The 57,671-nt window shown below is 47.7% G+C and carries 41 protein-coding genes, 2 tRNA genes and 1 other RNA gene (1 of these 44 running past the window's edge); 19 read left to right on the forward strand and 25 right to left on the reverse strand.

What is annotated here, in order from left to right:
• Positions 1-301: 301 nt before the first annotated feature.
• The 3 genes from NC796_RS05855 to NC796_RS05865 are packed head-to-tail and all read right to left on the reverse strand — an operon-like array spanning position 302 to position 1,396.
• The gene (locus tag NC796_RS05855) at positions 302-592 is read right to left on the reverse strand and encodes a hypothetical protein (RefSeq protein ID WP_310682950.1); all 291 of its coding nucleotides are present in this window, start codon (positions 590-592) and stop codon (positions 302-304) included.
• Positions 593-595: 3 nt separating this feature from the next.
• A complete protein-coding gene (locus NC796_RS05860; RefSeq protein WP_310682952.1) occupies positions 596-1,057 on the reverse strand; it encodes a hypothetical protein in 462 nt (153 codons plus the stop codon).
• Positions 1,058-1,069: 12 nt separating this feature from the next.
• Positions 1,070-1,396 carry a hypothetical protein gene (locus tag NC796_RS05865; protein WP_310682953.1) on the reverse strand — a complete coding sequence of 109 codons (327 nt, stop codon included), beginning with the start codon at positions 1,394-1,396 and terminating at the stop codon, positions 1,070-1,072.
• A 250-nt stretch (positions 1,397-1,646) separates the two neighbouring features.
• On the opposite strand from NC796_RS05865, the gene NC796_RS05870 reads away from it, so the two are divergent.
• Positions 1,647-2,573: a serine hydrolase gene (locus NC796_RS05870; protein WP_310682955.1), complete on the forward strand. Its 927-nt coding sequence runs from the start codon at positions 1,647-1,649 to the stop codon at positions 2,571-2,573.
• A 41-nt stretch (positions 2,574-2,614) separates the two neighbouring features.
• A complete protein-coding gene (locus NC796_RS05875) occupies positions 2,615-5,434 on the forward strand; it encodes an Npt1/Npt2 family nucleotide transporter (protein WP_310682957.1) in 2,820 nt (939 codons plus the stop codon).
• 458 nt (positions 5,435-5,892) lie between these two features.
• Here NC796_RS05875 and NC796_RS05880 read toward each other — a convergent pair whose 3' ends face one another.
• The 3 genes from NC796_RS05880 to NC796_RS05890 form a co-directional block, all read right to left on the reverse strand.
• Positions 5,893-7,146, reverse strand: a complete 1,254-nt coding sequence (locus tag NC796_RS05880) for a serine hydrolase (RefSeq protein ID WP_310682959.1) — start codon at positions 7,144-7,146, stop codon at positions 5,893-5,895.
• A 6-nt stretch (positions 7,147-7,152) separates the two neighbouring features.
• A complete protein-coding gene (locus tag NC796_RS05885; protein WP_310682961.1) occupies positions 7,153-10,086 on the reverse strand; it encodes a PEP/pyruvate-binding domain-containing protein in 2,934 nt (977 codons plus the stop codon).
• A gap of 221 nt (positions 10,087-10,307) precedes the next feature.
• On the reverse strand, positions 10,308-11,210 hold the full coding sequence (locus tag NC796_RS05890; protein ID WP_310682963.1) for an OmpA family protein: 903 nt from the start codon (positions 11,208-11,210) through the stop codon (positions 10,308-10,310).
• Between the two features lie 184 nt (positions 11,211-11,394).
• Between NC796_RS05890 and NC796_RS05895 the strand changes: the two genes are divergently transcribed.
• The 8 genes from NC796_RS05895 to NC796_RS05930 all read left to right on the forward strand — a co-directional run bounded on the left by NC796_RS05895 (position 11,395) and on the right by NC796_RS05930 (position 22,106).
• Positions 11,395-11,468 (forward strand) — tRNA-Ala (locus NC796_RS05895).
• Between the two features lie 194 nt (positions 11,469-11,662).
• Positions 11,663-12,868: a hypothetical protein gene (locus NC796_RS05900; RefSeq protein WP_310682965.1), complete on the forward strand. Its 1,206-nt coding sequence runs from the start codon at positions 11,663-11,665 to the stop codon at positions 12,866-12,868.
• An 18-nt stretch (positions 12,869-12,886) separates the two neighbouring features.
• Positions 12,887-13,636, forward strand: coding sequence for a FecR family protein (locus tag NC796_RS05905; RefSeq protein ID WP_310682967.1), 750 nt, complete (start codon positions 12,887-12,889; stop codon positions 13,634-13,636).
• 51 nt (positions 13,637-13,687) lie between these two features.
• Positions 13,688-16,486 (forward strand): hypothetical protein, encoded by a 2,799-nt coding sequence (locus tag NC796_RS05910; RefSeq protein ID WP_310682969.1) that lies wholly within the window; start codon positions 13,688-13,690, stop codon positions 16,484-16,486.
• Positions 16,487-16,495: 9 nt separating this feature from the next.
• Positions 16,496-18,682: an adenylate/guanylate cyclase domain-containing protein gene (locus NC796_RS05915; RefSeq protein ID WP_310682971.1), complete on the forward strand. Its 2,187-nt coding sequence runs from the start codon at positions 16,496-16,498 to the stop codon at positions 18,680-18,682.
• A gap of 109 nt (positions 18,683-18,791) precedes the next feature.
• An RNA gene (ffs, locus tag NC796_RS05920) (signal recognition particle sRNA small type) lies at positions 18,792-18,891 on the forward strand.
• A gap of 159 nt (positions 18,892-19,050) precedes the next feature.
• A complete protein-coding gene (gene ggt / locus NC796_RS05925) occupies positions 19,051-20,784 on the forward strand; it encodes a gamma-glutamyltransferase (protein WP_310682973.1) in 1,734 nt (577 codons plus the stop codon).
• 119 nt (positions 20,785-20,903) lie between these two features.
• A complete protein-coding gene (locus tag NC796_RS05930) occupies positions 20,904-22,106 on the forward strand; it encodes a PQQ-dependent sugar dehydrogenase (protein ID WP_310682975.1) in 1,203 nt (400 codons plus the stop codon).
• A 794-nt stretch (positions 22,107-22,900) separates the two neighbouring features.
• Here the strand turns inward: NC796_RS05930 and NC796_RS05935 are convergent.
• Positions 22,901-24,535, reverse strand: a complete 1,635-nt coding sequence (locus NC796_RS05935) for a Ppx/GppA phosphatase family protein (protein WP_310682977.1) — start codon at positions 24,533-24,535, stop codon at positions 22,901-22,903.
• Between the two features lie 124 nt (positions 24,536-24,659).
• On the opposite strand from NC796_RS05935, the gene NC796_RS05940 reads away from it, so the two are divergent.
• A complete protein-coding gene (locus NC796_RS05940; RefSeq protein WP_310682979.1) occupies positions 24,660-27,548 on the forward strand; it encodes a S8 family serine peptidase in 2,889 nt (962 codons plus the stop codon).
• Between the two features lie 200 nt (positions 27,549-27,748).
• On the opposite strand, the gene NC796_RS05945 is transcribed toward NC796_RS05940, so the two are convergent.
• Positions 27,749-28,297 (reverse strand): acyl-CoA thioesterase, encoded by a 549-nt coding sequence (locus NC796_RS05945; RefSeq protein WP_310682981.1) that lies wholly within the window; start codon positions 28,295-28,297, stop codon positions 27,749-27,751.
• A gap of 1,060 nt (positions 28,298-29,357) precedes the next feature.
• Here NC796_RS05945 and NC796_RS05950 point away from each other — a divergent pair.
• Both NC796_RS05950 and NC796_RS05955 read left to right on the forward strand, forming a co-directional pair.
• Entirely contained in the window at positions 29,358-30,320 is a 963-nt protein-coding gene (locus tag NC796_RS05950; protein WP_310682983.1) for an alpha/beta fold hydrolase, read from the forward strand.
• A 42-nt stretch (positions 30,321-30,362) separates the two neighbouring features.
• Positions 30,363-31,319: a YpdA family putative bacillithiol disulfide reductase gene (locus tag NC796_RS05955; RefSeq protein WP_310682985.1), complete on the forward strand. Its 957-nt coding sequence runs from the start codon at positions 30,363-30,365 to the stop codon at positions 31,317-31,319.
• A 978-nt stretch (positions 31,320-32,297) separates the two neighbouring features.
• Here NC796_RS05955 and NC796_RS05960 read toward each other — a convergent pair.
• The 7 genes from NC796_RS05960 to NC796_RS05990 all read right to left on the reverse strand — a co-directional run bounded on the left by NC796_RS05960 (position 32,298) and on the right by NC796_RS05990 (position 39,675).
• A complete protein-coding gene (locus NC796_RS05960) occupies positions 32,298-32,759 on the reverse strand; it encodes a hypothetical protein (RefSeq protein ID WP_310682987.1) in 462 nt (153 codons plus the stop codon).
• Positions 32,760-33,073: 314 nt separating this feature from the next.
• Positions 33,074-34,390: a peptidoglycan DD-metalloendopeptidase family protein gene (locus tag NC796_RS05965; protein ID WP_310682989.1), complete on the reverse strand. Its 1,317-nt coding sequence runs from the start codon at positions 34,388-34,390 to the stop codon at positions 33,074-33,076.
• Entirely contained in the window at positions 34,387-35,148 is a 762-nt protein-coding gene (locus NC796_RS05970; RefSeq protein ID WP_310682991.1) for a DUF4292 domain-containing protein, read from the reverse strand. Before NC796_RS05970 ends, NC796_RS05965 begins: the two co-directional genes overlap by 4 nt.
• Positions 35,149-35,160: 12 nt before the next feature.
• Positions 35,161-36,867: a tetratricopeptide repeat protein gene (locus NC796_RS05975; RefSeq protein ID WP_310682993.1), complete on the reverse strand. Its 1,707-nt coding sequence runs from the start codon at positions 36,865-36,867 to the stop codon at positions 35,161-35,163.
• A 306-nt stretch (positions 36,868-37,173) separates the two neighbouring features.
• On the reverse strand, positions 37,174-37,914 hold the full coding sequence (locus NC796_RS05980) for a helical backbone metal receptor (RefSeq protein WP_310682995.1): 741 nt from the start codon (positions 37,912-37,914) through the stop codon (positions 37,174-37,176).
• 101 nt (positions 37,915-38,015) lie between these two features.
• The gene (locus NC796_RS05985; protein WP_310682997.1) at positions 38,016-38,882 is read right to left on the reverse strand and encodes a fructosamine kinase family protein; all 867 of its coding nucleotides are present in this window, start codon (positions 38,880-38,882) and stop codon (positions 38,016-38,018) included.
• 277 nt (positions 38,883-39,159) lie between these two features.
• Positions 39,160-39,675 carry a low molecular weight protein-tyrosine-phosphatase gene (locus NC796_RS05990; protein ID WP_310682999.1) on the reverse strand — a complete coding sequence of 172 codons (516 nt, stop codon included), beginning with the start codon at positions 39,673-39,675 and terminating at the stop codon, positions 39,160-39,162.
• A gap of 373 nt (positions 39,676-40,048) precedes the next feature.
• Here NC796_RS05990 and ileS point away from each other — a divergent pair, with 373 nt between their 5' ends.
• The 3 genes from ileS to NC796_RS06005 are packed head-to-tail and all read left to right on the forward strand — an operon-like array spanning position 40,049 to position 44,419.
• Positions 40,049-43,219 (forward strand): isoleucine--tRNA ligase, encoded by a 3,171-nt coding sequence (gene ileS / locus NC796_RS05995; protein ID WP_310683001.1) that lies wholly within the window; start codon positions 40,049-40,051, stop codon positions 43,217-43,219.
• 12 nt (positions 43,220-43,231) lie between these two features.
• On the forward strand, positions 43,232-43,636 hold the full coding sequence (locus NC796_RS06000; RefSeq protein WP_310683003.1) for a TraR/DksA C4-type zinc finger protein: 405 nt from the start codon (positions 43,232-43,234) through the stop codon (positions 43,634-43,636).
• A gap of 18 nt (positions 43,637-43,654) precedes the next feature.
• Positions 43,655-44,419: a signal peptidase II gene (locus tag NC796_RS06005; RefSeq protein ID WP_310683005.1), complete on the forward strand. Its 765-nt coding sequence runs from the start codon at positions 43,655-43,657 to the stop codon at positions 44,417-44,419.
• Here the strand turns inward: NC796_RS06005 and NC796_RS06010 are convergent.
• From NC796_RS06010 to NC796_RS06040, 7 genes are all read right to left on the reverse strand, one after another.
• Positions 44,378-45,100 carry a RagB/SusD family nutrient uptake outer membrane protein gene (locus NC796_RS06010; protein ID WP_310683007.1) on the reverse strand — a complete coding sequence of 241 codons (723 nt, stop codon included), beginning with the start codon at positions 45,098-45,100 and terminating at the stop codon, positions 44,378-44,380. The genes NC796_RS06005 and NC796_RS06010 overlap by 42 nt on opposite strands.
• A gap of 40 nt (positions 45,101-45,140) precedes the next feature.
• A complete protein-coding gene (locus NC796_RS06015; RefSeq protein ID WP_310683009.1) occupies positions 45,141-46,958 on the reverse strand; it encodes a SusC/RagA family TonB-linked outer membrane protein in 1,818 nt (605 codons plus the stop codon).
• Complete coding sequence (locus NC796_RS06020) at positions 46,883-48,295, reverse strand: SusC/RagA family TonB-linked outer membrane protein (RefSeq protein WP_310683011.1); 1,413 nt, start codon at positions 48,293-48,295, stop codon at positions 46,883-46,885. The genes NC796_RS06015 and NC796_RS06020 overlap by 76 nt, the downstream gene beginning before the upstream one ends.
• 394 nt (positions 48,296-48,689) lie before the next feature.
• On the reverse strand, positions 48,690-49,958 hold the full coding sequence (locus tag NC796_RS06025; RefSeq protein WP_310683013.1) for a bifunctional 3,4-dihydroxy-2-butanone-4-phosphate synthase/GTP cyclohydrolase II: 1,269 nt from the start codon (positions 49,956-49,958) through the stop codon (positions 48,690-48,692).
• A gap of 3 nt (positions 49,959-49,961) precedes the next feature.
• Positions 49,962-50,273, reverse strand: a complete 312-nt coding sequence (gene yajC / locus NC796_RS06030) for a preprotein translocase subunit YajC (RefSeq protein WP_310683014.1) — start codon at positions 50,271-50,273, stop codon at positions 49,962-49,964.
• Positions 50,274-50,541: 268 nt separating this feature from the next.
• Complete coding sequence (gene fadJ / locus NC796_RS06035) at positions 50,542-52,662, reverse strand: fatty acid oxidation complex subunit alpha FadJ (RefSeq protein WP_310683016.1); 2,121 nt, start codon at positions 52,660-52,662, stop codon at positions 50,542-50,544.
• A 350-nt stretch (positions 52,663-53,012) separates the two neighbouring features.
• Entirely contained in the window at positions 53,013-54,317 is a 1,305-nt protein-coding gene (locus NC796_RS06040) for an acetyl-CoA C-acyltransferase (RefSeq protein ID WP_310683018.1), read from the reverse strand.
• A 421-nt stretch (positions 54,318-54,738) separates the two neighbouring features.
• Between NC796_RS06040 and NC796_RS06045 the strand changes: the two genes are divergently transcribed.
• Positions 54,739-54,813, forward strand: a tRNA-Val gene (locus NC796_RS06045).
• Positions 54,814-55,005: 192 nt separating this feature from the next.
• Here NC796_RS06045 and NC796_RS06050 read toward each other — a convergent pair.
• Positions 55,006-55,572: a PIN domain-containing protein gene (locus NC796_RS06050; RefSeq protein WP_310683020.1), complete on the reverse strand. Its 567-nt coding sequence runs from the start codon at positions 55,570-55,572 to the stop codon at positions 55,006-55,008.
• 1 nt (position 55,573) lies between these two features.
• On the reverse strand, positions 55,574-56,026 hold the full coding sequence (locus NC796_RS06055) for a helix-turn-helix domain-containing protein (RefSeq protein WP_310683021.1): 453 nt from the start codon (positions 56,024-56,026) through the stop codon (positions 55,574-55,576).
• A 214-nt stretch (positions 56,027-56,240) separates the two neighbouring features.
• Here NC796_RS06055 and NC796_RS06060 point away from each other — a divergent pair, with 214 nt between their 5' ends.
• Both NC796_RS06060 and NC796_RS06065 read left to right on the forward strand, forming a co-directional pair.
• Entirely contained in the window at positions 56,241-56,522 is a 282-nt protein-coding gene (locus NC796_RS06060) for a helix-turn-helix domain-containing protein (protein WP_310683022.1), read from the forward strand.
• 2 nt (positions 56,523-56,524) lie between these two features.
• Entirely contained in the window at positions 56,525-57,208 is a 684-nt protein-coding gene (locus NC796_RS06065; RefSeq protein ID WP_310683023.1) for a hypothetical protein, read from the forward strand.
• Positions 57,209-57,609: 401 nt separating this feature from the next.
• Here NC796_RS06065 and NC796_RS06070 read toward each other — a convergent pair whose 3' ends face one another.
• A protein-coding gene (locus NC796_RS06070) for a hypothetical protein (protein ID WP_310683025.1) crosses the window boundary here: on the reverse strand, positions 57,610-57,671 show its end. The gene runs 118 nt beyond the window's last position; the window shows 62 of its 180 coding nt (coding positions 119-180); the start codon falls outside the window, past its right edge; it ends in the stop codon at positions 57,610-57,612.

Raw genomic sequence — 57,671 nt, forward strand, 5'->3', positions numbered from 1 at the left:
TGAGGCCGATATTTCGGCCTAAAACGAAAAATGCAAGGTGCATTTATGGATTATTTTGCCGGTTTTTACCTATTTGTACCCGCAAAATTAAACACGACCCAAATCGGCAGGTAATTCAAAGGCCTCTATTTTATAAAACGTCCGTGGGGTGGGTTAGGTGCCGGTTAGGAGATCCCGATTACATCCCATCGTATATATTCACTGATTTCTCCTTCGCGGAACTGGTTGAAGATGTGGTAAAACGGCATCACGAGGTTTAAACTTTAGCCCGTCCTTGCTCATACAGGTCGGGCTGTTTTAATCAGCGGGAAATTACTCCCCTATCCTGCATTAATTCATAGTAATCTCTTTTACTAATATCACAGTCAATAAATTCTAGAAGTTGACCATTAGTCAAATTCAATTGATAGGCCATTTTATCCAATAAATTAATCCCATATTCATCTTTACCATGAGAAATGATTGTATAAAGTGGTTCGGTAAGCTTTTTACTTCTATATTTATATTTTAAATGATTTCCACCCTTTTTTTCAGCAAAACCTTTTTTAGTCAATGCGCTCTTAATCTCACTTACCTTTCGCGTTCTCCCCATCCGTTAAATAATCTTTAATAGATATTGCTTTAGTTTTTGAGCTTCTTTACTAAGTTCACTATCCGATTGAGAAATATATTCATCCGCTATCAGTCTAGCATCTTTTAGCATATCTATTTCAGCCTTAAGTAGAGTTTCCCCCATTCCAACAAGTGACCATTTGGGATGACTAATATAAATTAGTCCATTTTTTCGGTCCAAATTAAATCGCTCGCCTTTATATGTATATTCAAGTTGTACAGTTCTCTTTAATTCTACATTTTTATTTGAATCATTCTTCTCTTCGCTACTTCCTAAAGAATCGGGAAGTACCTTATTGAGATCATTTAAATCTATGTATTCAGGTTCCAAATCCTTAAGAATTACCTGATCATCGGAATCTTTTTCACGTAAAACACCTCTTCCACTCTTATAAGCGACATCACTTTGTGGCTCTTCAAGGTCTGGGTATTTTAAAGCTTCCATAATTTATCTACTCTATTTTTGTTTGTTTAGAGCTTCTTTGCCCTTATTAATCAGCCAATTTCCAATACTTATGGCTTGTTGGGGCGATAAAACCATTGTACCTTGGATTTCTCTGGTAATATCACCTCGTGAAATTCGGTCACCTTTATTAACGTCAACAGATCCATCTTCTTGCACATCTGCAGTTATACTATTTGGGGTAGAATGATATTCTTCATAAAGGTGAACAACTAAACTACCTGTCGGCCCAAGACCTCCCCAGGCCCCACTAACAGGAAACGTAATAGCATCTTTATTTTTTTCAAAAACAATTGAAATCTCCTTTGGTATATCCGCCACAACCTTATTGGTTTATTTTAAATTGATTATAAATGTTAAACATTTAGATATGATTATGCAAAACGATACCGATTAGTTACTAGTTCATTCTTGGCCGTCACTTGATGATGCAAGCAGGACAAAATTTTACCAGTACAGGACAAATAGCGATAAGAGATCCAAAATAAATTTATATTAAATCTTATCTAAGCGAGTCTCTCGCTATTTCACGTACCACTTATTTGTGGCTTGGCTAAACACTACCTGAATAATGAAACGAACACTATTCCTGATTTTCTTTGCCGTCCATTTTGTGGGCATTACCCTCAATGCGGGGGGACAAAATATTGCACAGCCGGGAAGCAATAACACATCTCTGCCTTTCGTCCTGCCCGACAGTGCCGTAAAACCGTTGCGAACGCTGGTAGATGAACAGCTCGAAAATCGGCTTATGGCAACCATTACTGCAAATAAAAAGTGGGGACAACTGGTAAAACAAAAAAAGATGGCTCTCGGCCTGGTCGACCTCGGAAATATCAATGACATCAGGTTTGCCCGGATCAACGGCAATCATATGATGTATGCGGCAAGTTTGCCCAAGATCTCCATCCTGCTGGCCACCATGGCTGCGTTTGAAAAGGGGGAGCTGGAAGAGACCGAAGAGATATATGCCGATCTCAACGCCATGATTGCGAAATCAGACAACCAAGCCTCCACCCGGATGATAGACCGGCTGAGCTTTGAAAAGATCGAAGCGGTGATGACTGACCCCAAATATGAGTTTTACGATGAAGAGTATGGCGGGGGCCTTTGGGTGGGTAAACGGTATGCCAGCGCAGGCAGGCGGTATCCCGACCCGATCATGGGATTGAGTCATGCGGCCACGGCCTCCCAAGTAAGTCGCTTTTATTACCTATTGGCGGCGGGACGGCTGGTCAGCCCAGAGCGATCCCGGCAAATGCTCGAAATTATGGATGACCCGGCCCTTCACCACAAATTTGTGAGCACGCTCGAAAAAATTGCCCCGAAGGCACGGCTGTTCCGGAAATCGGGGACCTGGCGCAATTACCACTCCGACTCTATTTTGGTTTGGGGCCCCACAAGGCGGTATATTCTTGTGGCTCTAGTTAATGATCCGAATGGTGAACGGATAATACGCCAACTCGTTATGCCGGTAGAACGGGTCTTGAATAGCTAATAGATTATCCGCAGAAAGGTTAAAAATAGACGGGGGCCAGGTTGCTGAAAAAAGTCATTAGAAATGTATTTGATATACGCGAGGGTGAGTACCGGACCGCCTTCCTGATGCAGCTCAATATCTTTTTGCTGATCTCCACGCTGCTCATCGTCAAGCCAACGGTAAACGCGCTGTTCCTGTCAAGATTTGGTGTTGAACGGCTGCCGGAAGCCTTCATCCTGGTTGCCGTGGCAGCAATACTGCTCTCTTCGCTCTACGCCCGTTTTTTGGACCGGTCCTCACTGAACAAAATAATCGAGCGTACCCTGTTCATCTCATTTGGCGTGCTGGTGAGTTTTGTGCTTTTGTTGCAGCTGAATGTACTGGTGGATTGGGTGCTGTACCTTTTTTACGTGTGGACCGCTATATTTGCCGTACTTTCGGCGTCGCAATTCTGGGTGCTGGCTAATCTCGTTTACAACGTCAGGGAAGCAAAGCGGCTGTTTGGATTTATCGGGTCCGGGGCGATTGCCGGTGGCATCTTTGGGGGCTACCTGACCTCCGTCCTGGCCCCGGTACTCGGCAGCGAAAATGTCCTGTATATTTCGGCATTTTTGCTGCTGGCCTGCATACCGGTTACCCGCATGATATGGGCTGAAAATATAAGCCACCTCTCCGTCTACAGACGCAAAAAACGATTTCAGGGTTTTGGAGAGCATCCAATAAGAACTATCCTGAACTCCAAACATCTCACGTACCTGGCCAGTGTTATAGGACTAGGCGTGATAGTGGCCAAGATGGTCGACTTCCAATTCAATGATATAGCTCATGAAATAATCACTGACCCGGATGAGCTGGCGGCCTTCTTCGGCTTTTGGTTTTCCAGCTTAAACCTGCTCTCCCTGTTTATTCAACTTTTTTTCACCTCCCGCGTGGTGATGAAGCTGGGGGTCGGTCCCTCCTTGCTGTTTCTCCCCGTCGGTATTTTACTTGGGGCCACCACACTGCTGATATTCCCCGAGTTGTGGGCGGCCATACTGCTAAAAACGGCGGATGGCAGTCTCAAACAGTCGGTAAATAAATCGGCCACTGAGTTGCTGAGCCTCCCGATTCCCCAGGAGATTAAAAACAGAACGAAAACCTTTATCGATGTCGTCATTGACAGCACAGCAACGGGGTTGGCGGGCTTTATCCTCATCTTCATCGTAAATTCGATCAACGTTTATTCCCAGGTGATCAGCGTTGTCATCATACTTTTCATTGGGGGATGGATCTACCTAATATCGAAAGTAAAAACTGAGTACCTTCGCCTGTTCAAACTGAATGTTGCACAAGCCTCCGATGAGAAAATCCCACAAGCTGTTCAACCAGATTCATTCCTGCGAGGCATAGAAGAAATTCTCAAAAAAGGTTCCCAAAAACAGATATTGTACGTACTGGATAAAGTACGGGGAATGGAAAACGAGTCACTCTTTGATCATATACGAGCCCTTTTGAAGCACACATCAAAAGAAGTACGAGCCGAAGCGATCCGGACACTCTATTACTTCAAGAAAGATCCGGTTGAAGATGAGATAAAGTCTATGATTTATGACCCCGCCCATGAAGTTAAAATGGCGGCTTTTGAGTACTTATTTGAGCACTCTTCAGGAGAAACCACCGCCACATTGGATAAATACCTGTTCCACGACGATGCCAGTATCTCAGATGCCGCACTGGCCAGCCTGGCACTGGAAACCAGGAATAATGAGACTCTGAGAACCCAATACAAACTGGAAGAACGTATTGAGTCCAAAATAAACTCAATAGAAAAATCTCCCGAAGCCTCGCTACAAAAGGATGATAAAATCCGGTTGCTGGATATCCTGAGCAACGCCAATATTCCAAGCTATTATTCCTACATAGAAAAAATGCTGGATGATCCCGATCCTGAAGTGAGACCTAAAGCGATCGCCAGCGCGGGCAAAACCCTGAACCCGGATTTTATCACGCCCTTGATCACCTCCCTAGCTGACAAAAAATTTCGGGATAGTGCGCGAGAGGCACTCATCGGCTACAATACACCTGCAATCGATCTTTTCCTCACTGCCGTGGAGCAACGATCAATTGCCATGAAGGCCCTTCGATTTTTACCCTCGGTCATTGAGCACTTCAACTCGCAGCGCTCCGTCGAAGCCCTGTTCAAACTACTCGAAGACGATGATCTTCGGCTTCGCCTGCAAGCGGTACGGTCACTTAACAACCTAAAAAGCTCCTTCCCTGAACTCACTTTTAGCAGTAAACAAATTGCCCAGCGCATCCTGGAAGAGGGCAGAATATATCTTGATACTCTGTCGGCCATGTATGCCCAAATTATTATCAACTACCGCAGGAAACAAAAGGGCAGTCCCGAAGAGCAGTATTCCCGTGAGGAAAAGGCACGCAGAGAACTAATCGACGTGCTGGAAAAGAGGCTGGATACCGACCTGGAACTCATCTTCGGACTTTTGGGCCTGAAGTATCCACCTGAGGATGTCTCCTTGGTCTATAACGGTGTACGCAGCAGCAAGCCGGAACAACAGACCAACGCCATCGAATTCCTCGACAACCTGCTGGAACCGGATTTGAAGAGGATACTGATACCCGTTGTCGAAACCACGGTGTTGGATTCTATCTCGGAGGATACCCTGCGGTCGCTCCGGCTCTCCATACCTGATGAGCGGGAATGCTTTGAGATGCTCCTTGAAGGCAATGACCAGCGGATCAAGGTAGCCGTTCTCCGCTTGATAGCCGAGCTTGACAATGAAAAGTATCTCCCTGTCATACAACCGTACTCCAAAAGTGATGACATGAAAATCCGCAAGCTCGCCGCTGAAGCACTGGACAAAACTTCGCAGAATTGAACTACAGATATCCTTAAAGAATGCACAAATTATGCACTGCTCTCCTGCTCTTATAGACCGACACATGGCGCAGTATAGTCGAATTTAATTTGTTTATTATATTACCGACAACCCTCTAAATCTCCCTTTACTAAGGGAGACCTTCAACCTTTGCTTTTCAAAAAGCTGTCAAAAAGTAAAAAATCCAATGCCCGTTGAATAAATCCTTATGTAGCACAAACCGTTGAGGAGCCCGTCAAAATCCCCCTTAGCAAAGGGGGACTGAGGGGGTTGTAGGCTATCTCATCAGGATATAGCCACCTTTGTTATTCCCGAGCTAATTCCAAGCGTCGGCCTTCCAGCGTTTGGACTTCTTATAGCAAAATGCTGGTCTAATTACAGGCGTGATCAAGCCAAAATAAACATCCCTTGCTTGGGAAAACACGCAATATCGTCGTATAAGGAAAACCGAGCCGAATCTATTTAACAAGCTTGTCAATCCTCGAGGCCAAGGTATAGTGATCCGCACTGGAGTTTTTCCTCAACACATTAGACAGGAGCACAACGAGGTAGGTCCGGCCATCGGGTTGCTCCACGATCGCCACGGAGTTCATGTAATTGTAGACGTTGCCCATATACTTCCCGCACTTGAACCCCTCTTCCGGCACGCATTTGTAGAGGCTTCCAGATTTGAAATATACAGCTGCATTCGTCAAAGCAGGGGAGGCCGCATACCGAATTCTGCGATCCGTCAGGTACATCACCCGCTTCATCTCAAGACTGGATTCCTGGTCAACAATCTTCCCTCGCTCCATGGCGATTAGATATTTCATCAAACCGAGCGTCGTGCCGATACTTCCCCCGCTTGGCGGTACGATGGCGGCCGCCCCGTGCGTAAAAAGTCGGCCCAGTCTCCATTCATCTTCTTTAATTCCAATATCTCTTAACGGAGCATTGACCACAGAACTGGCCATCTCTGCCAGCTCTTTCTTAGGCGTTTTTTTAAAAAAATCTTCAGCTTCCACTTCCGTCACCGCGGGATATTGCTTCCCAAATGCGCGCATCAGGATACATTCCCTCCACATGACACTGGCGGCCGCATTACTACTGACCGAAATCATATGGTCGGTCCATTCGTACAGCGAAAAACGGTCGTCTTCCCTGACCGCTCGTCTCGCGTAAAAGCCGGTTTCCGGGTTATAAATCGGCACCTCGTGCTCGTTGGGCACAACCCACCGGCCGCCCTGCACTTCCCGGCTTCGCAAGAGCTCCTGTCGCTTATCAAAAGAATTTGGATAGATGCGCTCCAGCTCACTAAATATAGCGGCCAGTACCGCTAGCTTACCAACACTTCCCGGCTGGTATCCACTCGTTTGTTTCCGATGGGCGTAGCGGATTGGGCGTCCTTTTGTGATATCGAGCAGCGCAACAGAATAGCTCTCATCCAGGGAGGGAAAAATCGCATTTACCGATTTTTGCAGCTCGAGATCAGGACTCGGGATCGCCTGTAGTGTGTCGCCACGCGAGCCCAGCAGGTTTAATGTGATATCCGATATCGACCTTTGGGCCCCGGGTGGCGGTTTTTCGCCCTCGATCTCCCCACCCATAATACGCTGCAGCCGAAGCAGTCGTTCGATCCCTGTCTCTTCATACCCGTCGATGGGATAGTGTTCTCTTCCAGCGAATAACACCAGGAAAAATGCCGGTATTAAAAAAAGTGCTCTGTAACTCATACTATGTTATAACCTGTTGGACAGCTTGATTCGTTTATTTTTGGGGATATCGGGAGTAATCGACTCCAGGTATTCTGAACCCAGGGCCCGCTTGTTCTCCACAAAAGGCCTGATCTGAAACAGCCATAACTTGTTGTCTTTAAATCCGAGTTCCACATCATAAGGTCCCTGAGACTCAATTCCCGGTGTTTTGGGCATAATCCTTTTGATTTGATCTGACAGCTCCCGGATCTCCTGTATGTTTTGATCGTTCAATATCGGCTGTTCAAAAGTAGCCGACTGTTTTGCTGTTCCCCCTGCCAGGGGCAATCGGTTGTAGTACGGTTCGCGCGAAGGGGAGAGAAGCACGGTTTCGCCGTTTGATTTGACGATATATGATTCGGCAACCTGTCCGTCTACCGCGCCCCCAGCTCCCTGGCTAAAAGCCAGTGTCAGCTCATCCGGGTTCCCCGTGCCGATACCCTTGGTTATCAACACGCCAGAATAATCCACATCTACACTCGGAATTATCAGTAACGAAGGGTACACATTTTCAGGATTAAGCAGGTATCGCTGCCTCCACTTGTAGCTTCGTTCTGTGTAGGGAGACGCCCACACATCCTTGATCCCCTGGATGATCTTTTCCTTGTCAACGACATTGAAGACGGTAAGATTGAGACCCGCGCCGGTAAAATCCTTCAAATCTTCCATGTTGGTATCGCTTCGGATGAAGACGGGGAGTTCTCCCAGGGGACTGCCGAGAATCTCACTGAATTTGTCTTCCAGTTCTTTATTAAATGAGGGAAGAAGCGGCATTTTTTTTATAGCTTCTCTCAACACTTCAAGCTGCGCTAACTGGTGTGTCTCAATAGCTTCTTCGGATGCTCCACCGCGGCGCATCTCCTCTGCCTGTGCGAAAATGCCGTTCAAAAACTGCCAGTAACTGGTATCTCGTCCCGGCATCTGTTGCTCCATATGCTCCCGGAAAATGCCGAACGGAATTACGAGGCCTTCCACCACCTTGTCCGGAAACATCTGTTTTAGCTGTCCCAGGTTCGCGGCCTTTGGACCGGACAGCTTGCCCGAATCACTGGCCTTTACATCCCGCAGGTTCAGAATCGAAGTCTGATCGAGTCGAATATTGTCCACCGGCACCCTGATCCGCTCTTCGCTTCTTGTTCGCACCGTAAACAGCTCCCGTTCTTCATCGGTCATTTTTTCTTCCGGTTTCATGATCACTGTACCACGGTTGGAGACCGCATAGAATACCTTTTTCCCGGAAAGTGCCTTCAAATCCTCCAGGTTTGTGTTCGAGATCACCGCATTGGGTATGCCCAGGTTGCGGGCCAGCAATTGGACGTGAGAAACCAGGTTGCCCTCCGATACCGTAGCAATACCCGCTACCGGCTTCAGGTCGGCCGGCGGGCGTTCAAAGACATAGATTTTATTTCCGGAAACCTCGATATCATCCGGGTCCCCATCCACCACGACCAGCTCACCGTAAGCGAACCCGGGATTGAGTCCCCGGATATGACTTTGATTGGCAATGCCCATCACGCTGTTGTTCAGTCCGGTCTGTTCCGCAATGAAATCGCCGAGCCGGCTTACACTTTGTCCCAGCGGCAACAGGACGGAAGACCTGATTCTGTCATCAATAAAACCGTTCGCCAGCGGCTCGAACCCGCTAAATAGAGCCGCAACCCCGTGGTAGGTAGCCTTTACGGTCCCCGCGCCCCATTCCACTTGGCTTCGCAACAACTGCAGGTAGTTATTGAGCTGCTCAATAGTCATATTTTCTGCTTCAGGCGGGGCGAGATGATTAGAGACACGCTCCCACTCCCACATTTCAATATACCCTGTGGCGGCTGCCGTCCGGCCCAGATAATACGTTTTTTGGAGAAGATTCATCACATTTTCAGGCTGCCAGCTAACGGCCTCTTTATAGACGAGTTCTTCAAGCTTGTTTGAAATATCGAGCAATGTAAGTCGTGCACCGGCTTTTTTCTCTTCCAAAAGCCTTTCTCGAATTTCGAGTAGCATGGTAGCAGAAACCGAGATTCTATCACTTGAAGAAGTCGCCCGTGACAGCTTTTGAGCATACCCGGACAATATGTCTTTGAGTTCCGTGGGAGACAAAGTGGAAATATCTTCCCGCAGTGACTGAACATTCACAGGCTGAAAAAACGACTGCATTGTCGTGATCAGCTCATCAATCTTGCTCTTGAGGTCTTGCGAGAGCTTATCCGAATGGTTCTTCCTAAAGGACTCAACCCTGCCGATATCCGACTGTTGTGGCTGACCGTGAATTTTAACCCGTAAATCCATAAACGGCGGATACTGGTCGGAAATCACCTTGGACTGGCTTCGCATAAGCTGGGCCGTATTCTCGTCTCCCTGGTGCGGGATATCCTTCAGGGCCTGACGGATCAGGAAATAATGTTTTTGTAGTGCTTCATCGTAAGATAACAACCAGGAAAAAAACTCCCTACCCCACACTTCTTCATCTTCCGCTTGCACTGCCCCGCGGTAATACTGGGCCCTGCGGAGAATCCAGCCATTATCAATACTGCGGAGGTATTTTTCCAGCTGATACTGCTTCAGCCGCGAATGGTTGTGCTGAGTATCCCAGAAGTCCCCGTAGTCGGTTGTAGCCAGAATCTGCCCCAGATAAATATGATTTGATTTCTGCAGGGAGAGAACGTCATCTTTGTAACGGGCGCGCTGTTTACCTCCTCCCTGCGGACACCGCTCCTGTGGCGGCACTACTGAGCCGTCCGGGCAGAACCATCTCAGATCCCGGTATGGACCGCGCGGGTCTTCCTTAAAGGCTTCGATCCTCTTCCTGATTGCTGGACCATCCACCTGTTGGGCAAACAGTTCACCAACCAATAAAAAGAGCAGTAATATGCTTACACTATATTTAGTAACTGTTGATATCAATTTCTGCCTGTCACTTGTCATAAATTTCAAACTCCATCTCAACCTCTGTAGATATTTGATTTGAGGTATTTTCCTTGCCTTATCTCAGATTCTAACTTTCGAGCTACAGATTCTAATTCTACGAAAGAAACATTTAAAAATATCTACTTACACAAAATTTAATCTCTCCATAACATTACAGCATAAAAAAAGGCGAATCCCCGAAAAGGGATTCGCCCAAATAATGTCGTTCCTATCAGTCGTTAGTTAGATGGAGTATACTGAAACGGACTGATCGGATGTGATTCTGCACGTCGGTTCTTACGGCAACCTGGATCATCAGGACCCGCTTGCTCATAGCAAGGAACCGGAGCTTTACCCAATCCGCGGGAATCGATGCGGTCTTCTGCAACACCATTCTCGGTGTAGAAGTCTACCACAGAAGTAGCTCTTCGTTGACTCAATCGGAGGTTGTACTGGTCGCCACCGATGTGGTCAGTATAAGCGTCTATCCGCACGCGGAAGTTCGGAGCATCCATCAGCAACTGAACATTCTCGGAAAGAATAGCAGCCGCTGCATCATCAATATTGGATCGGTCAAAATCGAAATTGATAGTACCGAGATCGCCTTCGTTAATGTAGGCAGGATCTTGTGCGTCATTCGGATCGGTACCCATCTCAACTTCCTGGGCATCGGTGAAACCGTCGCCGTCACTGTCAGAATTGTTCGGATCCGTGTCGTGATCCATAACCTCTTCATAATCATTAAGACCGTCACCATCACTGTCTGCGTTGTTTGGATCCGTGCGATAGTCGTTGACTTCTTCACCATCTTCGAGTCCGTCACCATCACTGTCTGGATTATTGGGATCCGTATCGTAGGAATTTACTTCAGGTCCGTCCTCAAGTCCGTCACCATCAGTGTCAGGATTAGTGGGATCAGTGTCGTATTCGTTTACCTCTTGTCCATCCGTTAAGCCATCTCCATCCGTATCAGCAGAATTGGGATCAGTTCCAAGTTCGGCTTCTTCGGCGTCGGTTAGCCCGTCACCATCTGAGTCAACCGGTTCTTGTACTGCGGGTTCACTTGACCCACAACCATATTGAAGGGTAACCCCTCCTGCTAATAAAATGGAAACAAGTAATATATTTAGAGCTCGTTTCATTGAATTTACTCCTGTTGTTGTATGTTTATGATTTTGAAGAAAGTATATTTTTGAAATTCATCTTTGAAGCACCTTTTGAAGAGGCCATCAAGAACTAAAAGTAATGATACTGCCGAATTCAAACAAAATTTGATGAATAATTAGCATTGGTACATCATAACCCATATATTTGACATTCGAAAATGGGGCTATAGCTCAGTTGGCTAGAGCGCTTGCATGGCATGCAAGAGGTCGTGGGTTCGAATCCCTCTAGCTCCACATTTTCTGTATGCCCTTCTTCCGACACTCCAATCATCAGGTTTATATAAATAGCTGCCGAAACGAAAAGTTCCGAATTTTATTACAATTGGTTTAATTGTAATAAAATAGTTATTTATCATAATTACCCTGAAGTTACAAATAAATAAGCAGTTAGGCGGATAAAATATACTGAATCATTTACAGGAGGTTTTATGAAAAATAACTTCCACAAAATAAAAAGCTTTTTTTACTCTCTTTTTTTGGGAGCTTCCCTGCTGCTCGCCACTCTTCCGGGAGATGTTCAGGCACAAACACCGGTAGAACTGGATTTGGTGTTGCAACCCCAGTTAACAAAAGCACAGGTCCTCAGCCTTTCAAACCTGGGTGTTGATCGTTCGGGCCAAGGGGCTCCTCTTTTCAACCTGGTCATAAGAAACAATGAGAATCGGGAGCAGCGAAACCTGTACCTGGAGCTGCAGATTAGCTCGAATAAACGAGGCGCCATTGCCAACCTGTACCAATGGCATAACCGCCCGTTCCATTTGAGTGCCGGGGAAGTGGTTACAGCTAATAACAACCAGCTGCAAAACGGCCTTCCCGGGGTGGAGGAAAGCATTCGTTTTAACGGGGGACTTACCCAGTCCGGAGAAGATTTTATCAATGACTTGGCCAGTTCAACAACATTTCCGGCTGATATCTATACCGTAACGCTGAGCCTGTACCAGGGTGGAAATAGTGACAGCGGCGGAGAACTCCTGGATTCCATAGAAGAGAGTTTTGGTGAAAACATCTCAACAGATACCAGTATCGATCTCTATCTTGTGCAGCCTGGCGGCGAGGTGGGATCGAGTGAGCAGATCACGACTACGTTGCCGGTATTTCGCTGGGATGGCCCAACCAATACCAATTACCGCCTCGTCATCGTCGAAGATAACGGGCAGAGCCCGGAAACGCTGATACAGTCGGCGCTGGGATCAGAACCGATTTTAGAGAACGGCACTTCGGGAATCGGCAGTTTGTTGGACTTCGAGATTGTAGATGCCCGCCTCAACAATATTACTTTTTCGATGCCTCCTTCCGGCGTCCAGAACCTGGAAGCCGGCCAAAAATATTATTGGCAGGTTTTTGTAAACAGGGAGACCGTAAATGCAACCGAAAATATTCCTTCTGAAATCTGGGAGTTTACCGTGGCCTCGGGGGAGCCTGGCGCAAACACGGCAGTTGTTACCACAGAAGTTGAGAATTCATTGCACCGCCTGTTGGGAAGAGAACAGTTAAACCGACTGAATGAAGATGGGTACAACTTTAATTCGATTGTAATAGGTGGGCAAACCTACCAAGGTGCTGCGGCTGTTCAGAAGCTGCAGGAACTCAGCAACAGAATTGATAATGGTGAGATTACAATTATTATTGATTAAGAGGGGAGGGCTGAATTTATGAAACAGGAGAAATTGAATTCATTTTTGGGATGGCCGCTTGTGGCTGTATTGATTCTGGGTATGGCCTCCGCTGAGATCTATAACTACTCTTCCGCCGACCGTCCACTTGCCTTTGTACGGCGGTATAAGCCTTCGGTTAATATTCAACCAAAAAATATTTCGCCTGACAAAGGAGAACCCCTTTACAGCGGAGACACCCTGAGAACAAATGAAAGTGGGTATGCGGCGGTACAGTTCATGGATAAAAGTTTTGCCAAGGTAAAGCCCAACTCTGAGTTGACCGTGCGCGGCGAGGTTAACAATGACAAAAGCACCTCCACACGCATTGCGCTTGAGGCTGGTGAAATCTTTATGGAAGTTACCCAGCGGTCTGAAAATAACTTTGAGGTGGCGACCTCCAAGTCGGTCGCATCTGTAAAAGGCACCGAATTTGGGGTCAGATCAGACAATTACGCGTGGGTGGAGGAAGGCATCGTAGAGTTTACCTCATCGGCAACCGGGCAGACCGTATCGCTTACCGAACGCATGTACGGACAGGTAAATGACGACAATACCATCACAACCGGAGAGCTAACGGAAGAGGATCTTCAGAAGCTTAGGAGTGACTTTGAGAGTCTTGGTAGTGAAACGGGTGAACCCCAAAAAATGAGACTGCGCTTCAGAGATGAGAACGGGCAGATCAGGGAAATAGAAATTGAATACTACGAAAATAATGAAGAAGGTGCGGGTAACAACAACGACAACTAGATCCTTGGGTTTACATATTTCCTGAAAAGAATGACTGGAAAACGTTATAAGATGGCTACTCTTGGGGACCAGCACATAGCACTGCTGTCATTGGTATTGCTACTGGCGTTAATGCCGACAAACACTGCCTTTGGTGAAAAAAGAATACAGGACACCTATAATGTGCAACACCAGGCACCAACAGTAATAGAGCGGGCGGAACCGGTTACCCTTTCTTTCGATATTCCGGCCATTAATGTTAACAACGTACTAGAGGCATTTCTTTTTTATAAGTATGATGGGGAGATATCCTACCGCCAGCAGCGAGCTTCATACGACCAGACGGGCTTTGCCACTACCCTGAAAATTGACAACCAGTCTGCGGGATCACTGGAATATTATTTTGTTGTACAGATGAATGACGGGACGCGCATCACCTATCCCGCCACCCAGCCCGATTCCGACCCGATTCGCGTTGACATTGTAGATCGGCGGGAAACCGTTACTGAAAATGCGCCGGGCATCGACTATACCATCCTGTCTCCTGAACCCGGTTCCACCTTGCCCCCGAATGATGTCTTGGTAGCGATCACTCTTTTTTATGAGGAGGGTGCTGTGGATACCGCCAACTCCTCGTTTATCCTCACACTGGACAATCAAGATATTACGGAACAGGCTGAGGCTTCCGACTACTTCTTCTCCTATTCTCCTGATGAGATCGCTCCCGGCCAACACCGGGTAAGCCTAGAACTGGCTACAACCAGCGATACCACGAGCATTGCCGACTGGCAATTCAGGGTTCTAGATCCGAACATTACGGTAAGCCGTGGCAGTAATGTTGAATTGAGTGGAGGTCAAGAAGAAACCTTTGCGCCACAGGGCCAGGTGGAACTGACGGCCCAAAACCAGCAGGTTGGCGGTATTGGGAATGACGTTTTAAAAGGGGATATACGCCTCTCGGGTGGTAAAGACAATATTCGGTATTCCGCTTATGGACTGCTAACCTCCCAGGAGTCTTCCAGACTACAGCCGCAAAACAGGTATGGAGGAGAACTTTACATCGGCAACTGGCTGGAGTTCCAGGCCGGACACGTGTATCCGTCGATCAGTCCACTAACCATATCGGGACGCCGGGTGCAGGGGATCAACACCGAACTGCATGCCTTCAACGGGGCGATCAATGCCCAGTTCCTCCACGGGAAAATTAATCGCAGGATATCCAATCTTTATAGACCCGTGACGATTGATTCGGTATTCTCTGACAATGGAGTATTAATAGACACCAACTACTCCATCGGGTTTGAAAACAATGGCCGGGGCACTTACAAACGAAATGTAACCGGTGGGCGCCTCAGTTTTGGCCGGGGAGAAACGTTCCAGTGGGGCCTGAACTTCCTAAAAGTGCGTGATGACACCACCTCGCTGGCGACGGTACGAGACTTTGACGACCTGATGAACAAGCGTCCTGATTTAACCGAGGAGCTCGATCAATCTTCGATGAACGACCTGCAATCCAACCCGGACCTGCTCAGTGTGTCGGGGAACCCCCGGCCCAAAGACAATTTTATTGGTGGCAGTGATTTGATGGTCAACCTTTTTGATAATATGCTGCGACTGCGTAGTGAAATGGCCGTCGGCCTGCTTAATGAGGATATAAGCCCGGGCGTGCTATCCAGTGACCAGGATCTTGATATTGATTTGAGTGAAGATGAAAGCAATCAGTTGGACCGCTGGGCATGGCTCATCATCATAAATGAAAATATGAATACCCTGCCGCTCCGGTTCAATGTAGAGGGCAATAAAACCAGTGTGGAATCAGCATATTTCCCGACCTCCATACTGGCCAACCAGTCGGAGCTGAACTTCAATATTTCTGGCAACAACTTCCGGGCACAGTACCGCTGGATCGGCCCGAATTATGTATCGCTGGCCAATTCTACCATTCGCAGGGATGTTGCTGGCGTTACGCTGTCAGACCGGTTCCAGCTCTTTGACGACCGATTGTATGTGACGCTTGGATACGAAAATTTAAATGACAACGTATCGAACACTAAAGACGCCACGACCAGCACGCAAACAGCCCGTACGAACTTCAGCTGGTTCCCCATTGATCAATATCTTCCCAGGATAAGCGTTGGGTTTATGTATCGTAACAGGGATAATGCCGTACCCCTTTATAATCCTTTTGTGGCTGAAACCGGCAATCCCGAAAATATTTCAGTCCGAAACTTTTCACAAAGTGACACCTCCATAACAGCCAACCCGCGCCTCAGTAACACTTCCCAATTCACTACCTCCATTACCCAACAGTTTGAGCTATTCGACCTGTCACACCACGCGAATCTCAACTTTTCTTACCTCGACACCAAAGATGAGTTTTTCAGATTCGGAGACACAAAGAGTTCTTCAGTTAACTTTAATCTTCAGAGCCGCTTTTCTGAAATACCGCTCAATACCACAGTCGGTTTTAACATCAACAGTACCGAAACGCTGGGGGGCTTATCGGATATCATGGTTACCGGGTTTAACGTGGGAGGTTCGCTCATACTGATGGATAACAAGCTGGATCTGAATACCAACCTGGCATTCACCAAAAACAATATCGAGTCTACCTCGCTGCAAATTTCCAACAACGCTACCAGTGATCCCAGTGACGATATTTACCAGCCGCAAACGGATGAAAATGGAGATCGTATCATAGAGGAGACCGAAAATAACCTGGTCATCATTCGCGCCGGTGCTCAATACGACCTTGCGACAAATCACGCCTTGATGATTAATTTCAGCTATACCAACATAGCAAATCAGCTGTCCAGCCTGAATCCTCCAAATGACCATCGGCTGGAGGCTCGCTATATTTTCAGATTCTAACCCGGGACTATGGCCAAACCAGGAAACAAAAAGAACAGATGGTGGATCCTGCCTGCCATTATTCTATTCACCTGTGCGAGTGCCATCTTCATCTCCTACAGCGGTCCATTCCGTGTACTTGAGCTTAAAATTACAGATCAGCTATTCAAAGTTCGCGGCCCCTTGCCCATGCCCGATTCATCGATAGCCATGGTTTCCATCAGCCAACAAGCGGACGAGGAGATCCCTTACAAATATCCCTGGCCAACGCAACTTTATGGAAAACTAATCGAGAACCTAAACAAGGCCGGTGCAAGGGCTATAGGCATCGATGTCATTTTTGACAAAATCTCCACCGATCCCCGTAATGATTCGCTTTTCGCCCAACAGCTCAGAAAGCACAAAAATGTTGTACTGGCAGGAGATTATAAAATTACGACTGCAAACAGGGGCGGCGGCACCGGTTCCACCACCCGTTCTCTTGTGGAACCGAATCAAATTCTTAGTAACGCCAATCCCAACTCCTACGGCTTGGTTACCGTCTTCCGTGACCGGGACGATGCGGTGCGAAAATATCTCCTTTCACGTGAATACCAGGAACAGCGACACCTGTCTTTTGCCCTTGAAGTGCTCAAACAATACCACGACTGGGATAGCGTAGATATTCGGGAAGATAATCGCCATTTCCAGTTTGGGAAATATACGATCCCCAAATACAGCGCCAACACCATGACGATCAACTATGTTGGAGGACGCGGGCGATTCCCGGAATACTCTTTCGAGACCGTAATAGACGATTCAACGGTGCTACTGAACTCGGAGGACCCCGAATTCCAGTTCAACTCATTTTCCGACCCCGACTTTGGCTTGCTGAAAAATGAGGTGTTTAAAGACAAAATTGTGCTGGTTGGCGCTACCATGGAGGAGCTCCACGACTTTCATGCCACCCCGTTCGCCGAATCGGGGAATCGCCCTGGATATGAAACCCATGCGAATGCCCTGTTTACGATATTGAGTGGGCAGTATGTCTATCATGCCAGCCAATGGGTAAATCTGCTATTGCTCCTCTTTTTTGCCACCATTATTGTGTTGGCCACGCGATATTTCGGGGCCGCCTGGGGATTTGCCTTTTTCATCTTTCAAGTCATTTTTATCACAGGCCTGACCCTCTTTGAGTTCCTAAAGTTCAGCTACATCATCGAATATACCGGACCCATACTTGCCACACTGATCGGGTACGTGGGAACCAGCAGTTACGACTACCTCAGGGAACAGCGCGAAAAGCAGCGCATTCGGGGCATGTTTTCCTCCTATGTGTCGCCTACACTGGTAGAACAGATGATCGAGTCGGGACAAGAACCACAGCTGGGGGGAGATGAGGTCTACATCACCGCCTTTTTCAGCGATATCCAATCGTTTTCCGCCTTTTCCGAAAAGCTGGAGCCGAAACAGCTTGTAGAGCTTATCAACGAATACCTCTCGGCCATGACCGACATCATCACCGACCAGGGTGGTACACTCGATAAGTATATCGGGGATGCTATCGTGTCCTTTTTTGGTGCTCCTTTGCGGCAGAAAGATCACGCCTACCAAGCCTGTGTTGCCTCTCAACTGATGCAGCTCCGCCTGGAGGAGCTCCGCGAAAAATGGAGAAATGAAGGTGACAAGTGGCCCGAGATTGTTCACCACATGCGCAACCGGATCGGTATCAACACCGGGACCATGTTGACAGGAAATATGGGCTCAACACGTCGGTTTAACTACACGATGATGGGGGATAATGTAAACCTGGCGGCACGCTGCGAAAGCGGGGCAAAATCGTATGGGGTATATACCATGGTCACCGAAGAAACGAAACGTGAAGCTCAAAAGTACGGCGACCGATGCTTTTTTCGATACCTGGATCGCATTGTGGTGGTGGGACGAACACAACCGGTAAATGTGTATGAGATTGTAGGACTTAAAGAGCACCTTCCCCAATCGGCATTCGACTGTGTTGAACTATTTGAAAAGGGTATGGACGCATATCTCGAACAAAACTGGGGACAAGCTATTGCATTATTTGAGCGATCGGCAAAACTTGAGCCCAACAAACCTGCAGAAAATGAATACATAAAAACGAATCCTTCCCTTGTGTATCTCAAGCGCTGTAAAGAGATGGCCCAGAGTCCACCGGGTGAGTCGTGGAATGGCGTTTATGTGATGGAGTCTAAGTAACCCAAAGGTGCGACGCACTTTGGAAAGTGCGTCGCACCTTTGAAGAAAAAAATAATCTCCAAATCTACTTTGCATTCCATCCACAATAACCTGTATATTTGGACTTCGAGGGCAGGCCCTACGCAGCCAGCTCCCTCTGAACTCCGTCAGAACCGGAAGGTAGCAGCGGTAGGAGGTCGTAGCGGTGTGATGTAGGTCGTCTGTCCTCTCTTTTTATTTCAATACTTCCTTCCTCAGCCAGATATTTCCAGCCTATTTGAACCTGAGCTTGATAAAAGGCTGATCTCTTCCCAAAAAAACTTTTTACATCATTACTGTATCATATTTAGTATTGTTTTTAATGCTCTTCAATTAAAAGGATACTGATTATGAAATCGTCAGCTATGCGCTCTTCATTATTTTTTGTTCTGTTAATTATGCTTTCCTCCATCGCCAGTGCACAACCTGACCGCCTGACCGGCAAGCCGTTTGCCACCCGATCAGAAGTGATAGGGGAGCATGGCATGGTTGCCACCAGTCAGCCGCTGGCCGTGCAGGTGGGGCTGGATATCCTTAAAAAAGGTGGAAATGCTATTGACGCCGCCATTGCCACCAATGCTGCCCTCGGCGTGATGGAGCCGACCGGCAACGGAATAGGGGGCGATCTTTTTGCCATTATCTGGTCGGCTGAAGACCAGCGCCTGTATGGTCTGAACGCCAGCGGACGCTCACCCCTCGGACTCAGCTACGAACAGATGAAACAAGAGCTGGAGAAACGAGACCGCGAATCGATACCGCCCTATGGATTCTTGCCAATATCTGTCCCCGGTACCGTCGACGGCTGGTTCCAGATGCATGACAAGCTGGGATCCATGCCGATGAACAGAATTCTACAACCAGCTATTGAATATGCTGAGGAAGGCTTCCCTGTAAGCGAGCTCATCGCCTTTTACTGGGATATCGGGGCCCGTATCCACAGCGACAGTCCCGGAGGCTTTAAAGAAGAAATGACAATCAACGGGCGCGGACCTGCCAAAGGAGAGATCATGAAACGACCTACGTTGGCAACTACGCTGAGTACTCTGGCTAAAAATGGACGCGATGCCTTTTATGAAGGTGAGATCGCCGACAGGATCGACCAGTTTATGCGAGAAAATGGTGGTTTCCTTCGCAAGAGAGATTTTGAAGAGCACACTTCAACATGGGTGGAACCGGTATCGGTGAATTACCGCGGTTATGATGTCTACGAACTACCGCCCAACGGACAAGGAATCGCTGCCCTGCAGATGCTGCAGATCCTGGAGGGCTATGACCTGCAGTCGATGGGCTACGGCAGCGAAGAGGCCCTCCACTATATGATGGAGGCCAAGAAGCTGGCGTTTGAAGATCGAGCCAAGTTTTATGCCGATCCCGCGTTTGAGGATATCCCTGTTTCAAAGCTTGTCTCGGAGGAATATGCCACCCAGCGCCGTGAGCAAATTAATGAGAATTCGGCCAACACCGTGGAGCCGGGCATGAGCGTGCTGGAGGACGGCGACACGATCTACCTGACGACCGCCGATTCGGTCGGCAATATGGTATCGCTTATTCAGAGTAATTACCGGGGCATGGGCTCCGGCATCGTGGTTCCGGGCACCGGGTTTGTATTCCAGGACCGCGGAGAGCTCTTTTCAATGGATCCGGACCATGCCAACGTATATGAGGCAGGCAAACGACCGTTTCATACCATTATTCCCGCTTTTGTGATGAAAGACGGGGAGCCGTTCATGAGCTTTGGCGTGATGGGCGGTGGCATGCAGCCGCAGGGGCATGTGCAGATTCTCACCAACATCATCGACTTTGGGATGAATGCGCAGGAGGCCGGGGATGCCGCCCGCTGGCGCCACTCGGGGTCCACCCAGCCCACCGACGCAGCTGACAAGGTTCTGCAGGATGGCGGTACCGTGAACCTGGAGTCGGGCTATCCGTGGGATCTTATCCGCGGGCTGATGCTTCGGGGACATGACGTTGAATACAGCACCGGTGGATATGGTGGCTACCAGGCGATCATGTATGACTCGGAAAACGGCGTGTACTACGGCGCCTCTGAATCCCGGAAAGATGGGCACGCAGCAGGATATTGATTATTTGATGAGAGATGCCATTTTTCCAAAACCGAATCATTTCTTTTTAGAAAAAAACAACGAATAACTCGTACATTAACAATCGTTTATACCCTGAATCCCCATAATACCTGACAGCCATGAGTATCCTTAAATACCCTTTACACCTTTCTAGTGCCTTTTTACTGATTATATTTTTTATAGCCTGTGCAGAATCGGATGAATCTACCGGCCCTGATGGTGATAATGGCCAGAACGGCTCGTACCAAGTCGTGGAAGCCTTTCCAGAACTCTCGTTTGCCCGTCCAGTAGACCTGCAACATCCAGGAGACGGAAGTAACCGGCTTTTTGTCGTGGAACAACGGGGTGTGATATCTGTCTTTGAGAATGACGCCTCTGTCTCCTCCAAAACAACGTTCCTTGATATTGAAGACCAGGTAGAGGACCGGGGCAATGAAGAGGGACTCCTGGGACTGGCGTTTCACCCCGACTTTGCCAACAATGGCTACTTTTATGTCAACTATACGGCTTCCAATCCTGATGTGACGATCGTTTCTCGCTTCCAGGTTTCTTCGGATAATCCCAACGAAGCCGATCCGAACAGTGAAGTCGGGATTCTGTCTTTTTCCCAGCCGTATAGCAATCACAATGGCGGGCAGGTTTCGTTTGGCCCGGATGGCTACCTCTACATTGCGGTCGGTGATGGTGGTTCAGGTGGGGATCCCCAAGAAAATGGGCAGAATCGCTCTACACTGCTGGGGAACATTCTCCGCATCGATGTAGACAACCAGTCAGACGGAAACAACTATGCTATTCCTTCGGACAACCCGTTTGCCGGCAACGACCAGGGATACCGGGAAGAGATTTATGCTTACGGATTGCGGAATCCGTGGCGCTTCAGTTTTGATGCCAACAACGGGCAGCTTTGGACCGGGGATGTGGGACAAAATGCGTACGAAGAGATCGACGTCGTGGAAAATGGTGGAAATTATGGATGGAATACGATGGAAGGAAATCACTGTTTTGATCCCTCAAGCGGATGCGACCAGTCCGGGCTGGAACTGCCGATCATTGACTACTCCCAAAGCAATGGCGACAGATCTGTGACGGGCGGTTTTGTCTATCGTGGCCCAACACTCTCTGAGCTGGAAGGAATGTATATTTATGCCGATTATGTTTCAGGTCGCATCTGGGCGCTCGATTTTTCGGATATGGGCAACCCGGTTAATTCCCTGCTTCTAAGGGCAGACTTTGGCATCTCCTCTTTTGGGGTGGACCAGGATAACGAGCTCTACATCTGCGGCTTCGACGGTAAGATTCACAAGCTGGAGCAGGAGTCCTGAACAGCCTCAAAGAGGTACCATCTTCTGGATAGATGACTTCAATGGTTGGATCCTTACTGTCGTGGTCAGGTGTTCATTTTTTGAACGATCAAAAAATAAACGAAAAAAATCGCCGTCTGAGGATTTATTCGCCTGGCGGCACTCACTCCGGCTAAAAGAAATCCAGATGTTCACATTTTTTTTAACTCTTCTAATCTACGAGGTTTAATCATCTCCTGCTTTTTAGTAAATATGGAGCAGATTTCTTTCTTCACGCCTCCACTGCGTTTGCCCGGGACGGCTCATAAATCCATAGGCCGAAGAAGAGAAGGATAAATTCAGATGCTACTGGCAATCCCCCCCCCCCAAGTCCAGAAAATCCTTGCAGCCGCTGATTACAACGATCAATAATGTTCCAAATCACGTTTCGTTTTACAGCAGGTCAGAACAATATCTGGGATTTTCTGGTGACCTTTTTTGGTTCGTTTTTTCGTCACTGAAAAAATGAACAATCCTTCCCGTGAAATGGCTTCAGGATGGAGACCCAGTTAATCGCGTGGTTCAGATGCACCGGAAATGGACACCTTCGCCGAATACCCTTGCATTTCATTCACAGTGTTACTCTTTTAAACCATTGGGACATAACTGGTTAAAGCCCTCGTGGAGATGCCCCAATTAGATGGAGTTTGCGGAATGAAAGATCTTTTGGGTTGCAAGGCTTTAACCCATTCGACGAATACATCTCCAATGTGGTCGAGATGACGACCCCAAAGTGAGGATATATTTGGTGTTACCAAAAATTAGGCTACCTGTTTCTACGATTTATACTCCGGGAACGGGTCCGGCTGTTCGATATCCACTACTTCGCCCTGCTCTTTGGGATAGATTTCAAGCGGTCGGCCGGTGATCTCTTCAAAAAGTTGGCGCTTTCGCATCGCCCCCCAGATCTCCAGCTCGGGGTCGCTTTCGGTCGTAATATAGAAATGCGTTTTCCCATCCTTAACTTCCATTTCCAGCTTCTGCACGTTCTGGTAGTGGCTGCGGTCCAGCCCATCCGCCACGCGCAGGATCCCCGACAGTTTTCGTATTCGTTCCTTTACACCACTGCTTTGCCGGTCGTAATATTTGTGGCGACTTGCGGGGGTCGATCGACGATGATAGCGGGCAACATTCGCTATGATGTTGATCTCTTCATTGTTAAATCCCCGTAAATCGGAATGGCGTATTAGGTACAACGTATGTTTGTGATGCTTTCTGCGTGAAATAAAGTAACCGATATCGTGCACATACCCGGCGTATTCCAGCAGTTCGCGGTCGCCATCCGGCAGCTTTAGTTGCTCCTGCAGCTCATCAAAAAGCTGAAGGGCCATGTTGGTAACGTGTGTGGAATGATCTTCATGCCACCGGTATTTTCTTACAAGTTCAAATATGCTACGGCGACGCGGGTTGCGCCCCACTGTCTTGGCAGCCAACAGGTCCAGGTTCAGGCTTTCCTTCTCTTTCTTGATGTACTGCAGGATCATACCTTCACGCAGGGCCGATTCCGATATCTTTATATCCTGGATATTGAGTTTTTTCGTCAGCAACCTGAGCAGTACCAGTCCCGGGGCAATAATATCCACCCGTTTGTCATCCAGTCCTTTTTCCCCAAGCCGATCGTCATGGTCTCGATTGATAAAATCCTTATAAAATTTCTTGTAGGATTTGGACGAGAACTGCAGCTCATTCAGGGTCATCTTGGTGCTGATCGAGTTACGGTTCGCAATCATCTGGCCGATATTTTCCATCGTGCCAGAGGAACCGATAATTGTATCAATACCATGTTTTTCGGCGGCTTCAAAGAGCTCCGACAGTTCCTGCTTGAAATGATTTCTCAGCTTCTTCTTCTCTTTCTTTGAAATCGGGTCAGTCGATACAAACTGGGCTGCCATCCGCGCCACCCCCACTTTTTTACTGGTCGAATAGAAGAACTCCTTGTTGTTGGCAATAATAAACTCAACGCTACCGCCCCCGATATCGACCATGAGCACCGGCTTTTCATCGAGCGAAATGCCGTGCTGAACGGCGTGTCCAATTAATTCGGCCTCTATTTTACCGGAGATCGCCAGTGCTTTAACCTGTACCTCATCAATCATTCGCTGGATAAACTCACCGCCATTTCGTGCTTCCCTGATGGCACTGGTGGCATAGGCCAGGATCTCTTCAACGCCCTGGTTGTCACATAAAATCTTGATCTTTTTGAGAGCCGCAAGGCCACGATCCATCGCATCTTCCGACAAGATATCACCCAATCCCTTTTCGGCCAAAATTACCATCTCCTTCAGCTTGTCAACTGTTCGAAAACTGCCGTCGGGATAGATATCAACAATGACAGCGTGAAAGGAGTTTGTGCCCAGGTCAATTGCTGCAATTCGTTTCGTAGGAGTGCCGTTGGAACTGTGTTCAGTCATTTTCCCCTTTGTTATAGTAGCATTTTTTCTAATATATGAATTTTCACTGCTTTTGCGAGATTATCCTTAGATTAACTCTCGTAATTTCGCTTTATTTGTCATCTGCAAACAGGTGCCGATCTTTATGAAACAAAATCTTTATCTGCTCCTTTTCATTATTCTGCTTACCTGCTCTGCTCCCGGCAATCTCAACGCTCAGAACAGCAAGCCCCACTACCTCCCCCACACGCTGGTAATTAAGTATGAGAATTCACAGAAGATGAACAATATCCGGCAGAAGCAGGGAACCGATCCGAGAAATAAAATCCAGCAGTTTTTGAGCAGATTCGGTGCTTCCAACCCCAAACCAATCTGGAGTGAACGTTCAACTGCGGCCATTAAAAGAAAAAGCCAACGCAACATTGACAACAGAAAAGCGACGCAGGCGGCCAACGAGCTGCAGCGCATTCACAAGGTACACTATGTGGCTGATGTCGACGCGGCCTGGCTGGCGGCCAAAGTCTCCAGGTTGCCGGGTGTGGAATACGCGGAGCCCAAATACCTGCGATTTCTGCAGAACGCTCCAACGAATGACCCGATTGAGAATCCGTACGAGGAGTTCCACCGGTTTACGGAAGCATGGGATGAAACGACCGGATCTTCTGATGTCATTATTGCGATCATCGATACAGGGGTGGACTACAACCACCCGGACCTGGATGACAAGCTGTGGACCAACGATGACGAAATCGCCGATAATGGCGTAGATGATGACAATAATGGCAAAATTGACGACGTGATAGGGTGGGATTTCTGGGATAGTGGCACCCCTTCCAAGGGTATTATGGAAGATAACGATCCCATGATGGATGTTAATGATCACGGAACTCATGTAGCCGGTATTGCTGCCGCCGAGACCAATAATGGGGAGGGGCTTGCGGGAACAGGCTATAATTCCAGGTACATGGCTGTAAAGGCAGGAGGTGTGCCAGAAAGTCCGAATGTTATCGGGTTCGGTTTTGAAGGTATTGTTTACGCAGCCCAAAACGGTGCCGATATAATCAACTGCAGTTGGGGCGGTCCCGGCTTCTCGCAGGCGGAACGCGATGCAATAGACTTTGCTGCGAGTGTGGGGGCAGTTGTGCTTGGGGCTTCAGGCAATGAAGGACGAGCCCAGGTGATATATCCTGCTGCTTTTGATGAAGTGGTGGCCGTCGGTTCAGTGGAGTCGGGCACCAACTCGGTTGCACAATATAGCAACTTCGGCATTGAACTCGATGTGCTGGCCACCGGCTCGAGCATTGAAAGTACGGAGGGAAACAACCAGTATGGCACGAAATCAGGCACCTCTATGTCAACCCCAGTGGTTTCGGGTTTGGCAGCTTTGCTACGTTCGCTTCACCCGGAATGGACGGGCAGGAGAATTGCTTCACAAATACGCGCCAGCTCGGCTCCTCTCCTCAACACTATCCTGCTGGGCCGTGGCAAAATTGATGCCTACCGGGCGGTGACCACCTCGCTTCCGGGCGTGGAAGTGGCAAACGTTGACTTTCTGAATCAAGAGGGGGAAAAACTCAGCTTTGGAGAATCCGGGCAAATCAATGTGACGCTGGTAAACCACGGGGCGGCGACTTCTTCTTTTAACCTGACTGCCAGCGCCCTGAACAGCAGTGGTATTGAAGTGGGAAGCCCGAACGCCCAACCCGGTGCGATACCCACCGGTGATACGGTGCAGGTAACGGTTCCCATCCAGATCTCGAGTGATTTCGATTTAAGACAGACCCCGGCTTTTCAACTGGAGTGGACTGATTCTCCAAACAATTACATCGATTTTGACGTGGCTCGATATAGTGACCTCCTCTTTGATGTGATGGCGGAGAACAGGGTCAAGATGTCAATCTCTGCTGATGGGAGCATTGGCTTTACGGACCCGTTGACTCAGCAGGGCGGAATCGGCTTTATCCCGCGTGAGCAAATCCAAAGCGGAGAGTTTACGGATGGTGAAAACCTGTTATTTGAGGGCGGACTGATGCTGCAGTTTAATGGAACCCTCCACGATGCCGTGCGTTCGGAGGATGGTGAACTGTCACGCGATTTTAATCCCCAATCGACCTTCAGGCTACAAAAAGAAAGCCCCCAGACCGACCTGCTGGGGACCACCCATTTTACTTCAGATACCGTAAATAACCTGTCTGCGGATATAAAACTGACCTCTTATGCCTATGAAGATCCCGCCCTTTCGAATGTTGTGTACCTGTTATACGAAATAACGAATCCCTACAGCTATTTTGAATTTGAAGAGCTCTATGCCGGCATTTTCAATGACTGGGATATCGGGGCTTCGAGCAGTAATAACGGTACCTCCTACAGCCAGCAGGACAGCATCCTGTATGTGTATGATCAAGACTCCGAAAGTACACAACCGGTAGTGGCAGTGGCCAGCGTGGGACCGCTTTCGAGCGCCTTTGCTATTGACAATGCGGCGACGGGCCAGGGACTCAACTTTGGGCTGTATGATGGCTACACCGATGCTGAAAAAAAGCAGTCGCTGACGGCAGGTACCACAAAAACCAACATTTCAGGAACGGATGTGTCGGCCGTGATAGCTTCTGGTCCATATACCGTAGGGGCAAATGCAACGCTAAAGGTGGGTTTTGTGTATGCGTTTGGAGAAGATTCGGATGAGCTTCGTTCGCAAATTCAGCAGGCCCGCAGCCAAAAGCCGTTTCAGGTGTCAGAGAAGGGTCGTGTGCTGCCGGATGACGCACCGGATGATACCGAGTTCTTCCAAAATTACCCGAACCCGTTTAACGGCTCCACCCGTATTCGCCTGGACCTGTCGCAGCAGAGCCATGTGAATATCTCGCTCTACAATGTGTTGGGCAGAAAAGTTGCCGAAATAGTAGACAATCAGCTTGATCCCCGCATCCATATCTTTAACGTAAATGCCAGCAGGTTAAGCAGCGGCATCTATTTCGCCCGACTGCAAACCGATACCCGGTCAGAAACAATAAAGCTGGTGTTGGTTAAGTAAGTAGTGAAGGTGAAGGTCTAAGGTCCAAAGTCTAAAGTCCCAAGATCAAACGTCTGAGGTTAAAGGTTTAAAAGCATAAGCGGCACTAACGAAACAGCTATTACATCATGCTTTAGCTTATTTAGCGAGTGAATCTCGCCGTACACACTCAACACCCATTACGAATTACGCATCACGGATCACTCATCACTCATTACTTATCACTCCTTATCGCGATTCCGTCTTCGATGGGCATCCTCATTCTGTTTTGAGATATGCAGGCGCATCTCCCGCCGCTCCTCCGCCTGCTCATATCGCTCTTTTTCGAAGTCGGTCTCCGGGATAATTTTGGGCACAGGCACCGGTTTCCCGTCCGCATCCACAGCAACAAACGTGTAGAACGAAGTGGTGCAGAGCCGCCGCTCCCCGGTCCGCAGGTTTTCCGCCCACACCTGCATAGCCACCTCCATCGAGGTGTTAAACGTGCGGGTCACCTCTCCCTCGATCACGACCACCTCACCCAGATCGATCGCATTTTTGAATTCCACACTATCCACAGCCACGGTAACCACGTTGCGGTTGCAGTGGCGCTGGGCTGAAATAGCTGAACAGACATCCATCCACTGCATGAGAATACCGCCCATCAGCTTGCCCAGAGGATTGGTGTCGTTGGGCATCACCAGCTCGTTCATGCGAACGCGGGAGGAGGCGACCGTCTTTTTGCTGCTGTCGGTTTCTACGGGAGGGGTATCGTCAAATCGATTGGTCATAAGTGTCGAAATACCTTGTGTTCATTATTTTAGGTAGGAAGGTAAGGAAATGAATTCAGAATGTTGTCATATTTGCTGTCGGGTATGCCAATATTCCAATTTCAAATCCCGGAATTAAAATCTCCCTACTATCTGCTTTCGATTAAGATTACTATCTGGTTCAGAAGCAGATAGTAATCTGGATTGGATTAAGATAGCTATCTGGTGATGATCCAGATAGTAAGGAAAAACGTTTCGGACTGTGTTCTGCGGACATCTTTACTGCGTCCATCCTCTGTACACGTAATGTCGGTTGTCCCGACAAGTAATGTTCGTCATCCGTACCTAATAATGTGCGCGGCACCGACAAGTAATGTACGCCGGACGTACGTAGAAAGGGTATGCCGTCCGAACCCAGTAAGGTACGTCGGGCGTACGTGGTAAGGGTATAACAGCCTGATGGGGGGATTTGATTAAAGTGAAGGGGTATTTTGCCCTTGGACAGGAAGATCTCTCACTCGCGTTCGAGATGACTGGTTATGGGATACGGTTCTGTTCTTGGAAGGCGGGCCGTAATCAGCAACTAAGCTCCCTCAACTCACCGTCATTTCGACCGAGAGGGAGAAATCTTCCCTGAAAAGGCCTCTGTTTTGAAATGGGTCGCAAAATGAGATACGATCTGAATACTCTTTTTGGAAAGCCATGACGAAAAGCATTAAACCGGTGGATAAATCTTATTTTAGGTTAGCGGTACTTCTCCCGGCCTGTGCCCTTTTCACAGGAAGATCTCTCATTCCGCAGGCTCCTTTCGAGATGACGGGTTTCGGTTACGGACATCATTATTAGAAAACGGGCCGAAAATAACAATCATGCCTCTCCCTGTTGTCGTCATTTCGACCGTGAGGGAGAAATCTTCCCTGGGAAGGATCCTGTCTCAATTGTGCTGTCAAAATATTAAACGACTCAATTATTTGTCAGGAAATAATCCTCCCTATCCACGAACCAAATACTTGTTAAAAGTAAACATGTATTTGATGAAGAAAGGGAACAGGCCTATACTTGACGGTTCAAATCAAACATCATGTTTTTGAAAACAGATCAGCCGGATATTACTGACTTTCACGCTGCCCCCTGGTGCCTGAACGGACATTTCCACACCATCGGGCGCTCCCTGTTGACCAACGCAGGGAATCCCTATCACAGGCGTATCTCCATCCCCACGCCCGACGAGGACTTTTTGGACCTCGATATCATCAAAGCCCCAAGCAGTCGTCCGGTTGTAGTCCTTTTTCACGGGCTCGAGGGGTCTTCGCAACGATATTACATAACGGAACTGGCTGCAGCCCTGACCAAAAGGGAATACTCAGTAGTTGCAGTAAACTTTCGCGGGTGCAGTGGACGAATGAATCGTCAGCGACGCTTTTATCACTCCGGGGAGACCGGAGATTTGTCTACGGTATTTGGCTGGGTCGGGGAGCGGTTTCCCGACGTACCGATCGGGGCGGCGGGTTTTTCACTAGGCGGCAATGCGCTGCTCAAATCGCTTGGAGAGTTGCAAAACGATCATCCTGTATCCGCCGCAGTGGCAGTATCGGTCCCTTACGACCTGGCCCTTGGAGCACAACATATTTCAGAGGGTTTCAACCGGGTATACGAGTTTAATTTTATTCGCACGCTTAAAAGCAAACTGGAACAGAAAAGGGAGAAGTATCCCGATCTCCCGGAGTTTGAAGGAAGTACAATCTATGCGTTCGATGACCAGGTAACAGCCCCGCTGCACGGCTTTAACAATGCCGACGATTACTACACTACCTGCTCCAGCCAGCACTATGTTGCCGATATATGTAAACCCACCCTGTTGATCCACAGCAGGCAGGATCCGATCTGTCACCCGGATATGATCCCGTTGCAAAAAATAGTAGGGAATGGCTACATTGATCACGCCATTACCGATGAGGGAGGCCATGTCGGCTTTTGGAGCAGCCCGGCCGGATGGCTAAATTCCACCATCGTGAACTTTTTTGCTAAAAAATTTGATGTTTAAGCTTCAAACGATAGACACGTTAACTCAAAATTCTACTTACAAATGGTAATCATCGTAGGTGCCGGACCTATTGGACTTGCTACCGGCATTGCACTGAAACAGCGAAATGTTCCCTTCAAAATTATTGAGCGCGGATGCCTGGTGAACTCGATCTACAACTACCCGAAGGATATGACCTTCTTCTCCACTTCTGACCGATTGGAGATCGGGGGCATCCCATTTATCTCACATGGCCACAAACCCACCCGTCGCGAAGCGATGGAATATTACCGGCGGGCCGCCGAAAGTTACGAGTTACCGGTGCACCTTTATGAAGAGGTACAGAATATCAATGGCAAGGACGGCAATTACACGGTCGTAACCGACAAAGATGAGTATGCTGCCTCCAAAATTGTGGTATCCACAGGCTTTTACGACATTGCGAGAGAGATGGACGTGCCCGGGGAAGAACTGCCGAAAGTGAACCACTATTACGATGAAGCCCACGCCTATGCCTGGCAGGACCTGCTGATCGTGGGCGCTGGGAACTCTGCGGTTGATGCCGCCCTCGAAACCTATCGCACCGGGGCCAACGTGACGATGGCGATTCGTGGCGATGGTATCAAAGAGACCGTGAAGTACTGGGTTAAGCCGGATATCGAGAACCGGATTAAGAAGAATGAGATTAAGGCTTATTTTAATACAGAAGTAGTTGAGTTCCGGGAGAAAGAGGTCGTTCTGGACACCCCGGAAGGAGAAAAGATTATTCCCAATGACTTCGTGCTGGCACTCACCGGATATAAACCCAACTTCAAGCTGATGAGAAAATTTGGCATTGAGCTCTCTGATGATGAAAAAATGATGCCGATCTATGATTCTGAAACACTGGAAACCAAGCGCGATGGCATGTATGTGGCTGGTGTTGTTTGCGGGGGAATGGATACGAGCAGCCTGTTCATCGAAAACACTCGCGTTCACGCCCGGCATATCGCGGATGATATCCAGCAGAAATTGGCATAAGAAGGATTTAACATTCAATGCCCCTATTGGTTAAAACCTTTTCCACCTCAGTGAAGTGTTCATTTTTTGAACGATCAAATCCGCCAGTGGTCGGACTAAAGAAATGAACAAATGAATCGCCGGCTGGGTAAACTTGACCTGTATGGCTCTGCGTCCGCTAAAAAATCACAGACCTTTTCTTAACGCTTCCTCTTTGACCCATTGCTCGCTTCCGTCCGCTTTGCGGAGGGAGCCCCTCTTTCACTCGTATCTCTGTGGTTAACTGGACGCAGAGCGTCCCAACAGGTCCCAACGCAGAGCATTGGGACCAAGCATGGAGTTAATTAACCTCAGTTCGATATAAAGATCACAAAAATTATAGCTGTCATCGCGAGGAGGCGTCTTTGATAGTAGCCGGCTCCATCTTGAGGTCGACGTGGCGCCCCCCGTCCATTTTCTGTTCACCCGCCGGGAGATTGCCTCCCGAAAGTTTTCGGGATCCCGATAACCACTTAATCCCTCGCAATGACAGGTTCTGTCTCGAACTGACGCTAAATATTTTTGCATTTCAGAGGAGGTGCTAAATTAATTGAGACGGTCGTCTCGTAGACACTAAGATAGTCGTCTCAAGGTCTGTGAGACTATGGTCTCGGTAAGTATGAGACGATGGTCTCACTATGTATGAGATAGTCGTCTTGGTAAGCGCGTTAATCTTATAAATAGGAAATTTTCACCAGCGTTTATTCAAAACCCCTCGTGAGGAGGCCCGGCTTAACCTGGGTTCGAGATATGGATATCGCGATGAGGCTTTGGTGTAGGTGTTTGGCTCAACGATGCGGTCGACGCGGCGATCTCCTCATCTGTTTTTTGTTTACGCATAGGAAATTGCCGCTGGATTTCACTGAATTCCTCACAATGAGAGTTTTTTATCTCGAACTGACGTTAATTACTTGAACACGGCTAAGAAATCTTATTTCGAATTGACGTTAGGCAGGGCAATCAGTTCCGACTTATATCATCATGCGGGCGTTGCAGGTCCTCCGGCAGGTTGTCTTCCTCCTCTTCCCGAAGGGTCTCCAGGTAATCGATGCGCTTTCTGCTGCCGGTCTTGATCCCGTAATAAGCTCCTAAATACACGGCGAAAATTATGGTGAGCGTAAAGACCATCCGGCTCTCGGCCAGGGCCGTTTCCTTGGTATATATCCAGATAAGAGTAGGAACCACCAGCAGCGTTGCCATCACATAACTGACGTTCGAGGGAAACTTATTCTTTTTGGTATATCGCTGGTTCATACCGTAGCTCAGGTTTACCAGCACCAGTCCATAGGCGAAGAGTGTTACATATCCCACCCAGCCGGGATAGTTTACATACACAAAAAAACCATTGGTAAAGATGACAAACAACAAGCCAAAAACAATTGAGGCGGTGATGTACGCAAATGTGCGGTACCTGCTTTCCATGAATACAATGCTATACTATTGAAAATTATCTGTGCTTAACGCGTTTAGGGTTGCAAAAGCTACCATTTCATCCTGTCCCGAAAGCTTTCGGGATCACGATCTGGTAAGGTCGTTAGACGTTGATCATTAAACCAATCATACCAACGCTGAGATTCCTCACGAGATCCCGGAACGGAGTCCGGGATGACACGAAGGCTTTGTTCTTATCAAACAATTCATTAAACCCCTTAACGCGTTATGTTTGTCTTCAAAATAAGAAATGCGTAGCTAAATATGAGAGGTTATCCAGATTCAGGGATATGGGTAAAGCCAGCCTACTTGTTAGCCAGCCAAGCTTCAGGATTCAGGTTCTGGTTGCCTTCGCGAACCATAAAAAATACAGATTCTCCGCGCGCCGAGTTCTGATCACCGGCCAGCCCGATAGCATCTCCGGCCTCAAGTACGGCGTTTTTACGAACCATCACCTGGCTTAAATTACCATATGCCGTTATGTATTTGCCGTGTTTTACGATCACCACATCGCCATATCCCGGCAGCGGCTGCACGGCCACAACATAGCCATCGTGCACCACACGGACAACGTCCCTGGGTTTTGTCACAATTTCAACGCCCAGGTTTTCGGTAACGGTGCCATAAACCGGGTGCCGACGCCGACCAAAATGCTCGGAAATAGTACTGCTCTCCACCGGCCACCGCAACTGTCCTTTTTGCTTGGCGAATGACTGCTCCAGGTTTGTCAGCTCTTCTTCAGAAGCGGTATTCCCCTCAATGGGTCTGGAATATTTTGCAACCTCACGGGCCCGTTCCGCATCATTTTCAATGGACTTTGCCTCCGCCAGCTTTCGCTCCCGCTCGGCCTCCAGTTTTCGTATTCGTTCTATTTCAGCAATAACTGAAGTGAGTGTTTCGTCAAGCTGCTGCTTTTGCTGCCTGTGTTGCGCAATACTTTCCTCAATCTGTTCCCGATTTCGGCGTAACAATCGCACATTTTTTTCCTGTTTGTCCCGTTTTTCAGCTAACTCCTTTTTCTCTTCACGGATTTCCGCAAGGACAGCCGTATTTTTCTCTCGTGCCTCTTCGAGCTGAGACTTTGCTTGCTCCAGCTCTTGGGTGGCCTCCTTAATTTCCCGGGTTTGCTTGAGGCGGTGGTCCTCAAACTTATTCAGGTAGTAGGCACGGACCAGCATCTGATTTACAGAAGAAGAGGAAAAAATAAGTGCCAGGTGAGAGGTCCGCCCGTGCTTATAGACGTAGGTCAGCGTTTCTTTATAGTTCTCCACCAGCCGCTGCAGCTCCTTTTCATTTTCCGTGATCTGCTGTTCGTTAACCGATATCTCTTCCCGGATATGAATAAGCTCGGTCTCCAGCTTCGATATTTTTTGGTCCTGCAGGGCGATGAGTCGTTTCAGATCCTCATATTGATTGTAGAGCCTGTCGTACTTCTCTTCGGCCAGCACCAGCCGCTCTTCGTACTGGCTGATCTGATTGTTGATTTCATTTATCTCGGCACGAGTGGCCTCCTGTTTTTTCACCAGCTCCTCGCGTCGTTCTTTAAATTCCCCTGTCTGGCCATACCCAAGGCAGGGCGCCAGCAGCAGGGCCGTAAAGAATATCAGAAGTATTCGTTTCATTGCGTCACAAGTTTTACGTCATTCGGCAGATCAATTTCCAGATCCAGCGAACCCGGGTTCACGTCAAGCGATTGAATTAACAGCGCTACTTTTGACTGACCGTCTGCGCTAAAGATAGTAACTCTCCGCGGAAGTTTGAATCCGTCAATACGTCCGTATGCATCATACACAATGCGGGAATACGGGAGGTCGGATTGCGCGGGTTGGTCTACCTGAAGCAGATCATTGTTATCCTGATCAATATACACTTTTGTTCCATTTTGCATCACAAGAAGATAACTGGACTCCGATTCTAAAATTTTATCGATTTCTGCAGTTTGGGGGACAAAGTTCATCATCTCCAGAACGTTTACTGATGCGAGGTGCCCCACGCTCGTCACATTACCATCCCTGACAGATATCTTTCGGGCCACTTTATCTACCTTGTTATAAACCAGGAGAGAATCCCCTTCCGACAGGATTTGGCCGCCCTCAATGCCCAGTGAATTTTTGATCGTAACCAGGCTTTTCTCACGGTTGCCTGCAAAATAAATTGTAACGCGTTCGCTATTGCCCGGTTCACTCACAATCGCCTTGCCTTTACCCTGAAGAGTGTTCAGAGTTTCGGAATAGTCAGGCAAATGGCCCAGAATGGAATCCGGTGAAGCGGCAGAAGGACCGAACTCCCGGTCATTGTCCACCGTCGCTATCTTGGGTGTTGAACAGGCTGCTATCAGGGTAGCTGCCGCCAGAACATATAACAATAGTTTAATCTGCAAATTAATAGTCCTTTACTGCACGATTTTTTCTTTTAAATGACTGCGTGACGGGTCTTTCTGGAGCGCTTTTTCCCACCACTCCCTGGCTTCTGATGTATTATTCAATTTCTGCATCACATCACCCATATGTTCCAGTACCTCAGCACTAGCACCGCCCGTATCGATTGAAGCCTGTATATAACGCCGTGCCTTATCGTAATTCCCTTTTTGGTAATAGACCCATCCCACGGTATCGAGATAAGATGGATTGTCTTCCGCCAACTCAATGGCCTTGAGTGCCATCTCCTCCGCTTTATCAAGCTGTTCACCTCGCTCTGAAAGGTAGTAGGCGTAATTGTTCAGTGTATTGTGATTTTGGGGATCAAGCGAAAGGGCCTGCTCATAAGCCTTCTTAGCCTCCTCCCACTGGTCCAGCGCTGAATAGGAATCGCCCATGGAACCGTAAATTGCGGATTTAAACGGCTTTCGGGCTGGGGCCTGTGCTGCTTTCTCAAACCACTCCAGGGATTCCTGTTGATTGCCCTTTGCGAGGTGGGCGTTCCCGACAAAGTAGAGCACAAAAGGGTCCTGGGGAACATGCTCATCGGCTTTTTTCCCGGCCTCAATAACCTCGTTATATCTCCCTTCTGCCAGCAAAAGCTGGATACGCTGCCGCCACGCCATGTCGTTGCTCGGGGCCAGCTCATTGGTTTTGGCAAGGGCCTCCAGGGCTTTGGTATTGTTGTTTTCATTAAGGTAATAGTCGGCGGCCAAGGCATGTGCAGCACCATACTCCGGCTCACTTTCTACAAACTTTTGCAGTATCTGCTCCAGTGCATGCTTCAATGAGTCGTTGTTGGGAGACTGCTGGTAGCGTGAAAAGAGGTACTGCGAGACATCCAGCTTGGCCTGCCGCTTGATGATGGGATCCGAAACGACATTGCCAAGAAGTGTTCCGACACTATCCCACTGGGCTTCTTCCACATAAATATCAGAGAGCATTACCAGCGTTTTGGGATCGCGGTTATTTTTATCAAGCGCTTCCCGGAGCATCTTCTTTGCCTGTTGTGGCTGGTCTATTTCGAGGTAATAGTTACTCAGCATATGGAGCGTGGAAAGGTTGTCAGGATCGAGCCTACGGATTTTTTTTAGTTGTACAATGGCGGAGTCGCGCATTCCCAATTCGTTAAAATTCTGTAGCTTTTGCAGGAATATCCCGATATCGGGACCCGTCATATTCAACAGCTGGTTGTATATCTTGTTGGATTCAAGATGTTCCCCGTGCTGAGAGTAGACGCTGGCCAGCTCCGACATCACATCGGTGGCGTTCGGATGGTATTTCAGGGCCAGTTTGAGCTCTTCAATCGTAGCTTGGTTTTTGCCGGCACGCCGGTAGATATTCGCCAGTTTTAGATGATACCACTTGTTCTCAGGGTCCAGATCAGCCGCCTTCTTCCCGTAAAATGCGGCATTCGACAGGTCATCCACCGCCATATAGGCATCGGCCAGTGCGTAATTGACCCCGGCATGATTCGGAAGAGTTGAATATGCAACAGTCAGATGGTCAAGGGCATTCTGGTAGTTTTCGTTCTCAAACTCCTCGAGTCCTTTGATGTACTCAGCATGAGCCTCAACACGTTCATTTTCCGCTGAATCACGAACGTTAACGTTCTGAGCCTGCACAGACAGTGGCAGCAGGAGCCCGATGATAAGTAAATAGAATAGATTGTTTGGGTGCATAACTAAAATCAAAAATTACAGCGTCATTCCGCAGAATTTACAACGGCAATAAAGGGTTAATAGTACAACTCTAAGTGAATAGTAGAAAGTGTGAAATTATGAGTATAAAGTACCAAGTAGAAAGTAGGAGTCCTGAGATTTTTCCTTCAAAGCTTGGAGGTCTAAAGTCGCAGGTCGTAAAGTCACATGTCTAAGGCTAAACAGGGCAGTTTAGAGGCAGTTGCATTTGCGACCTATTTAGCCCAGAAGTAAAGCTCGCTGTGCACACTCAATTTCGCATTACTTGTTACTCATTGCACATTAAAACTACGCAATGGCTTTTCTCCAGACATTCAGTTTCTCAAAAGCCTCCAGCATGCGCGACCCGTACCAGCTGAACCATTCGCCCTCGACTGGCAAAATTCGGGTATTAGGGAGTTTTTTCTGTACTTCTTCAACATGTTTTTCCTTAAATGGATAGGGTTCGCTGCTGAGCAGCACCAGCTCGGGATCCCGCTGCTTGATACTTTGTAGTGTTATCTTTGGGTACCGCTGTTGATCGTCAAACACATTGTCCAACTTCCAGTGGCCCATCACGTCGTTAATATAGGTGTCGGAGCCGATCGTCATCCAGGGATCGCGCCAGATAAGGTACGCCGCTCGAATTGGGGGCTCATCCGGCCGCTGTTCTAGCAAGTCACTTATCTTGCCCGCCAACTCATCTGATTGTTCGGTTTTCCCGAACGACTTACCCAGTTCATGCATACTAATCAGTGCATCTTCAATAGTTGTGATATCGGTCAGGTGGACATGGAAATCCTGCTCCAACTCTTCGATATCCTCTTTCCTGTTCTCCTCTTTGTTAGCCAGGATAAAATCGGGAGCAGCTTTTTTAATTTTGTCAATCCGGGGGTTTTTAGTACCGCCAATGATGGGAATATCAGCGATGTCTTCTTGCGGGTGAATACAAAAACGGGTACGTCCCACCAGGTTTTCTTTCAATCCCAGGTAGATCAAAAGCTCGGTGAGGCTGGGAACGAGGCTAATAATTCGTTGGTAAGATGCCATTTTGTGATATTATTCATGAGTAGAGACGGATCGAATCCGTCAAAATTTCAATCTGATTCTGATTTAAGGAAGACGCATTCGATGCGTCTCTACTTATTGCCCTAAAATCGCTGGACGATGGATTTTACCTGCCGGCCATAGTGCCCGCCAAACAGGTTGGTATGAACCAGCAGGGGATACAAATTGTAAATATCCTTGCGGTTGTTAAATCCCGGTGCCAGCGGCCATACCTCATTATAGGCGCTATAGAAACCGGATGAAAATCCACCAAACATATGTGTAAACGCGATTTCTATCTCCCTGTTTCCGTAATAGACAGCCGGATCATAAATCGTAGCCTTCCCATCAGTGTTAAAAAAGTAGTTGCCGCCCCACAGATCCCCGTGCAGCAGGCTGGGTGGCTCGTCTGGGAAAATATCCGGTAGCTGGCGATACATTTTTTGAAAGGCGGATGTGATGCCGGCAGAAAATCTGCCTGAATCCAGTCCCATCTTCACCTGTGGTTCCATCCGTTCCTGGATAAAAAACTCCGTCCAATCATTATGCCGGCTGTTCGACTGCGGCAGTTTTCCGATGTAGTTGTCATGATCCAGCCCATACTGCTCTTCTTTAATTTTATGCTGCTCAGCCAGCTGACGACCAAAATCCTCGGAGGAAGCAGCCCCGGCACTGCCCTCCTTGATATATTCCAGCAGCAGATAGCCAATGCCATTCCCATAGGTTCCCTGTTTGATAACCTCCGGCACTATGAGATCAGTCCCCACCGATCGCAACAGGTGCAGTCCTTTTACCTCCTTGACAAAAAGGTCAGGGTCAGCAGTAGTATTCCATTTCAGAAAGCAGGTGCCACGGTTTTCCAGTTCAACCAACGCAGCCTGGTTTATACTTCCACCAGAGGCTCGCCTCGTAGAAACAATGGCTTGCCCTGTATCCTCCTGAATTTGCGACTTGAGTGTGTCTCGAATCATGACTTTTTAGTCCTGGGTCCTAGAATCTTGAGTAATGAGTGGTGATTAAAAAGTGTGATGTGTAATCCGTAAGTATCTAGTGAAGCATAGCCTGTTATGAATCTTGAACATGTACAGCGAGCTTTAGCTCGCTATCCCAATTTTTTTTTTGCGAGCTGAAGCTCGCAGTACATTGTGGACAGAGAGATCGGCAGTACAACTGCCTCCCAACTGTCGAATAATGCGAAATACGGGACTGAACACACCTGTAAATGAATTACGCATTACGTATCACGCATCAATCTTCAATCTGCTGTTCCAGCTCATCAAGAAGTGCTTCACAGCTTCTTTTCACTACCTGGAAGACGTTCTCAAAGCCCTGCATGCCGCCATAATAGGGGTCGGGCACTGCACCGTCGCCGGGCTGGGGATCAAAATCACGCATCAGGGCAATCTTTTCATTAAACCTGTTTTTGCGATCCAGGCTCTTCACATTGCCCAGGTTGTCGTGATCCATTGCCAAAATAAGATCGTAGTACTCAAGGTCGGGATACTCAAACTTTCTCGACTTTGAGTGCAACTGGACCCCGTGCTTGTTGGCAATCTGTTGGCTCTTGCTGTTAGCCGACTCTCCCCCATGAAAGGCCGAAGTTCCCGCCGAATCGATCTCAAAGTAAGCTTGATACCCCCGTTCATTTACGATATGCTGAAAAACACCTTCTGCTGTCGGGCTCCTGCAGATATTGCCCAGGCAAACAAATACAATTTTAAAGGGATTTTCTTTGGAAATTTTCTTTTGAAGCGCTTGTTCCATAGCAAGCTAAGTTTATAATGGGTTAAAAAATGACAACTAAACTAATTTATTTAGCAAACCTGTATTGAGGCCACTTGAACATCACAATACAAAATACAAGGGCAAAGGTAACCCAGGTGGATCTAAAAATAAATTCAGAAAATGACCAATCCGTTCATTTGCCTTGATTATTTACTGCTTATTCTGTTTAATTTTTCACTGTTTTATAAGATTTACAGCGAAATAATATGAACAGAACGATCAAAACTTGTATCTTGACCGCTATTTTCACCCGAAGTGTGCGGATACACGTAGTTATTTGCGCAACGATATAAATGCGAAAGTTTGTATATTTCAGGTTTTAAAAAAATAATTGTCGACCCAAATCGACCTTATGGCTAAACAGTTTGAAGAAGTAAAGCAGCTTAATTTTTCTAAACTTGAGGTTGAAACACTCAAGTGGTGGAAAGAGAATGACATTTTTGAAAAAAGTCTTTCTACACGCGAAGAGGGTATTCCCTTCACTTTCTATGAAGGTCCCCCAACAGCAAACGGCAAGCCGGGCATTCATCATGTGATGTCACGAACTGTCAAAGATCTTTTCTGCCGCTACAAAACGCTTAAAGGATATAAAGTTGAGCGTAAAGCGGGGTGGGATACCCACGGTCTGCCCGTTGAAATTGAAGTTGAAAAGGAGTTGGGCCTTGAAGGCCGTGCCCAGGTTGAAGAGTATGGGATCTCCAAATACAATGACAACTGTCGTAAAAGCGTCCTCAAATACAAGGACCTTTGGGACCGCCTAACCAATCGGATGGCGTACTGGGTAGATCTGGACGACCCGTATGTAACATTCGAGAATGATTACATCGAGTCAATATGGTGGGCGTTTAAAACGCTGTTTGACAAGGGGCTTATTTACCAGGGATACAAAATTCAGTGGTATTCTCCCGGCAGCGGCACTGTGCTCTCTTCTCATGAGGTAAGCCTGGGATATGAAGAGGTGCAGGATCCTTCCATCTTCGTGAAGTTCAAACTGCGGATGTCGGAAGACACCTACTTCCTGGCCTGGACAACCACGCCCTGGACGATCATCTCTAATATGGCGCTGGCGGTTAATCCCAAGCTGGATTATGCCAAAATCAAGCTATCAGAGGGCGACCGTACCGAATACTACGTCATGGCCAAAGATTGTATTGATGAAAACATAGACCATGATTACGAGATTGTAGAAGAATACAAAGGCAAAGAGCTGATCGGGTGGACATATGAACCCGTTTTCGATTTTGCGCTGGAGGAATATGACAAAGATGATGCCTGGAGAGTCATTGAGGCCGATTATGTAACGACGGAAGAGGGTACAGGCGTTGTCCACACTGCTCCCGCATTTGGTGCTGATGACTACGAAACCTGCCAGGAAGCCGGCATCCCGATGTTTAATCCCATCGATGAAGACGGCAAATTCACCGAACTGGCGCCCGATTTTGAAGGGCAGTGGTTCAAGGATGCCGACAAAGAGATTGCCCGCGCCATCAAAGACAAGTACCTGATGTACAAGCACGAAACCTACGTGCACAACTACCCCTTCGACTGGCGCAAAGGCACGCCCCTGATATCCTATCCGGTGGAATCCTGGTTTATTCGCACCACCGATGTGAAGGACAAGATGGTGAAATACAACAAGGATATTAACTGGAAGCCGCCGAGCACCGGCAGCGGACGCTTTGGCACCTGGCTGGAAAATAACGTGGACTGGGCGATATCCCGCCAACGCTACTGGGGAACGCCGCTCCCGCTGTGGGTCAGTGACAAGGATCCCGAGTATGTGGAGTGCATCGGCAGCGTAGAAGAGCTTAAGAAAAAAGCCGGTCTTTCCGATGATGAAGAGATCGACCTGCATCGACCCCATATCGATGATCTGACATGGGAAGGTCCGGACGGTGGCACAATGCGCCGCGTGCCCGATCTGCTGGACGTTTGGTTCGATTCGGGTGCCATGCCGTTTGCACAGTGGCACTACCCTTTTGAAAACAAGCAGAAATTTAAAACCAACTTCCCGGCCGATTTCATTGCCGAGGGAGTTGACCAGACACGCGGATGGTTCTATACCCTTCACGCGCTCGGAACGATGCTGTTTGATGAACCAGCCTACAAAAATGTTGTTTCCAACGGGCTGGTGCTCGATGAAGACGGCAACAAAATGAGTAAGTCCAAGGGCAACACCGTAGAACCGTTTGAAGTAATCCAGAAATATGGAGCTGATACGGTTCGATGGTACATGATGAGCAACTCATCACCCTGGGAAAACCTGAAATTCAGTGAAGAAGGTCTGCAGGAAACTCAGCGGAAGTTTTTCAATACGCTGGTCAACACCTATTCGTTCTTTGCGATGTATGCCAATATCGACGGCTTTGTTTATTCAGGGTCGCCGATCCCAAGCGCAGATCGTCTTGAGATGGACCGCTGGGTCATATCCCGCCTTAACTCGGTAGTCAAAAAGGTGGATGAATACCTTGATGAATACGAGCCAACCAAGGCGGCACGCGAGATTGAGGATTTTGTAGAAGAGCTGAGTAACTGGTATGTCCGCCGCAATCGCCGCCGGTTCTGGAAGGAAGGCAAAAGCCTGGACAAGACCGCGGCTTATCAAACGTTATTTGAATGCCTCTTGGATGTGGCCAAGCTGATTAGTCCGTTTGCGCCATTCCTGGGTGAATGGCTTTTCCAACAGCTCAATGAGGTAACCGGCGAAGATGAGGAATCAGTGCATATCTCCTTTTACCCTACGGTAGAGGAAACCGCTATTGACAAGTCGCTGGAACATCGGATGAAAATTGCACGCCAGATTTCATCCATGGTGCTGAGCCTCCGGAACAAAATTGAGATCAACGTACGACAGCCGCTGCAACGCATCATCCTACCGATTGATGAGCAGGAAGATCGGCAGGCGGTAGAATCGGTCAAAGGTATTATTCTTGATGAGGTGAACGTTAAAGAAGTTCAGTTTGTAGATGATGATTCCGGCATTGTACGGAAATCAGCAAAACCGAACTTTCCTGTGCTTGGAAAGAAGATGGGAGAAAAAATGAAATCGATCACTCCCAAAGTACAGGAGCTGAGTACCGAAGAGATTACCAAGTTTGAAGAGACCGGGTCGATTGAGCTGGATCTTGGCGAACACGGCGTCGTCCGGCTAGGTAGCGAAGATCTTGAAATTAGCCGTACCGGGCTGGAAGGCTGGTCGGTGGAAACCGAAAATGGCCTCAGTGTTGCACTGGACACCGAGCTCTCAACAGAGCTCATGCAGGAAGGGCTTGCCCGTGAATTTGTAAACCGCATTCAAAACATGCGCAAAGAAGCCGATTTTGATGTAGTGGATCGAATTATGATCGGATTTGAAGGCTCTGATACCCTTGAGAAAGCGGTAGAATCGATGGACGAATATATCAAGCGGGAAACACTGGCTGAAAAGATATCAACAGAAGAACTTGAAGTTTTTGACTTTGTGAAAACGTGGGAAATCGGGGAAGAAGATTGCACGATTTCCATTAGACGAAACCCTAACTAAGACGAGAGTGATATGGCTGCAAAAAGTAACAATGATAAGCAGGAACGTATTTCCCCTTATACTGATGAAGAACTGGAATATTTCAAAGAAATAATCATTAAAAAACGGGACGAAGCAGAGCAGGAGCTTGAATCTCTGCAGAACTCCCTCCGTGAAAGCATGGAGAACGCCTCCGATGAGTCGGCTTATTCGTTCCATATGGCTGACGCAGGCACTGATGCCCAGGAGCGCGAAAAAACGTACATGCTCTATAACCGGACTCGTAAATTTATCAGGTACCTTGATGATGCACTGAAGCGCATCAATAACAAAACATATGGTGTGTGCAAGGTCACCGGCAAGAAGATCTCCAAAGGTCGACTTGAGGCAGTACCCCATACACAGCTCAGCATAGAAGCCAAGCTAAAACGCCGATAACCTAAGCCGGACTTTTTCTTGAAGAATCAAAAGCTCATTGCACTATCTGTGCCCGCCCTGATCGTAATTATTATCGATCAGATAACGAAGCATATGGTGCGCACCACTCCATCGCTACAGAACTGGGATATCATTCCCGGGTGGCTATCCTTTCACTACACCCAAAACCCCGGGATGGCCCTGGGCATGGACTGGGCCAGCACGCCGGTCATAAGTGGTATCGCCATCCTGGCTACGATTGGGATTATCGTATATATCCTGCGCTCTCTCGATCGTGCCAACATTGGCTACCTACTCTGCATGGGGTTGGTTTTAGGAGGAGCTTTTGGCAATATCATTGACCGTCTTGTTATGGGATACATCGGGGCTTATGGCGGTATCCTGGAAGGGCATGTCATCGATTTTATTCACTTCACCCTCCGGATTGACGGGTATCCCGTTTTCCCTTATATCTTCAATGTAGCTGACATATCGATAAGCGTTGCCATCTTTTCCCTGCTCCTATTTCACCAGCGTATTTTGCCGGTTGATGATGAAGAAGGCAAAAATGGAGAACCAGAAAGCCCCGTCTTGGAGCATGCCAACTCCCCGAACACATCTAACGAACTTTCCCCCGAAAAAAAGGACACTGATCTGAATCCTACCGAATCAACACCGCTGGAGAAGGAGACTGAATCACAGGTTGAGGATACAGGGGAAACAGGACTCGAGGGAAAAGATAATACAATGGATTCAGGTTCCTCAAAATCTGACAGCCCGGGCAAGAAAAACATCAGCCTGTAGCTTACCTACCAGCTTATCTTTTAAATACACCTTGGCCAGCAGTGTCTTTGCTGCACCTACCGTGGCCCGTCCTTGATCATCGGCATTGTACGAAACGGGAAGTACCTCCTGCGTTCCTTTCAAATCACTTATAATCTGTGCATATACGCTGTCGACCGGGGACCGGGGCTTCCTTATATCCTCAAAATTCTCGGTTTCCTGTGTGATTATGGGAATCTTGCCGTACATGCGGACCAAGTTAAAATAAGCCAACACCCGCAAGAATTTTGCTTCGCCCACAATGCTGGCTCGCAATTCGGGATCCATATCGGTGCCCGGCATATTCGTTGTCACTGCATTCACCCGGTTAATAATCTGAAAAGAGATTTTCCACCAGCCAGAAGTTATAGTATTCAGCTCGGTAACGGAATAGTCGTTAATAGCCACCCGTTCGGCATTGGCGCCATATGGACGAGCTTCGTCAGAAGCGTTATCCAGGATGTACATCACCCCGTTCAGGTTATAGAGACTGGGTGTACCAAGCCGTTCATACACACTGTAGATAGCAGCTCTTGCATCCTGCTCACTTTCATAAAAATTTTGTGGCGAAAGCGAATCTTCCGGCTCATTATTTAGAAAATGATCCATACAACCGGTCATACTTAGCATCAATAGCAAAAGGACGGGGATAAGGCGTTTCATATCTGTAGTCTTTGTCTTTTTTATAAAGTTCATCTCTTGGTTAGAATCCCAGCTCAATACCCATTAAATATGTCTTGGCCTTGGGATAGGTACCATAATCCGCTCCCAGGTTGCCAAGATTGTTATAGGTACTCACCTCGGGATCGTATCCACTGTAATTGGTTAGCGTGTACAGGTTCTGTGCACTGACGTAGAGCCGTACGGAACGAGCTCCAAAACGATTGATCCAATCAACCGGGAAAGAATAACCGAGAGTTATATTCTTGAGCCGAACGTAGGACCCATCTTCAATAAGGCGACTTGATATGGCACGCATGGCGGTTTGAGAGGCACTGCTCCTGCTCCTTGCCGCCCGTGGAATGTCGGTATTTCGATTTTCAGGCGTCCACCGGTTCAGCAGATCTGAAGTCTGGTTCAGGTAACCACGACCCGTTTCAAGCCGCAGGGTATTCATGTTCAGGATTTCATTGCCATATAATCCCTGAATAAAGAAGCTCAGATCGAATCCCCTGTAAACGAAATTATTGGTAAAACCGAAGGTAAAGTCCGGGAAGCCGTTGCCTACAATCGTACGGTCATTGCCGTCAATGGTGCCATCGGGCTGTCCCTCCGGGCCACTGATATCGAGAAGGTAGGGATCGCCCGGCTGAGCGGACGAACTGGCTGCCGGGTTATTGTTGATCTCCTGCTGGTCGCTATAAACACCTCCATATTTGTATCCATAAAAGGCACCTAGTGATTTTCCCTCCTGGATAATGCGAAAACTCTGTCCGCTGGCATAGGAAATAGGCGTCCCAACCAAGAGCGGCTCTCCGTCAGAAAGCTTCAAAACTTCGTTCCTATTCATAGCAAAATTCACTGAACTGGTCCAGGAGAAGTTGCTGTTCGTGATATTTTGTGTATCAAGGGTAAGCTCGATCCCCCGGTTTTCGGTACTTCCGATGTTGTCGAGATATTGCGTATAGCCGGTATAACGTGGAACCCGCCTTATCAACAGCAGATCCGTCGTCTTCTTGTAATAAATGTCGGTTGTCAGACTTATCCGGTTATTAAACAGGCCTAGATCGAGCCCGGCATTATACTGGGTGGTTTTTTCCCAGCGCAGGTCTTCATTACCGAGGCTGGCCGGATTTATGCCCACCGCCACCCGATCGCCAAATGTAACTTGAGAATTGCCAAGCTGGGTCAGTGCTGCATAGTTTCCGATCGCCTGGTTGCCGGTGACTCCATAGCTCAGGCGCAACTTGATGTTGCTGAATACATTTTGATCCTCCATAAACGGCTCATTCGTCACGCGCCAAGCCAGTGCCCCCGAAGGGAAAAAACCATATTTGTTACCCTCTCCAAATCGGGAGGACCCGTCAATGCGGCCCGTAAGTGTTACAAGATAACGCTCGTCAAAGCCGTAATGGACGCGCCCAATATAGGAGACCAGGGACGACTCACTGGCACCTGTGGCAGGATTGCTGGGGACTTCACCCGCATTCAGGTTGTGGTATTCGAAGGCATCTGTAACGAAACCCGCCGATGCTCCCCGAAGGTTTTCACTCGTTGCTCGTTCCAGGGTAAACCCGCCCAACAGATCAAGTTTATGCAATCCCAAAAATTCATTTTCATAGGAAATGGTATTCTCGTTAACCCAGCGAAAGCTTTTTGAGGTGGACACGGAACCATACCCGCCCGTCTGGCGACCCTGCAACGTGTTTTCGGGGGCATAAAAGTCATTCTTATCGTAGCTTAAATTTCCACCTATGCTGACGCGTGCTTCCAACCCTTTGGTAATCATGTAGGTGGCATATACATTGCCCACGCCCTTGAACCGGTCGCTGTTGTTGGTTTTCTCGGTAGCCGAGGCCACCGATTGTCGCGCTGGACCGGCACTTCGGCTGTTTGATAGACGTAATTCCCGTTTTGATCCTTCACCGGAACTACCGATGGAATCTGCAGTGCCCCGTTAACGATTCCGGAAAGGCCGCGTCCGCCGGTTTCAATGAGATTGTAATAGGCCTGGCTCACCACCAGGTTATTGCCAATTGAAAAGTTATTGCTGACCTGCTTGTCGAAATTAATGCGAAAGCTGCCGCGCTTGTAGTCAGAGCCGATCAAAATGCCCTTTTCATTCAGAAAATTTGCGGATATAGCATACCGGGTACCCTCGTTACCTCCAGAAACCGAGAGCTGATAATCCTGGCGCGGGGCCCTGCGAAAAACTTCTTCCTGCCAATCGGTGTTGGCATATTCGCTTGCTGTCTGCGTGAATACGAGATTGCCACCACTGTTTGTACTGGCTTCATTTGCAAGAGACATAAACTCCTGCCTATTCAACAGATCCAGCTTTTTCCGAACCTGGTTAATCCCATATTTAGCTTCAAAACTGACCTGTGTATTACCGCCGCCTTGTTTAGTAGTGATTAAAACGACACCATTAGCGCCCCGGGCCCCGTAGATTGCAGTCGCTGAGGCATCTTTAAGCACTTCAATTGAGGCGATATCCTGCGGATTAATCAGGGAGAGCGGATTTTGGGAAGGAGAGGATCCTCCACCTATCGGCATGCCGTCAATTACGTACAGCGGATTATTCCCGCCCCGGATCGAGTTGGTCCCCCTGATTCTGACTGTTGAGCCACCGCCGGGCGCACCTGAGTTCTTTGTAACGTGCACACCGGCCACTCTTCCCTGCAAGGCTTGGTCGGCCGAGGTAATGTTCTGATCCTGGATTTCATTGGCTGTGACAGATGAAATGGAACCCGTAAGATCTTGCTTTCGCTGGGTCCCGTAGCCAACCACTACCACGTCCTCCATCTCTTCAACCTCGCGTTTCAGTCTCACATTGATCGTCTTTTTTCCATCAATTGCGACCTCCTGAGTTTTGTATCCTAGAAAAGAAAAGCTGAGCGTGCTCTTATTGGCTGGAACTTCAATTGTGTACCGGCCTTTTTCGTCAGTGGTCGTTCCCTCTTTTGTCCCTTTGATAAGAACGGATACTCCCGGCAGGGGTTTCTCATCTTCCTGGGAAGTAACAGTACCGGTGACCGTTATGGTATCGGCATTGGCATTTTGCAAGTCCTGTTGAAAAGATGTTTTTCCAAGAGCTTGAGATACTCCGAATACTGTTAGAATAGTGACCGTAAGGCAAGAAACAACGTTAAAAAATATATAGTAATAGCTGTCCGAATAGTTCTTTGATGAAAACACAATGAATCCTTTTGTAGATGCATACAGATTTTTTTGTGTTTATCTATAGTAATACCGGAAGAACTTGTTCCGACAAGCTTAGGTGGGATCAAGGAAAAGGAGGAAAGGATTTACCGAAATTCTCACAAATATTTATGACATGTTATTGCGTAAGATGCTGTTAACATTGAGGTTGACTCTTAAAACGTTTAGCGGTTAAAATTCTGTTTCCGTCCAAGTGCTCCACCCGGGCGCTGTTTTTGCGACCGGGTGGATTCAATTAACTCTTCATTAGAACTAAGGGCTTTGGGTAACCGGTAAACGGGTCAACGTATATATTATCCTACTTTGAAATCAACACAATGCAAGTTGCTTCAAATTAATGCATCCAGACTAGGATAAATAGTGCTTGCCCCTAATCATCTGAGACAATGCTATTCAAAAATTCCGGGCTATGGGGATCTACATCCTCCAGCTTGAGATCATGCCCCATTTTGTCGCGTTTTGTCTTGAGATAGCGGACATTTTCAGGATAGGCGCCCACTTCGATAGGTACGCGTTCCACCATTTCGAGCCCAAAGCTCTTTAATCCCACGCGTTTTACCGGATTATTGGTCATCAATCGTAGCTTAGATACATTCAGCAATCGCAAAATTTGAGCGCCAACGCCATAGTCGCGGTGATCCGGTTCAAAACCGAGTGCTTCGTTGGCTTCCACCGTATCCATGCCCTGCTCCTGCAGCTTATAGGCCTTCAGCTTGTTGACGAGTCCGATGCCGCGACCTTCCTGGTTCATGTATAACACCACGCCCTTGCCCTCTTTTTCCACAGTGAGTAACGCTTGGTGGAGCTGCTCGCCGCAATCGCACCGCTTGGAACCAAAAATATCACCTGTCATGCACGAAGAATGCACTCGTACCAGCACGGGATCGCCCTCGTCCCATTCGCCCTTTGCCAAGGCCAGGTGATGGTCTCCGGTCAATCGCTCCTGGAATGCATGCAGGGTGAAGTCGCCATAAATAGTCGGGAGATTGACCTCCACAATTTTTCTTACAAGCGACTCATTCTTCATCCGGTAGGCGATGAGATCCTTGATGGAGATCAACTTCATGTCGAACTCCTTCGCAATCTCCACAAGGTCGGGAAGGCGCGCCATTTCGCCGTTATCCTTCATAATCTCGCAGATCACACCGGCCGGTTTTAACCCCGCAAGCCGGGCCAGGTCGACTGAGGCTTCCGTATGCCCCGCACGACGCAGCACGCCGCCTTCGGTACTTATGAGAGGGAAAATGTGCCCTGGTCGACGAAACTCTTCCGGCTTGGCATTATCCTTGATCAACTCAATTATGGTATTTGCACGGTCAGAAGCCGAGATGCCGGTGCTGTTGGTTTCTTTATGATCCACCGAAACCGTAAACGCCGCCTCGTCCGGGTCTGCACCTTCGGTCACCATGTAATCGAGGTCCATCTCGTAGGCTTTCTGTCGGGTAATCGGCACACAAATAAGCCCACGGCCATATTTAGCCATTAGGTTGATCGCTTCCGGGGTAACTTTCTCGGCCGCCATGAGGAAATCACCTTCATTTTCGCGATCCTCATCATCGGCCACAATGACCATTCGGCCCTGTTTTATGTCTTCGACAGCAGATTCGATGCTATCGAAGGAGACGGTTTCGGACGTCATAACTTAATCGTTCTTATTGGGATTTACATCAGTGATGGAATTCTTGGTGAATCGCACTTTCACATCAGTATCCACCTCTGCGAGTACTGAATCATCCTCAACACTTGTCACCTTGGCTATAATTCCGCCGGAAGTTACAATTTTGTCCCCTTTTTCAAGATTCGAGACTTTTTCCTGGATCTCTTTCTGTTTTTGCTGCTGGGGACGTATAATGAAAAAATAAAAGACTGCAAAAATGAGACCAATAAATACGAGGTTCATCCAACCGGCATCGGCAGAAGACCCCGTCCACAAGAATAATAATAACGAATGCATATAAAATGATTTAGATTAAAACTGTGCATTACTAAAGGCTCATAAGATACCATTTTTGTAAGGATGGGACAATTATGGAGACAACTCTTTATTCTGTTGTCTACTTTATCGGTTTCTATAGAACGCAGATGAAACGGATCCAGCAGATAACCACCGATTAAAATTAAAATAAACAACACCACTATCTATCGCCCTTATTCGCTTTATCCACGGTCACATCTCGTGGCTGGCCTCTGGTCTGCAACAGTTCCCACAACCTCTGGTTGCACTAGTAAAAACTCTTGCCTTCCGATGCGTAGCTTTTCAAAATTTCTGCCGGTTGAAAGCGAATGCCCAGCTCGTTTTGATATTTCTTCATACGGCTAACAATATCAGCGACCCCTTGCTGGTCCACATAGCGAAACGGACCGCCCAGGAAAGGGGGATAGCCGAGGCCCAGAATAGCACCCAGGTCTCCATCCGCGGGATCTTCCAGGATTTCTTCCTGAAGGCACCACGCCGCCTCATTCACCATCGTCAAAACCATACGCTGCTGGATCGTTTCGTCATTCATTTTTTTACGGGACGCACCGCCGAAATAAGAATAGATAGCCTCATTGGGCTCTTTTTTCTTCTTTTTGCCATCCGACTCCTCGTATTTATAAAATCCTTTCTTGTTCTTGCGTCCCTTGTAACCAGCCTCCAGCAGTTCTTTCGGCTTGTTGCTTGGTTCCACCCCTCGATCGGCAAACAGCTCATTCAATACATCGGTGATGTGAGCCGCCACGTCGATGCCCACTTCATCAAATAAGGCAGCAGGACCCACCGGGAAACCGAACTGTTTCATGGCGGAGTCCAGCTGCTCGATGGAGACGCCTTCTTCAAGCAGGGCCAACGCCTCGTTCATGTATGGTGCCAAAATCCGCGTTGTATAAAATCCCGGACCATCATTGACAACAATTACGTGTTTTCCCTGCCTGACTCCAATCTCTCGCGCCGTGGCGGTAACCCAGTCGGAGGTTTGTTCGGTTTTAATAATTTCGACCAGTGGCATCTTCTGTACCGGCGAAAAGTAGTGCATACCCACGACCTGTTCCGGTCGGAATGAGGCTTCAGCAATCTGTGTGATCGGCAGTGAGGAGGTATTGGAAGCAAAAATACAGTGATCGGGTGTGACTTCCTCGACCTGTTTAACCATTTTCTGCTTGAGATCAAGTTCCTCAAATACCGCTTCAATGACCATATCCACATTCTCGAAACCATCGTAGCTGCCCGTCGGGGTAACGAGGCTGGAGGTCCGATCCCGTTCAAATTCAGAGATGATACGCTTGTCCACTTTGTCCTGCATATTGTCCCAGATCGTCTTTTTGCCCTTGGCCGCCTGCTCAACGGTTTGATCTTTGAGCAAGACATGCAGCCCATTATTGACGCTTACATCAGCAATGCCCGCTCCCATTAGTCCGGCACCCAGAACTCCGACTTTTGAGATATCACGTGCTTTTTTTTGCTGCGGGTTTTTCTTTGCCGACTGCATCCCGAAAAAAAGGTTCACCAGGTTTTTGGATTCGAGAGTGGCGGCAAGTTCTCCAAACGCTTTTGACTCCCGTTCCAGACCCACTTCCAATCCATTGGAATAGCCTTCTTCCACACACTCAAGAATTGCAGGCGGGGCGGGATAATTGCCCTTGGTATTCGAAAGAGCTCTTTTCCGGGCCTGCGAGAAAATAATCTTTCGGCCCGGGGGATTGCTTTCAAGCAGCTTTTCCAAGATGCTACGTTTATCCTTACGGCTAAAGGAGCCATTGTTGATTTTTGCAATTGCTTTTTTTGCTGCGGTCAGGATCGCGTCCCTGTGAGTCAACTCATCCACAAGACCCATTTTGGAGGCTTGGCGCGGGTAGATATTCTTGCCAGTGAGCAGGTAGGTCAGCGACTTTTGCAGGCCGATGAGGCGGGGGAGCCGCTGTGTTCCTCCAGCCCCCGGGCACAATCCCAGCTTTACCTCCGGCTGGGCCATCACAGTATCCGAATGATTGGACGCCACGCGGTAATGGCACGCCATCGTCAGCTCCAACCCGCCCCCCATGCAGGATCCATGAATAGCCGCCACAACCGGCTTCTCGAAGTTTTCCAGCCGAAGAAGTAATTTGTTGCCCGTGCGACTGAGCTCCTCAATCTCATCGGGAGCCTGCTTATTCTTTAGCATCTCTACATCCGCACCGGCAATAAAGTTCCCCTCTTTGCCACTGACCAAGACCGCTCCTTTCAAATCCTTCTGATTCTCAAACTTATCCAGCAAAGCGGTAAACTCTTCAATCAGCTGCTCATTGAGTTTGTTTACTTTTTCTCCATCCTGGTCAAGCGTAACCACCGCAATGCCGTCCTCGTATTCAACTGATAGATAGCTCATGGTTATATTCGATATAAACTTTAGTTCGTTGCCCTTCTACTAATTTCAATATTCATTTTTTCAATGAAGAAAATCCGCCGGGAGTCGGACTGAAGAACTTCCACCAAAAAATTCACCGGCTCAGGTAAACTTGACCTGAAGGGCTCCTCGGTCCGCTAAAAAAATCACAGATTTTTTCTTAACGCTCCCCTCCGATCACTTCCGTGCGGTCAACTTTACCAAGGCCGGAATCCTGACTAGCCTTAAATGCATGAAGCCTAAGTATACAGTGGTTCATATTGAATCCCTTTCCCAAAACAGCCGCTAATCCAATTTAACCCTATTCATTTAGCTAGTGATTTAAAAAAATCTTAATCCTGGTATCTCTCCAGGAGGATCGCATGGCCCAGTCCGCCAGCGGCACATGCTGCTACCAATGCCAGGTTGCCATTCTCACGGATAAGCCGGTTGGAGGCGGTCGTAACCAAGCGCGCGCCGGTCGCCCCGAACGGGTGCCCCAGTGAAAGTGACCCGCCCAGCGTGTTGAACTTTTCCATCGGGATTTCGCCCACTTTCTTGTCACGATCAAGGTTTTCTTTGGCAAATTTTTCAGAATTAAGCGCCTTCAGCACCGTCAATATCTGCCCGGCAAAGGCTTCATGAAATTCAAACACGTCGATATCCGAAAGCTGCATTCCACGTGCATCCAGCACCTGGGGAGTGGCATAGGCAGGTCCCAGCAGCAGCTCATCCTCGGGATCCTGGGCGACGTAGGTGTATTCCCGCAGGTATGCTTTGGGAGTGAGACCCAGGCCCAGTGCCCTTTTTTCACTCATGATCAGCGCAGCCGAAGCGCCATCAGTGAGAAAGGATGAGTTGCCTGCCGTGATGGTTCCATGCGGTTTGATAAAGGCAGGACTCAGTTTCTCTAGCTTCTCCATCGAGGTATCCTCGCGGAAACCGTTGTCATGGATGATCGTCTCAAAATCGGGCGGCACCGCAGCAGGCAACAGTTCATCATCCAGGAGTCCTTCGTTGGTTGCCTTAGCCGCCAGCTGGTGTGACCGCAGTGCGTATTCATCCTGTGCCTCACGGCTAATATTAAAATGGGCTGCCATCCGGTCACAGCTTTCACCCATCGTTTCTCCGGTGGAAAACTCGGAGATAGAGGGGATCTCGGGCAACAGGTCGGAGGGGCGCAGTCCTTTGAAAAACTTCAGGTAGTCGCCAATCGACTTATACTTGCGGGCATCCAGCAGCTTCTGCCTGAACTTCTTACGGAAACGAACCGGGATGTCGGACATCGTCTCGGTGCCACCGGCCAGCACGATCTCGACCTGGCCCGACCGGATGAGATCGACAGCGCTGGTGATCGCCTGGTTGGAGGAGATACATGCCATCGTCACGGTGTGGGCGGGCACGGTGTTTGGGATGCCGGCGCCCAATGCCGACTCCCGTGCCACATTGCTCGTATTGACATCCTGGATAACGCAGCCCATGATCACGCGATCAAGCTGAGAAGGCGAAATCCCGGAACGTGCCATCAGGCCCTCAATAGCCATACGACCCAGGTCATAGGCCATCAGCTTTTTATAGCCGGTTCCCGACCGTTGGAAAGGAATACGTCCACCATCAACGATTACAGCATTGTTCTTTGCATTGGAGTCTGCTGCCATATGTCACACTTTCCCTTCGTTGCATGATTAACAATATTCAAACGCAATGTTGCTCATTTCCAAGTGTAAGTCAAGGGAAAACTTAACGGTGTTAACTAATGGTTGTTTCCCGTAGCTAGAACACCTGTGGAGGGTTTCCCAAAGTGTGTTCATTTTTTTACGACCAAAAAGCGAACCAAAATTAACAGATCAACCCCGGAGAAAAGCTTTTGCCAGGTACTTCAGGGAAGCACCGATTCAGCTCCAACCTTATTTATAATTCGTCCGATAAAATGTTTTGTCCGTGCGGGAATAGTTCTTATATTTGTGCTCTCTCAAAACAGCGCTTGTATGGTAATTAAATGAAGTGTTGCTTTCTGAAGGGAACAATGCCAACAACAACGTTGCCATTTGTAATTTGAAAGATTGATATTTTCACCATGGGTGGTTAGCTCAGCTGGTTCAGAGCACCTGCCTTACAAGCAGGGGGTCACTGGTTCGAATCCAGTACCACCCACTCTCCACAAGCCCTTGACCCGCATAGAGTTAAGGGCTTTTTTGTTGCCTAAAAAATAATCCAAAAAATTTTGAAAAATCCTCTCGGGGTAACACGGGGGTAACAGAAATGGGGTGTTATTGCAGTTTATCAGGAAATATAATCTCATAGATTTGGTAGAAAACTTTTCTTACTTGTTTTTAAAAATCTCTCTTAACAGTTTTTCTCAAAAAACTTTGATGATTGTTTTAGGCCAACTTTCCTGAACCTTTTTAATAATTCCTTTTGACTTAATGGAGGATCGGTTAAATCATTCAATAAATTTCTAAGGGCCTCACAGCACCTTTGCGGATCTAAGTCGATCAAATTATGAATAAAGGTATCTGCTGTCTGGGCTCCTATATCGTATTTATCCAATTCCTCTTCAGGAAAGTCTTTTATATTATTTGTAACGATCAAATCTGCACTTGCCCTAATCGCGGCCGCCAGAACATGTCGATCATCTGGGTCGGGTAACTCAACCCCTTGGATCAAGCTACTATAGCCTGTTACTATTGCCTCTGGAAAAGCTGTATTCATTAAGCGCACAGTTCGCTCTAGACTTGCTTCGTCAATACCCTGTTCCTTACTGAGGTTAGATACCCACTCTTTATTTATTTCATCTGTCCATTTCGGCCTATATAAATCTAATTCGGCCAGCCGTAATAGAATATCTCTCAATGAAAATGGGTATAAGACACAAGCATCTAGAACTACAGTAAAAGATCCCTTGTGAATCATTTTAATATTCTACATCTAAATTTTGGGCCTCTTCTGTAAGCTTTTTCAATGAGTCGCGTCTTTCCTGTGCCTTTTTTTCTTTATAGTCCATAAGATCTTCCGTTCGTATTCTTCTGTGCTTCCCTACCTTTGTAAAAGGTATTTTTCCCTCTTCCAGTAGCTTGACCAAATGAGGCCTTGATACATTTAACATATCTGCAGCTTGCTGAGTACTCAACTCTGAATCAACTGGGAGTAACGTTATAGCTTTTCCTCTACTCATTTGGTGTAGGAGCTCAACCAAAAATTCTAAAGCAGACTCAGGGATAGTAACAGTAGTCGTATCATCTATTGAAACCTGGAGCTTCCGCTTTTCTTTATCTGGTTCAGTAGTCTGCAGAACTTCTAACGTACGAAAGGCCTCTTCTGCCACCCTTTTTTCTTCACTGGTCGGTTCGTGTAATACAGCTTCCATCGTATTATTCTCTTTTTATTTGGTCCCTTTGGCTTGCAATGTATCAATTAAACGAAATAAACGAAACAGTGATTCAATTTATTTCAACTATTTATCCAAAAATACCTGTTTTGATACCCTAATTAGGATTAATTAGGCCTAACTTCAAAAATGATGTTAACTTAGTTAATAACTAAGATGATATTTATCGAATTTTTTCGTATGTTTTATCTATATGGAACCGGAAGAAATCAGGCAATTACGTAAACGCTTGGGATGGAGTTTGGCTGACTTCGGGCGCTATTTTAGCGTGACACCACAAGCCGTATTAAAGTGGGAAAAGGGTACCGCCCAACCCAATGATTTTGCTCTGGCCACCATGATTCAACTTCGTGCCAGGTTAGAGACTGCAGTCGGGAAGCAACAAAAACAGCAATTCATAAACGGGCTAAAAAAAGCACTTCTCACCGGAGGCATTGTTGCCTTATTAGCCTATTTATTTAACCAGGATAAATAACAATGGACAAACATAACGATACCCCTTCTGTAGATAACCGAATCTTTTTAAATGGAAAACAACTGGCCCAGGTCTTAGACGTATCCCCTCCCACCTTGTCTGAAGCCGTTAAGAATGGATACAACTGCGCGGGCTATCCCGTAGGGGAATGGGCTATTACTTCAGATTCCGGTAGAATTAAAGGATTTGATGTACCTGAATTTCTAGTCTCGGGGGGACGTAATCATCTAGATGAAAGGTCCAATCCTACGGAAATGGTGCCTAATAAGGCTAATATTAACCCTAATAAGGGTAAGAATCCTATAAATCAGCCTGAACAAGCTATTTATAACTACTCACTTTTGCCGGAAGGGGAAGATTATGTCCGGCCCATTGGTATGGTTGCCCTCTCCTCCGTCTTGAAGAAAGCCCTGGATAAAGACACCCCTCAAAGCCGTGCGGTTATTGGAGCTCTCCTGGCTATGTTGGGTGCTATTACTGGACATGCGATATCTAACAATGCTGCCGGAGCAAGTATAGGTGCCGGTGCCGGATTAGGTATAGCTCTTTTGATATATAGATATTTTAATCCAGGCGGAGAAATGGTGAATCAACCTCTACTCTCAACTTCTACAGAGCTTCATAGCAACATGTTGAATTCAGTTGTTGCACCGAGGATTAGTCAGTCGGGGTTTTTGCCAAATTAGGTATTTATGAAATCAGGAATATGAACCTGCTACATTTTGTAGTTATTCTAATGCTATCTTAATCGAATTCTGACTTTGGTCTTTTTTCTTATTTTCAAAAAATTATGAGATACTTGAGGTATTTGCCGTCAATTGTGTCTTGGCAATAATGGCATTTACGGCAGAACTGGCATTTCACCTGCAATAAATTGCCATTAATGCCACTTCTGCCATAACTGCCAATAGCTCACGTGGTCACCCTTTTATAGAGTACTCATTTAATACGGTTTAATTATTCTCCGATGAGTGAGGATAACCACTGATGGGAGGTCCGCTCTGGGATGTTTAATCCTTTCCACTATTTTAATAGCCTGACTGGTCTCAAGTTCATCAGGTAAAACCAGGTAAAAATGCCGGTACCGCTATCCCTTCCCATCCACATCGGTTGCCTTTGGTAAAATATGATACAGGCGAATAGCATGGT

Origin of the sequence: Aliifodinibius sp. S!AR15-10, from assembly GCF_031569985.1 — a bacterium.
In the GTDB taxonomy this organism is placed as follows: Bacteria; Bacteroidota; Rhodothermia; order Balneolales; family Balneolaceae; genus JAMQKA01.

Excerpts from the sequence above, each read along its gene's own strand:
- NC796_RS05855 (WP_310682950.1), bottom strand. The coding sequence starts at position 592 with ATGGGGAGAACGCGAAAGGTAAGTGAGATTAAGAGCGCATTGACTAAA.
- NC796_RS05860 (WP_310682952.1), bottom strand. The coding sequence starts at position 1,057 with ATGGAAGCTTTAAAATACCCAGACCTTGAAGAGCCACAAAGTGATGTC.
- NC796_RS05870 (WP_310682955.1), top strand. The coding sequence starts at position 1,647 with ATGAAACGAACACTATTCCTGATTTTCTTTGCCGTCCATTTTGTGGGC.
- NC796_RS05880 (WP_310682959.1), bottom strand. The coding sequence starts at position 7,146 with ATGAGTTACAGAGCACTTTTTTTAATACCGGCATTTTTCCTGGTGTTA.
- NC796_RS05885 (WP_310682961.1), bottom strand. The coding sequence starts at position 10,086 with ATGACAAGTGACAGGCAGAAATTGATATCAACAGTTACTAAATATAGT.
- NC796_RS05890 (WP_310682963.1), bottom strand. The coding sequence starts at position 11,210 with ATGAAACGAGCTCTAAATATATTACTTGTTTCCATTTTATTAGCAGGA.
- NC796_RS05900 (WP_310682965.1), top strand. The coding sequence starts at position 11,663 with ATGAAAAATAACTTCCACAAAATAAAAAGCTTTTTTTACTCTCTTTTT.
- NC796_RS05905 (WP_310682967.1), top strand. The coding sequence starts at position 12,887 with ATGAAACAGGAGAAATTGAATTCATTTTTGGGATGGCCGCTTGTGGCT.
- NC796_RS05910 (WP_310682969.1), top strand. The coding sequence starts at position 13,688 with ATGGCTACTCTTGGGGACCAGCACATAGCACTGCTGTCATTGGTATTG.
- NC796_RS05915 (WP_310682971.1), top strand. The coding sequence starts at position 16,496 with ATGGCCAAACCAGGAAACAAAAAGAACAGATGGTGGATCCTGCCTGCC.
- ggt (WP_310682973.1), top strand. The coding sequence starts at position 19,051 with ATGAAATCGTCAGCTATGCGCTCTTCATTATTTTTTGTTCTGTTAATT.
- NC796_RS05930 (WP_310682975.1), top strand. The coding sequence starts at position 20,904 with ATGAGTATCCTTAAATACCCTTTACACCTTTCTAGTGCCTTTTTACTG.
- NC796_RS05935 (WP_310682977.1), bottom strand. The coding sequence starts at position 24,535 with ATGACTGAACACAGTTCCAACGGCACTCCTACGAAACGAATTGCAGCA.
- NC796_RS05940 (WP_310682979.1), top strand. The coding sequence starts at position 24,660 with ATGAAACAAAATCTTTATCTGCTCCTTTTCATTATTCTGCTTACCTGC.
- NC796_RS05945 (WP_310682981.1), bottom strand. The coding sequence starts at position 28,297 with ATGACCAATCGATTTGACGATACCCCTCCCGTAGAAACCGACAGCAGC.
- NC796_RS05950 (WP_310682983.1), top strand. The coding sequence starts at position 29,358 with ATGTTTTTGAAAACAGATCAGCCGGATATTACTGACTTTCACGCTGCC.
- NC796_RS05955 (WP_310682985.1), top strand. The coding sequence starts at position 30,363 with ATGGTAATCATCGTAGGTGCCGGACCTATTGGACTTGCTACCGGCATT.
- NC796_RS05960 (WP_310682987.1), bottom strand. The coding sequence starts at position 32,759 with ATGGAAAGCAGGTACCGCACATTTGCGTACATCACCGCCTCAATTGTT.
- NC796_RS05965 (WP_310682989.1), bottom strand. The coding sequence starts at position 34,390 with ATGAAACGAATACTTCTGATATTCTTTACGGCCCTGCTGCTGGCGCCC.
- NC796_RS05975 (WP_310682993.1), bottom strand. The coding sequence starts at position 36,867 with ATGCACCCAAACAATCTATTCTATTTACTTATCATCGGGCTCCTGCTG.
- NC796_RS05980 (WP_310682995.1), bottom strand. The coding sequence starts at position 37,914 with ATGGCATCTTACCAACGAATTATTAGCCTCGTTCCCAGCCTCACCGAG.
- NC796_RS05985 (WP_310682997.1), bottom strand. The coding sequence starts at position 38,882 with ATGATTCGAGACACACTCAAGTCGCAAATTCAGGAGGATACAGGGCAA.
- NC796_RS05990 (WP_310682999.1), bottom strand. The coding sequence starts at position 39,675 with ATGGAACAAGCGCTTCAAAAGAAAATTTCCAAAGAAAATCCCTTTAAA.
- ileS (WP_310683001.1), top strand. The coding sequence starts at position 40,049 with ATGGCTAAACAGTTTGAAGAAGTAAAGCAGCTTAATTTTTCTAAACTT.
- NC796_RS06000 (WP_310683003.1), top strand. The coding sequence starts at position 43,232 with ATGGCTGCAAAAAGTAACAATGATAAGCAGGAACGTATTTCCCCTTAT.
- NC796_RS06010 (WP_310683007.1), bottom strand. The coding sequence starts at position 45,100 with ATGAAACGCCTTATCCCCGTCCTTTTGCTATTGATGCTAAGTATGACC.
- NC796_RS06025 (WP_310683013.1), bottom strand. The coding sequence starts at position 49,958 with ATGACGTCCGAAACCGTCTCCTTCGATAGCATCGAATCTGCTGTCGAA.
- yajC (WP_310683014.1), bottom strand. The coding sequence starts at position 50,273 with ATGCATTCGTTATTATTATTCTTGTGGACGGGGTCTTCTGCCGATGCC.
- fadJ (WP_310683016.1), bottom strand. The coding sequence starts at position 52,662 with ATGAGCTATCTATCAGTTGAATACGAGGACGGCATTGCGGTGGTTACG.
- NC796_RS06040 (WP_310683018.1), bottom strand. The coding sequence starts at position 54,317 with ATGGCAGCAGACTCCAATGCAAAGAACAATGCTGTAATCGTTGATGGT.
- NC796_RS06050 (WP_310683020.1), bottom strand. The coding sequence starts at position 55,572 with ATGATTCACAAGGGATCTTTTACTGTAGTTCTAGATGCTTGTGTCTTA.
- NC796_RS06055 (WP_310683021.1), bottom strand. The coding sequence starts at position 56,026 with ATGGAAGCTGTATTACACGAACCGACCAGTGAAGAAAAAAGGGTGGCA.
- NC796_RS06060 (WP_310683022.1), top strand. The coding sequence starts at position 56,241 with ATGGAACCGGAAGAAATCAGGCAATTACGTAAACGCTTGGGATGGAGT.
- NC796_RS06065 (WP_310683023.1), top strand. The coding sequence starts at position 56,525 with ATGGACAAACATAACGATACCCCTTCTGTAGATAACCGAATCTTTTTA.